Here is a 45,896-nt window from a genome sequence, read left to right on the forward strand (position 1 = left end):
GTGACGACGAGGTAAGCCCGTCATACCTGCTTTACATGCCTCTAAGTGAACAATGTAAATCAGGGCGATGTAAGAGATCAGAGCGGGCAGTAGTGCTGCTTTGATTACTTCTACGTAAGAGATGCCCACGTACTCAACCATCAAGAATGCTGCTGCACCCATGATTGGTGGTGTTAATTGACCATTGGTTGAAGCTGCGACTTCTACTGCACCCGCTTTTGTTCCCGGGAAACCAACACGCTTCATTAGCGGGATAGTAAAGGTACCTGTGGTTACTACGTTAGCAATCGAAGAACCTGATACCAGACCAGATAACCCCGATGCTACAACGGCTGCTTTCGCTGGGCCGCCTTTCATGTGGCCAAGTAGTGAGAATGCTACCTTGATAAAGTAAGCACCCGCGCCAGCACGCTCTAGCATTGCACCAAACAGTACAAACAAGAATACGAATGACGTTGATACGCCAAGAGCAACACCGAACACACCTTCTGTTGTTAACCACAGATGCGACATTGCCTTGTTCAGGCTTGCACCTTTATGGGCGATAACGTCTGGCATGTGAGGGCCGCCAAAGGTGTAAAGTAGGAAGACTGCTGCCACAACCATAAGAGGTGGACCTAAAGCGCGTCGTGTTGCTTCAAGCAGTAGAACCATACCGAATACCGCAGCAACAATATCAAACGTTGTTGGAGCGCCTGAGCGTTCAGCGAGTTGAGTATAGAAAATATAGATATAAGAAGCTGAAAAGCTACCTACAAGCGCCAATATCCAGTCGACGGCGGGGATGCGATCCCTAGGCGAATTCTTCATGGCTGGATAAGCGGTAAAGGCTAGGAAAATAGCAAACGTAAGGTGAATTGCTCGAGCTTCAGTGTCGTTTAAAATTGCGAAGTTAAAAATGAATGGCAGCGGAGATGCATACCAAAGTTGGAACAGTGACCAACATAGAGGCACAAACCATAAAATACGGCCTTGGATACCACGAGGGCTACGCGCACCAGTATCTGATTGTGCCACCATTTCTTGCACATCTGGAGACGGTGATGTTGTCTGCGTCATGTACTTTATCCTTATTATTGATGGTCTGCCTTTTGTTACGAACAACTAAACGTGATTTCTTTCCTATCTAGTGTAGTGAATGGATAGAGAAATGCGCTCTTTGTTCGTCTTTGTCTTAGGCTTGATACGAAGGTAAGTCCTCCAAATTGGAGAAACTTAAAGGGTTGTTCTTTTCACTTAAATTATTTTTATAAAACGTGAAAAGCCAATAAGGAGGACTAGCCTCCTTATTGGTTTAGTAGGCTTAAAGTAGAGTTACTTTAGAAGACCTACTTCTTTGTAGTATTTTGCGGCACCTGGGTGAAGAGGGATAGAGATACCCGCTTTAACCATGTCTTCTTTTTTCAGGTTAGCAAATGCTGGGTGCAGACGTTTGAATGTTGCGAAGTTTTCAAATACTGCTTTAGCAACGTTGTATGCTACTTCATCTGAAACGTCTGAAGTTGTTACCATAGTTGCAGCAACACCAAAGCTATTTACGTCAGCATCTGTACCGCGGTACATACCAGCAGGTACTGTGCTGTATGCGTAGTATGGGTTTTCAGCTACGATCTTGTCGATCTGTGGACCTGTTGCAGAAACCAGTTTTGCATCACAAGACGTTGTCGCTTCTTTAATTGATCCGTTCGGGTGACCAACCATGTAGATGAATGCATCAATCTTGTTATCACAAAGTGCTTGTGAACGCTCAGAACCTTTCAGTTCAGAAGCAAGCTTGAAGCTATCGTTAGTCCAGCCCATAGAGTCCATTACAACACCCATCGTTGCACGGTCGCCAGAACCCGGGTTACCAATGTTGACACGCTTACCAGCTAGGTCTGAAACATTGTTAATACCTGCATCGGTGCGAGCGATGATGTTGAACGGTTCTGTATGTAGAGAGAACATAGCACGAAGTTTCTTGTATTCGCCTTGGTCTTTGAACTTACTTGTACCGTTGTAGCCGTGGTATTGCCAGTCCGATTGAACAACACCGAAATCTAGTTCACCAGCACGGATGGTATTAACGTTGTAGATTGAACCGCCAGTAGACTCGACAGAACAACGAATGTTGTGGTCTTTACGGCCTTTGTTCACTAGCTTACAAATTGCACCACCAGTCGGGTAATAAACACCCGTTACTGAACCAGTACCAATTGTGATGAACTCTTGAGCGTTAACTGCGCCAGCGCCCATTACAGCAGCTGCAATAGCCCCAACTTTAATCAGTTTGGTAAATGCCATGAATTTCCCTTCCTTTATTCATTATTAACCCTGAAACAAGTGTAGTCGTTTCTGGAGTTTCCTATTTGGAAACGGCACCTTTTTCAATCCATGTGATGAAAAAGTGGCTGAATAATATCAAAAATTGGCAGAAAATTACTCAAATGTTAAAAGATATAGCGAAAAAATCTAACAAATGACGGTTGGATCTCGTGTTTGATTTGCTATTGAGTTTTTTAAAATCAATGAGTTAGTGATTTTTGGGAGAGGCGGGATAGATATCTTAGGATGTGATTTGGATCACGAACTAAATAGGTGTTTGTGATCCAATAGTAATGGCTGATAGTTATGAAACTGTGAGCAATTATCCTGCGTATTCAAACAGTTCGCATACAGAATCGAACAGTTGCTTAGTGGTAACTGATAAGGTTGGAGTAATGAAGATAGTATCATCTCCAGCAACTACCCCCAGTATGCCTTCTGACTTACCTAATGAATCTAATAAGCGAGCAATAAGCTGCGCGGCACCAGGGCCAGTGTGTATCACAACCAATGCATTGTTGTGATCAATATCTAACACTAACTCTCTTAAAGAGCTCGAAACCGTCGGAACACCAAGTTCAGCAGGAAGACAATAAACCATCTCCATTTTTGCATTGCGTGTTCGCACGGCGCCAAACTTAGTTAACATACGCGAAACTTTAGATTGGTTGATACTTTCAAAGCCTTCATGCTTCAGGGCATCGACAATCTCGCCTTGCGAACCAAAACGTTCTTCTTTTAGTAGTGATTTAAAAGCTCGAACTAAGTTGTCTTGTTTTTCTGTATTGCGCATATGTCATTCTTATTCATTAACAAAGATGTTTGCATATTCTCGCATACATATTCAGTTCTCGCCAAAATATCACGGTAATTTGTTAGTCATATCACTGTAAAAATTTAATAGGATAATGTGTTATTTAAGACGAGTTGTTTTGTCATTTCAAATGATTATCGCCATAATGCGAACTTGCTGTGTAGCACGGTTTTATTGACTTGCGCGAAGTCGCAAAGCTAGCGTTAATTGATTGTAATCACTTTGTGATTAATATAGTTTTTTAACTTAAATTTAGCTCAAGAATTACCCTACAAAGAATCTATAAGAGAAAGCTCTCAAGGAGAATAACAATGAAAGTAGCTGTTATTGGTGCCGCTGGTGGCATCGGTCAAGCCCTAGCCCTACTACTAAAGAACCGCCTGCCTGCTGGTTCAGATCTTGCACTTTACGACATCGCTCCGGTAACCCCGGGGGTTGCTGCCGATCTTAGCCATATCCCAACGCCTGTTTCGATCAAAGGTTACGCGGGTGAAGATCCAACTCCAGCACTTGAAGGTGCGGATGTTGTGCTTATTTCTGCGGGTGTTGCTCGTAAACCTGGTATGGATCGTGCGGATCTTTTCAATGTGAACGCTGGCATTGTTAAGTCTCTAGCTGAAAAAATTGCCGTTACTTGTCCTACTGCTTGTGTTGGTATCATTACTAACCCAGTAAATACAACAGTGCCAATCGCTGCTGAAGTACTTAAGAAAGCGGGCGTTTACGACAAGCGTCGTTTATTCGGTATTACTACTCTTGATGTCATTCGTTCTGAAACGTTCGTTGCTGAGCTGAAAGATAAAGATCCAGGCGACATTCGTGTTCCTGTTATCGGTGGTCACTCAGGTGTAACGATCCTTCCTCTGCTTTCTCAAGTTGAAGGTGTTGAGTTTACTGACGAAGAAATCGCAGCGCTAACAACTCGCATCCAAAACGCGGGTACTGAAGTAGTAGAAGCTAAAGCGGGTGGCGGTAGTGCGACCCTATCTATGGGTCAAGCGGCTTGTCGCTTCGGTCTTGCTCTAGTGAAAGCACTTCAAGGCGAAGAGAACGTGATTGAGTGTGCCTACGTTGAAGGTGAAGGCGAGCACGCACCATTCTTCGCACAACCAGTTAAACTTGGCAAAGAAGGCGCTGAAGCGATTCTTAGCTACGGTGAACTGAGCGACTTCGAACGCAATGCACTAGACAGCATGCTAGAAACGCTAAATGGCGATATTGAGATTGGTGTTGAATTCGCTAAATAAGCGATAGATAACTGAACTCTGCTAAAACGACAGTTAACGAAAGCCGATCATTGCGATCGGCTTTTTTGATCCTTGTATTCAATCCACTCGTAATCTTTTTCTAACCACGAAGAATTAGGGTATTGAACGATGACTAGAGTACAAAAAGGGATGAATGTTAACTATCTAGGTCGCTTGGGCAAGATATTGGTTATCGATGAGCAAGAGCAGTTCGCGTTGTTTGAGTCTTATAATAGTCATAAGCAATATGCAGTTCCGTTGGTAGAACTTGAAGAGATCGAAGCGCAACTACCTCTATCGTTAGAATCGAGTCGTTATTGAGACCCAGAGTATTATCTAGCAGGATCAAAAAAAGAGCCAACAGGCTCTTTTTTATTATATAGCTGTCTATTTACTACTTAGCTTCTATTTACTTGCTACGTTTTACTGCAAGGTGAGCTAGCGTAGTTAAAGCCTGCTTGTATTCTGACTCAGGAAGAATAGAAAGCTCAGCAATAGCTTTATCAGCTTCTTCATAGGCTTTATTGGTCGTGTACTCTAACGAGCCGGTCTCTTTCATGACAGACATGATGTCGTCGAGACGTTCCATACCATTGGCTTTTTCAATCGCTTCACGAATCATGCTTGCTTGGTCTGGCGAGCCATTATGCATAGCGTAAAGTAATGGTAACGTCGGTTTGCCTTCTGCTAAGTCATCACCAACATTTTTACCCATCTCTTTACCATCAGCGGTGTAGTCCATCACATCATCAATAAGCTGGAATGCTGTTCCTAGGTACTTACCGTAGTTTTGCATCGCAGTTTCGATCTCAGGTGAAGACTCTGTAAGAATTGCGCCGATTTGGGTTGCGGCTTCAAACAAACGAGCGGTCTTTGAATAGATCACCTGCATGTAGCTTTCTTCTGTGGTGTCTGGGTTGTTACAGTTCATCAATTGTTGAACTTCACCCTCGGCAATCACATTTACTGATTCGCTCATTAGCTCAAGGATCCTTAAAGATCCAAGCGTCGTCATCATCTGGAATGAGCGGGTGTAAATAAAATCACCAACCAAAACGCTAGCTGCATTACCAAAAGCAGCATTGGCTGTCGCTTTGCCGCGTCTCATGTCCGACTCATCGACGACATCATCATGGAGAAGGGTCGCTGTGTGAATAAACTCGATAAAAGCGGCTGAGGTGATGTGAGCTTCACCTTGGTAACCAAGTGCACGAGCTGATAAAAGAGCAAGCAAAGGGCGTAGGCGTTTGCCACCACCGCTAACGATATAAAAACCAAGCTGGTTGATTAAACTTACGTCAGAATTAAGTTGGGCTTGAATTGTTTCATTCACTTTTGCCATATCATTGGCAGTAAGCGTTTGGATAGCTTTAAAATCCATTGTTCATCCGGCTGAAGTTAGACCCTGTAAGGCTTATACGTTGTATTTAATTGTTGAATAATACACTAAAAAACGTTGATTAATACATCACTTAAAGGCATCATTGCCGCACTTTTCTTTGGCGAACATGTTTTCGCCAATATTTTAAAAATATGGCTTGTCATAGCGGCATGATTCCCGTAGAATCTGCGCCCTATTGATTAGTTTAGCGCACACCCGAGTTGTAGAATTAACAACCATAGGCTGTGCGGAAAAAGCGGAGTAAAATATGTACGCTGTTTTCCAATCTGGTGGCAAACAACACCGAGTAAGCGAAGGTCAAACACTTCGTTTAGAGAAATTAGACGTTGAAACTGGTGCAACTGTAGAATTTGATAAAGTTCTTCTTGTTGCTAACGGCGAAGAAATCGCTGTTGGTGCACCTCTTGTTGAAGGTGGCAAGGTTACTGCAGAAGTAGTACAACACGGTCGTGGCGATAAAGTAAAAATCGTTAAGTTCCGTCGTCGTAAGCACTCGCGTAAGCAAGCTGGTCACCGTCAGTGGTTCACAGAAGTGAAAATCACTGGCATTAACGCTTAAGTATTAGGAGAGTTTAACAATGGCACATAAAAAAGCTGGCGGTTCTACTAATAACGGCCGCGATTCAGAAAGCAAACGTCTTGGTGTTAAGCGTTTTGGTGGTGAATCTGTTCTTGCAGGTAACATCATCGTTCGTCAACGTGGTACTAAGTTCCACGCTGGCACAAACGTTGGCATCGGTAAAGACCATACTCTTTTCGCTCTTACTGAAGGTAAAGTGAAATTTGCAGTAAAAGGTCCTAAAAACCGTAAGTTTGTAAGCATCGAAGCTGAGTAATTTAATCTTTTATTAGATTATTTATACTAGCTTTCAAGCTGAATTCAAAAGCCCTGCCGATTCGGCAGGGTTTTTTATTTATAGCGAGAATAAAAAAGTAGACGCTCTGGCTTTAGTTTGAGAAGCAATTTGGTGTTTGATAAGCAGTTTAGTTTTGAGAAGCCGTTTGTTTTTTAAGAAACAGAAAGCAAAGAACCTCTCCTTATTTGTTCCTTGGTTGCAGATCGATCTAGATCTTAGGTGATCGATCTAAACACGGATCTGCTAGAATTTATATCACTCCTTGATGAGTGGTAACGCAACGTAAGTGCGGAGTTAAAAAATGAAATTCGTTGATGAAGCATCAGTAAAAATAGAAGCCGGTGATGGCGGTAATGGTACAGTAAGCTTTTGGCGCGAAAAATTCGTCGCTAAAGGTGGTCCTGACGGCGGTGATGGCGGTGATGGCGGTGATGTTTACATCCAAGCGGATGAGAACTTAAACACACTGATCGATTACCGTTTCCAACGTTTTTACAATGCAGAGCGTGGCGAAAATGGCCGCGGTGGTAACTGTACGGGTAAACGTGGTAAAGATATGACCATGAAAGTACCTGTAGGTACTCGTGCTGTTGATATCCACACTAATGAAATCGTTGCTGAAGTTGCTGAACATGGCAAAAAAGTAATGGTTGGTAAAGGTGGTTGGCACGGTCTTGGTAACACGCGTTTTAAGTCGTCGGTTAACCGTGCTCCTCGTCAAAAGACAATGGGTACTAAAGGTGAAGTTCGCGAACTGCGTTTAGAGCTTCTTCTATTAGCGGATGTTGGTATGCTTGGCTTGCCAAACGCTGGTAAATCTACGTTTATTCGCTCAGTATCTGCTGCGAAACCAAAAGTGGCTGATTACCCGTTTACGACGCTAATCCCTAGCTTAGGTGTGGTAAGTGTTGTTCCTGAGAAGAGCTTCGTTGTTGCCGATATCCCTGGCTTGATCGAAGGCGCAGCTGATGGCGCTGGTCTTGGTATTCGTTTCTTGAAGCACCTTGAGCGTTGTCGCGTTCTTCTGCATATGATCGATATTTTGCCGATCGATGGTTCTGATCCTATTCAGAATGCACTGACGATCATCGATGAGCTTGAGCAATACAGTGAGAAAGTTGCACAGAAACCTCGTTGGTTAGTGTTCAATAAAGTTGACCTAATGCCTGAAGAAGAAGCTGACGAAAAGATTCAAGAAATCGTCGAAGCTTTGGGTTGGGAAGGCGAGTACTTCAAGATCTCTGCTGTAAACAAGATCGGTACCAAAGATCTTTGCTTTAAACTGGGTGAGTTCATGGAGAACCTACCTCGTGAAGTTGAAGCAATTGAAGAAGAAGAAAAAGTTAACTTTATGTGGGATGACTACCATAAAGATGCGATGGCCGGTAAGAATGTCGTTACTGAAGATGACGACGACTGGGATGATTGGGATGACGAAGAAGATGACGGTCATGTTATCTATGTTCGTGATTAATAATCCTCGTAGTTTCTTATAAGCACTTTGGTCGCTTTTTCTAAGATACGCTGATAGTTTTATTAAACCGCAATGAAAATTGCGGTTTTTTTGTATCTAAATCATGACGTCTTGCTGTTTTTTATGCAAAATTTATCTTTAGATAATTAACGCCTATGGGAAGGAAATCATGGCATCAAAACAAAGAGCGATCTCAAGGTTAGTCGCTCAATCAGGACAAATGTTATTAGCTCATGGCGCCGAGAGCACATTGGTCGGTGACATAATGCGCCGTATCGGTATTGCTTGTGGGGTGAATGAGGTTGAAGTTGCACTGTCAGCCAATGCATTGGTTGTGACAACAGTAATGGATGATCATTGCATAACGACGACTCGAAGTTGCGCTGATCGTGGCATTAATATGCAGGTGATAACCGAGATTCAACGTGTGTGTATCATGATGGAGAAAGGGATTCTTGATTATGATTTAGCTTATAAGAAGATCCAAGGGATCAGTCCCGAACGCTACAACCGTTGGTTAGTTGTCGTAATGATAGGGCTATCGTGTGCTTCTTTTAGCCGTCTTGCTGGCGGAGATTGGCATGTCTTTATGATGACGTTTATAGCTTCGGCTTGCGGTATGATCGTGAGACAAGAGATTGGTCATCGCCATTTCAATCCGTTATTAAATTTCGCTATTACCGCTTTTGTCACCACCACCATTTCAGCTCAGGCAGTGCTCTACAATATTGGTGGTCAACCCACTATCGTGATGGCTTCGTCAGTATTGATGCTAGTGCCCGGTTTTCCTTTGATTAACTCCGTAGCAGATATGCTTAAAGGCCACATTAATATGGGTCTCGCACGCTTCACCATGGCTAGTTTATTAACGTTGGCTACAAGCTTAGGTATTGTCGCAGCGATGAGCCTATCTGACGTATGGGGCTGGGTGAACTAATGACTATTTTTGAACTTTTTGTTGGGTTACTCAACGACATGTTTTTTGCTGCGATTCCTGCGGTTGGTTTTGCATTGGTGTTTAACGTCCCGCAACGAGCGTTGATCTATTGTGCTCTCGGAGGATCCATTGGCCACGGTAGCCGTTACTTAATGATGCATTTCGGCATTCCCATTGAATGGGCGACGTTCTTTGCTGCTACATTGGTCGGCATGATAGGGGTGCATTGGTCGCATAAATTGTTAGCACACCCGAAAGTATTTACGGTTGCAGCCTTGATTCCGATGGTCCCTGGCGTGTTTGCCTTTAAGGCGATGATTGCCATGGTTGAGATTAACCGAGCAGGATACAACCCAGAACTATTGGCATTGTTGATGGAGAACTTTTTGAAATCGATGTTCATTATCGCAGGGCTTGCGGTTGGCTTAGCAGTGCCTGGGCTGTTATTCTACCGTCGTAGACCTATCGTCTAGCTTCAACTTCATTTTCAAGTAAGGACAGGACTTTCGATTTATGATCATCAGCATGATAGCGGCAATGGCGAACAACCGTGTAATTGGTAAAGACAATCAGATGCCTTGGCATTTACCTGCAGATTTCGCATGGTTTAAACGTTCAACTATGGGTAAACCTGTCGTGATGGGACGTAAGACTTACGATTCAATTGGACGTCCTTTACCGGGGAGGCTGAACGTTGTAATCAGCCGCGACGAGAGTTTAGAAATCGGAGGCGTCACGACGGTAACTTCGATTGAAAAAGCACTAGAGCTGGTTAGTGATGTTGATGAAGTGATGATCATCGGTGGCGGTTCAATCTATGAAAGCTGCTTACCAAAAGCGAACAAGTTATACCTGACTTATATCGATTTTGATGTGGATGGTGATACTCAATTCCCAGACTGGGGAGAAGGTTGGAAGCAGAGCTTTAATGATACTTATCAGGCGGATGAGAAAAACAAGCACAATATGGAGTTTGTGGTTCTCGAGCGTTAACGGTGGTTATTAAGCGTTAGGCTCTGAAAATGCTTGCGTTACTGTGCCCAGCTAGCGCAAGCTTCTCGTATCTCGTATCTCGTATCTCGTATCTCGTATCTCGTATCTCGTATCTCGTGTTTCTATAGCGCTTTTTGAGTGAAAAACTGTTTGTCTTCCCAGCGAAGTATCGTCAAGTCTCCCCCCCACACACACCCAGTATCAAGTCCAATTACATCTTTTCCGTTATAGCCTTCAAGCGCAGCCCAGTGTCCAAAAACAACGGTTTTATCGAGCTTTATGCGTTGCGGAAGGTCAAACCATGGCACTAGTGGTTCATCGGTAATTTCATTCGGTGGTAGCTTACATGCCATGTCGAGTCGGCCATCTTCAAAACAGAAGCGCATTCTTGTCAGGCTATTGATCGCATAGCGATAACGTTCGATGTCTTGCAACTCGTTGTTCCAGAGATCTGGCGTGTTGCTGTACATGTTCTCAATAAGCCACTGCCAACGGTCCGATTTCAGTAATGACGTTATCTCTCGATTCTCTGTACGTGCTTGTTCTAAGTCCCATTGAGGTGAGATGCCCGCATGTGTCATGACAAACTCAGGGTGTTCTTGCATCAAGGGTTGTTGTCTTAACCATTCCAGCAATTGGTCACGGTCTTCAGCATCAAGAATTGGTTGAGTCTTGTCTTTTGGTTTGGCTGAAAAGAGGCCTAAGGATACAGCAAGTAGATGTAAATCATGGTTACCCAATACCACCTTCGCTGAACTGCCAAGGTTACGAACAAAACGTAACGTCTCTAAGGATTTAGGGCCACGAGCAACTAAGTCTCCGGCGACCCATAAAGTATCTTGTTGTTTATCAAAGTTGATGGTTTCAAGCAGTAACTGAAGCTCGTCGAAGCATCCTTGAATGTCTCCGACAATATAATTCGACACAGTATTTTCCTGTAAGTGGTAGAGATGCGTACTAGTTAAGGATATTGGGGATAGCCAGTCTAAATGGGTCGACTTCTGTTATGAAATCAATGCCTTTATGATCGGTCATCACATAGTGACCTTGCATAACACCCACAGGGGTTTCGATGACCGTACCGCTGGTATATGTGTATTCGTCATTGGCTTCAATTACAGGCTGCTGTCCAACCACGCCATCACCTTCTATGGTGAGTTGTTTACCGTTAGAGTCGGTAATCAACCAGCGGCGAGACATAAGTTGTACCGTTGTTTTACTTAGATTTTTGATGGTAATGATGTAAGCGAAAACGTAGCGACTCTTAGATGGCTCTGATTGTTCTTCAATATATTTAGAATGAACTTGGCATTTGATACAAGGCGTAGATATATCCATATTCGCACCTTTTGTTGTTGGTATGCTTTAAGTATTACATAAAAAATAGGCTCCTCACCGAAGTGTAGGAGCCTTTTTCGATTATTTATCAGCGTTGTGACTGTCGTGCAACCAGTTCGCCATATCGACAAACTGTTCGAGCGTCAGGTTCTCAGGGCGCATGCCAGGGTTTACACCTAGCTCTTCAAGCACTTCCTTGTCGATTAGGCTCTTGTAGCAGTTACGTACTGTTTTACGACGCTGGTTAAAGCCTTCGCGACATACGCGATCTAACCACTTAAGATCTTTTGCCGGGTAAGGCAGTACTTCATAAGGCTGAAGGCGAACGACTGCAGAGTCTACTTTCGGTGGTGGAACAAATGCTGTTGGTGGCACTTCTAAAACAGGAGTGACTTTACAGTAATATTGAGCCATAACCGTTAGACGACCGTAAGCTTTAGTACCAGGACCCGCTGCTAATCGGTTAACGACTTCTTTTTGAAGCATAAAGTGCATGTCTTGCACGTCTTTATGGAACTCAAAAAGGTGGAACATCAATGGTGTAGAGATGTTGTATGGCAAGTTACCGAAGATACGCAGCTTGTTGTTTGGCTTAACAAGTTGTTCGAAATCGAACTTCATTGCATCGCCCTCATAGATCGTTAACTTTTCAGAAAGATCAGGGTGATTACGCAGACGTTCAGCAAGATCTCTATCCAGTTCAATTACTGTGAACTTGTCGACAAGCTTGCCAACAGGCTCAGTAATCGCACCAAGACCAGGGCCGATTTCTACTAAGTTCTGGCCTGGTAGTGGGTTAATACTCGATACGATTCCATCAATAATATATGGATCGTTAAGGAAGTTTTGACCAAAACGTTTACGCGCTTTGTGCCCTAAGTGGACATCATTTCTCATTGCTTTTTCTCTACTAATTCAATGGCGTGCGTGAGCGCTGTTCTAAAGCTCCCTGTATCGGCTTGGCCTTTCCCTGCCAAGTCTAAGGCGGTACCGTGATCGACTGATGTGCGAATAAACGGTAAGCCAAGCGTGATGTTCACTGAGCGACCAAACCCTTTGTATTTCAATACTGGGAGTACTTGGTCGTGATACATACCTAAAACAGCATCTGCATCTTGCAAATATTTTTCATTAAAGATGGTGTCTGCTGGCAATGGGCCAACTAAATTAATACCATCTTTCTGGCGAATTTTTTCTAGCGTAGGGGTGATAGTTTCTATCTCTTCACGACCCAAACAACCATCTTCACCAGCATGTGGATTCAAACCACACACGTAGATAGTTGGTTTCTCAATAGCAAATTTTTCAACCAAGTCTTTATGCAGAATAGTAATGATTTGCTCTAATCTGTCTTCGGTCACTGCTTGAGATACATAAGCTAGCGGGATGTGCGTTGTTACTAGAGCAACACGCAGCCCTTCTGTTGCCAACATCATCACCACGAGCGGTGTGTTGGACTTCTCTGCAAAAAACTCGGTATGGCCGCTAAAAGCAACGCCAGCTCGGTTAATTACACCCTTATGAACAGGGCCGGTGACAATAGCATCAAATTCATCATTCATACAGCCAATTGCTGCGGTTTCTAGTGTATTTAATACGTAGTGGCCGTTCGCTTCATTAAGTTGACCCGCAACGGCAACTTCAGAGAGTGGAACATGTTTCACAACCAATGTTCCAGAGCGTTGAGGTTGCTTGGGCGCGGTTGAGTCGTAGTCCAACAGCTCAACCTCAATCCCTAACATTTCAGCTCGCTCTGCTAGTAGGGTTTTGTCCGCACAAACGACGAGCTGATGTGGCCAGCTTTCTTGAGATAGCGCTAGAGTTAAATCTGGCCCAATTCCCGCGGGTTCACCTGCCGTAATGACAAGGCGTTTAGTTGTCATCTTGGTCATCCTCAACCACTTCAACAAAGGCGCTAGCTCTTATTTCTTGCAGCCAAGCACCGACTTCTTCGTTGAACTTACGGTTAAATAGAATTTGATAAGCTTTGTTTTTCAATGCTGAATCGGTACGGTCTACTTCGCGACGGTCTAGTACTTCAACAATGTGCCAACCGTGAACGGTTTTGAATGGCGCACTGATCTTACCTTCAGGTAGCGTTTCTACTTGGTGTTTGAACTCAGGAACGTATAAATCTGGAGTTTGGTAGCCTAACTCACCATCTTGTACTGCTGAACCTGGATCTTGGCTGTATTGCTGTGCAAGATCACCAAAGCTCGCTTCACCTGCGTTTACACGACGCGTGATTTCTTCAAGCTGCTCTTTCGCACCGTCATCACTCAAGATAACCGTTGGCTTAATCAAAATATGACGTGCATTAACTTCGGTAACTGCAACGGTTTCCAAACCTTTTACGTCTTCAATTTTTAGAATATGAAAGCCAACACCACTTCGGAAAGGGCCGATGATGCTGCCTTTGTTCTGCATTTTTATTTGATCTGCAAAAATCGTAGGCATCTCTTCTTTACGCATCCAACCCCAATCACCACCTTGTAGTGCTTTAGGGCCTTTAGAGTAAGTATAAGCCATGGTGCTGAAGTCTTTGCCGTTGTTTAGCTCTTCCACTAAATCTGTCGCTTGTGCTTCTAATTCTTCTTTGGTTTGGTCATCATTGAATCGAAGTTGGATGTGGCCAATTTTGTATTGAACCGTCGCATTGGTTTCTTGCGCTAAGATGTCCGCTAGGTTGTCGACTTCTGCAGGAAGGATATTAATACGACGGCGAACCAAGGCATTACGAGCTTCACTTGCAGCAATCTCTTTTCTCACTTGCTCACGAAATGCGTTGTAGCTAAGGCCTTCTTCCGCAACCGATGCGGTAAGTTGTTGTACTGTTTGGTTGTTATCTTTGGCAATGCCTTCAATCGCTTGATCCAGTCGAGCATCATCAATTCGAACCCCAATACGTTCCGCTTCTTGGGTCTGAATTGTATCGATGATCAGTTTTTCTAGAACTTGCTCATTCAATACATCTTGTGATGGTAATGTTTGTCCGCTTTTCTTCGCGTTTGCGCGCAGTGTTTTCATTGAAGTATCAATGTCACTTTGTAAGATCACGCCCTCGTTGACGATTACTTTTACGCTATCGAGTTCAACTGGTGCGGCATAGCTTGTTGATAAAGTACAAGCCGCTGCGATAGCTATTAATGTGCGTTTCCACAATGTCATGTGTAATCCTTTATATTTACCGATGTGTTATCAATAAAGAAAATTAGTTGTTTAAGAAGAATGGGCGACCATAGCTGAGTGCGTTACTTGAGCTTGTTTCACTTACTTCGCTTGAGTTTGAGCCTATGTTGGTACCAAAGCCAACAATACCGAAGTTAAAGCCAAAGTTTTTCTCGTATACTGGTGTCGCATTCGATGTGTTGATGTAATCACCTTCCCATCTACGCAATTGGTTACTATAGGTGAAGCCGATATACCAACAATCGGACTTGTAATTGAGTTTAGCTAACCACTCAAGGTTCTCTTCGGTTGTTAAATCATAGAAGTACTGAGCGCTGGCACTCCACTTACGTGAAATCTGGTAGGCTCCGAGTAATCCTGCTTGAGATATACCATCTTTAGTAATCGATCCAACATTAAAATCAACAGTGTCTTCGATATACTCTTTGGTTACGTAGCGGTAGTTGGTTTGGATATAACCACCAGAAAAACGGTACTCAATGGTGCTGTTGGCTAGTTGCATTGCTGTGGTATCGATGTCGTACTGAACCCCACCATGATAAAACAGGTAGTCGTCGTAATTAAAGTCGACTTCTACAGCCCAAGATGAGTAATTCGAGTTCTTATCTTTAGTATCAAGTGTTAGATGTTGTTTCGTATCTTTGTCGATATAAAAGATCTGTCCAAACGACACATTGAGTCGCTCTTTATACTCATCATCAAAGAAACGAGATGATGCACCGTAGCTTACTTGGTTAGCTGCAGCGATACGGTCTACACCACTGTATTTACGGCTTCTAAACAGGCCATAATAATCAGTCTGCAGAAGTGTCGTATCGTAAAGACCAATGTTGTTTTGATCTTCTTTTGGTACATACAGGTATTGAACTTGGGGTTCTAGAGTTTGAGTGTAGTTACCAATAACCTTGGTATCTCTTTCTAAAACGATACCAGCATGACTCCTAAATTCTGGGACAACTCGACTTACTGACTTTTCTAAATCTTTATATTTGTCACTTGTGGTATCAACACCATCAAGATCTTGTTGGTAGTAAGTACCAAGAAGTCGGGCTTCTGTGGTCCAAGTACCCCAAGTGTTGCCTACTGGAATTGTAATTCCCGGCTCAACGTGAATACGAGTTGCCGATGGTTTCCCTTTTGCATCTGTATCAAACAGAGACACATGGCTGACCAAGTCGAAATCTAAATACTCCATTACCTCCGGGGCATAATAGTTATATTCCAGCTGTGGGAGCAGGCGGTATGGAAGGTTGTTTGTCGTATTTGTGAGGACCTGAAAATCTCGCACAAGTACAGACGCATCCCAATTTTGAGAACGGTATGTAGCCTGCCCTTCTTGAAGAAGCTGGCCATCTTCACGGTTACCAATGCCGCTTCCGTTGACATCTGTGAAGTACTCGATATCGCCAACTTTTGAGTAATCAATTTCAAACAACCAAGATTCTTGGAATATTCCTGAGTGATTAAGTTGAGCCCCCCAACGTTTGCCTTTCTCTGGGTATTTTTTGTCATCAGGCAAGTATTCAGACTTAATCATCCCGGAACCAAAATCGCTTAAATATCTAAATTCACTGTTAAGCTGAGTACCACGCTCTTTCATGTGCTTAAAAGTGGTTTTGAGGTCATACTCTGGTGCCAAATTCCAATAAACAGGGATCTCAAATTCAAAACCATCACTTGAGCCATATGATACCGTTGGATATAAGAAGCCTGTTTTACGCGTATCACCAATCGGAACGGTTAAGTACGGCAGATAAAAAACAGGGACGCTCTGAATTTCAAACCTTGGGTTGTAGAACGTAGCCTCTTCTTCATTTTGGTCGACATCGATACTTGACGCTCTTAGTCGCCATGCATTGTCGCCGATAGGGCAAGAGGTGATTGAGCCATCTTCAATCTCATAAACCGCTTTTCCGGTTTTTGCGATGTAAACCGCATCTCCTCGCCCTTGCTCACAGAGGAACTCATAATCGGTATTTTCGAGCGTCATTTCATCGGTGGTCAGATTGTTAGTGGCTCTGTCTGCCACTGACTTTATTTGACCATCGCTAAAGTTTACGTTGCCTTCAGCTACAACGATATTTTCTTGTTGGTGAAGCGTTACATTGTCGGCAAGGATGGTTTTGTTTCCTTGGGTAACTCTTACATCACCTGAGTAGATTGCCTTGTCACCATTGATAGCCTCTAAGCGATCGGACTCAACATGAGCGGGAAGTTGTGTCTCGTTTTCTGCAGCGGGCTCGATCAAGCATTGATCTATAGAGGGCATTTCCTGCACACTACTATCTGTGATTGTTTCAGCTTGAGTTGTCGATACGTATAATGCCGTACTTATAGACGCGGCTAACAAGGTGCGGGAAAAAGATTGCATGAAGTTGAACTATCCTGTGTCACTAGATGAAGGGTTGATCTAGTATCAATCCAATTAATAAAGCATTTTCCTTATGATAAAGGAAATATTAGCATTCAGCATCATCAGACAGCATTACTCAGACAAAATTCATAGATAGAGAACACATAATGCAAATATTTGGCAAAATTTTGGGCGCTTTTTTTGGTTTTTTATTTGGGGGGCCGCTCGGTTTAGTTTTTGGCCTATTTTTAGGGCACCAGTTCGATAAAGCTCGCCGATTGAACCAATCGGGCTTCAATAGCTCTGGTTTTGGCCGAGGTCCAAGCCAAGCTGAAAGACAAAACGAGTTTTTCAAATCTGCTTTTGCGGTTATGGGACACGTTGCTAAAGCTAAGGGGCAGGTTACACCAGAAGAGATTCAGCTCGCTTCTACAATGATGGAGCGTATGAACCTGCATGGCGAACAACGTAAAGCGGCTCAAGATGCTTTCCGTGGCGGCAAGGAGAGTGACTTCCCGTTAAGCGATGTGCTTGAGCGTGTGAAGATCTCATCGGGTGGCCGTTTTGATCTCCTGCAGTTTTTTTTAGAGCTACAAGTATCTGCTGCATTTGCTGATGGAAGTTTGCACCCTAGTGAACGTCAGGTTTTGCATAAGATAGCGCAAGGCCTTGGCTTTTCAGCAGAGCAACTAGAGCGTCGTTTGCAGATGCAAGAAGCTGCATTCCGTTTTCAACAGCAGGGTGGAAGCTTTGGTGGCCATCAAGGGCATGGGCAATCATCGGGTTGGCAACAGGCTTCGCAACAAAACCAACTGGCCGATGCGTTTAAAGTTCTCGGTGTGAGTGAAAGTGCCGACGGTAAAGAGGTGAAGAAAGCTTACCGCAAGCTGATGAATGAGCATCACCCAGATAAACTGATGGCGAAGGGTTTGCCACCAGAAATGATGAATGTCGCGAAAGAAAAATCGCAAGAAATTCAGAATGCTTATGATCTGATAAAGAAAGTAAAAGGTTTTAAGTAATCGAACATAGACCGAGTCATACTATTAAATGATTCGGTTTTTTATTAAAGGGAATTATATGACGGTAACGTATCAGGATGTTCTAGAGTTTTGGTTCGATGAATTGACGCCAAAAGACTGGTTTACTGGCGGCGAAGAAATTGATGCTTTAATAGAATCTCGTTTTGCTGAACTGCACAAAGCAGTTATCCAAGGTGAGCTATTTGAATGGCGACAAAACGCACAAGGGCGCTTGGCAGAGATTATCGTGCTTGATCAGTTTTCTAGAAATATTGGCAGAAACAGTCCGACAGCTTTTTCGGCTGACCCAATGGCGTTGGCTCTAGCCCAAGAGGCGGTAGCGGGTGGTTTTGATCACAAGCTTAACGAGCAACAAAAAAGCTTCCTGTATATGCCTTATATGCACAGTGAGTCTTTGCTGATGCACGAACAGGCTGTGATGCTTTTTTCCCAGACAGGCTTAGAGAATAACTTGGATTTTGAGTTTAAGCATAAGGTCATTATTGAGCGTTTTAGTCGCTACCCTCACCGTAATGAGGTGTTAGGTAGAGCTTCGACTCCTGAAGAGGCTGAGTTCTTGCAGCAACCGGGTTCAAGCTTTTAATTGTAGAAATACGGTTCAATAGATAAAAAAGAGGCAAGTGGTTAATAAAAACCTCTAGCCTCTTTTTGTTTAGCTTCATTCATGAGCTTTAATGTTAAAACTAGTTCGCTTGGTTAAGTGACCAATTATAGTCATAGCTGATTTTGTGAGTATTCGTGATAGGTTGAGTTCGATATTGGTCTAAGTGCTGAATGAGCTGTTTCTCTGTACCAAAATCCACAGCAAACCATTCGTAAATCGATGATAGTTGGAGCTTATTACCTTTAACCCACACACCTTTGTCACTATTAACAAACTCAGAGGCTGCTTGTTCTAGTAGAGTCTCGGTGTTGTCAGTCGTAAATGCTTGAAGTTGTAAGTTAGGGCAACCCAAACTCGCACAATTCACCGCATAATGAGTGCGCGGATCTTGCCAAATCGGTCTTAAAATTCGATGTTCAATGTCATTGAGTGTCAGTGACTTCCCGTTAACGACGACGACATCATCTCCCCATGGCCCAAAACTAAATAGTCCGCCAAGTTTAGTGATGGATTTGATCGGGTAGGCATCAAGAATCAAATCGACAGTCACGGCGTTATATAGATTAACCCAATAGGCATACTGTTCCGCTTTTGGATAGTAGAGTGGGTCAATCTGTTCAAGTCGGCTTATGTACTGCTTCAGTTTGGTTTTGTCTGAAGAACTCACCGTTTGATATCTAACTAAGGTGTGCTGACCTTGTTTTACTAAATAGTTATCGAGGAATTGTTGCCAATCTTGATGAGATACCTGTTCTAGATTGGTTTCGTTGCTTTGATTCCAGTATGGCCAAAGATCGGATTTAGGCGCAGACCAAGCTAAGGTTGAGAAAAGTAGGCTGACAATAAAAAGTAGTTGTTTCATGGCATTCTCCTGATGACTGACTACTAAGACCTTAAGGCTTACCATTTTCTTTCATTGCTCTTCATTTAAATAAACATATGAAGTTAAGTTAAAAGCTTAGCCAAATAAAAAAGGTTGGCACTTGGCCAACCTTTGGATTTATTCAGAAACGTCTCATTATTTCAGGAAGCTAGGAATCTTAGCTTCAAACTCTGAAATCTTATCGGCGTGTTGAAGAGTTAGGCCGATGTTATCTAGGCCATTCAGCAAACAGTGACGACGGAACTCATCAATCTCAAACGAGTATTCTTTTCCATTCGCACTGACTTTCATTGCTTCTAAATCAACGTCGATCTCAGCGCCTTCGTTTGCCTCAACGAACTGGAATAGTTCATCGACTTCCTGTTCTGTCAGACGAACTGGCACCATCTGGTTGTTGATCGAGTTACCGTAGAAAATATCGGCAAAGCTTGGCGCGATCATCACTTGAATACCGTAATCGGCAAGCGCCCACGGTGCATGTTCACGAGATGAACCGCAACCAAAGTTTTCACGAGCCAGTAGAATTGAAGCGCCTTTATAGCGGGGTGCGTTCATTACAAACTCAGGGTTTGGCTGTTGGCCTGCATCATCAAGGAAGCGCCAGTCGTGGAACAAGTGCTTACCAAAACCGATACGGTTCACTTTCTGTAGAAACTGCTTTGGAATGATCGCATCAGTATCGATGTTGGCCGTATCTAGAGGAACGACTAATCCGGTGTGTTGTTGAAAACCTGACATGTTAAATCCTCTAATTAAAGTTCACGAATATCGACAAAGTGACCAGCGATTGCTGCTGCGGCTGCCATTGCTGGGCTAACTAGGTGCGTACGACCATCACGGCCTTGGCGACCTTCAAAGTTACGGTTTGATGTAGAAGCACAGCGCTCTTGTGGACCTAAACGGTCGTTGTTCATTGCAAGACACATAGAGCAACCCGGTAGGCGCCATTCAAAGCCTGCTTCGATAAAGATCTTATCTAGGCCTTCAGCTTCAGCTTGTGCTTTTACTTGCTCAGAACCCGGAACGATTAATGCTTGAACATGTTTCGCTACTTGGCGGCCTTTCGCTACTGCTGCAGCTGCACGCATGTCTTCTATACGCGAGTTAGTACAAGAACCTACGAAGACTTTATCGACGTTGTAATCCGATAGAGATTTACCCGCTTCAAGGCCCATGTACGCCAGAGCCTTTTCTGCTGAAGTTTTTTCAACAGGATCTGCAAAGCTTTCTGGTGCAGGGATTGGTGTGTCTACCGAAATAACCTGACCTGGGTTAGTGCCCCAAGTAACTTGCGGTTTGATGTCTGCTGCTTCTAGTGTAACAACCGCATCGAATTCTGCATCAGCATCGGTTTTCAATGTGTCCCAGTATTCGATTGCCGCTTCTAAGTCTTGGCCTTGTGGAGAGAACTTACGACCTTTGATGTATTCGTATGTCGTTGCATCAGGGGCAATTAGACCCGCTTTCGCACCTAGCTCGATTGCCATGTTACATACTGTCATACGACCTTCCATCGTAAGGTCGGTAATTGCCTCACCACAGAATTCAACCACGTACCCAGTACCGCCAGCAGCCGTTGTTTTACCGATGATTGCTAGCACGATGTCTTTTGCTGTGATGCCCGGAGCAACCTTGCCTTTTACTTCGATCTTCATGGTTTTTGCGCGAGCTTGTTTTAGCGTTTGAGTGGCTAGAACGTGCTCAACTTCTGAAGTACCGATACCGAATGCTAGTGAACCAAATGCACCGTGTGTAGCCGTGTGCGAGTCACCACATACGATGGTCATACCCGGTAGCGTAATACCTAGCTCAGGACCCATTACGTGCACAATACCTTGGTATTTGTGGTTTAGATCGTAAAGCGTGACACCAAACTCTTCACAGTTCTTCGATAGCGTTTCCATTTGGATACGAGCCATCTCACCAGAAGCGTTGATGTCTTTAGTTTGCGTCGATACGTTGTGATCCATGGTCGCAAAAGTTTTGCCTACTTGGCGAACTTTACGGCCTTTTTCACGCAGACCGTCAAAGGCTTGTGGCGACGTTACTTCGTGGACTAAGTGGCGATCGATATAAAGAATTGGCGTTTCGCCCTTCGCTGCAACCGCAACGTGAGCGTCATAAACTTTTTCGTATAAGGTTTTTGCTTGCTGGTTTGTCGACATAGCTTTTCTTCCTTGGGAGCATCAGTCCCAGTGTTTGTTTCTAGCCAAGTCATACTGTCTAAGCTGACTTGGCTTGATATTATTCTTATGTACTTGCTTTTAATCTAAGCATCTAGCTTATGAAGCTAAGATGTACTCAGCGATCTTGTCACCCATTTCTGAGGTAGTCAGCGCTTGGTTCTTGCCTGCAAGGTCTGCAGTTAGCTCGCCTGCAGAAAGTGCTTTAGAGACCGCTGTTTCGATGTCTTGCGCTGCCGCTTCTTCGCCTAGGCTGTAACGAAGCATTAGCGCTGCCGAAAGAATTTGCGCGACTGGGTTCGCAATGTTCTTACCTGCGATATCTGGAGCGCTGCCACCTGCAGGTTCGTATAGGCCGAAGTTACTTTCGTTCAAGCTTGCAGAAGGAAGCATACCCATAGAACCCGTGATCATTGCGCACTCATCAGAGATGATGTCACCGAAGATGTTTGAACATAGCATTACGTCAAACTGAGATGGGTCTTTGATTAGCTGCATGGTCGCGTTGTCGATGTACATGTGGTTTAGCGTGACATCTGGGTAATCTTTTGCGATTTCTTCAACCACTTCACGCCATAAGATAGAGCTCTGCAGAACGTTTGCTTTGTCGATTGAGTAAACGTTTTTGTTACGTAGACGTGCAGATTCAAACGCAATCTTTGCAATACGTTCGATCTCGTAACGGTGATAAACCTCTGTATCAAAAGCTTTCTCAGTTGCGCCTTCGCCTTCACGACCTTTAGGTTGGCCGAAGTAGATGCCGCCTGTTAGTTCACGAACTACAACGATATCGAAGCCGTTACCTGAGATGTCAGCACGCAAAGGAGAGAAAGACTCTAGACCTTTGTGGATTTGTGCAGGACGTAGGTTACAGAACAGTTGGAAGTGTTTACGTAGAGGAAGTAGGGCACCACGCTCTGGTTGATCGTTTGGTGGGAGATGTTCCCACTTAGGTCCGCCAACCGAGCCAAATAGTACTGCGTCAGATTCTTCACAGCCCGTTACTGTCGCTTCTGGAAGTGGACAGCCGTGATTATCAATTGCGATACCACCAACATCATACTCTTCGCGAGAAAAGCTAATCGCGTGCTTCTTTTCAATCGCGTCTAGCACTTTATGTGCTTGCTGCATTACTTCTGGGCCAATGCCATCACCAGGTAGTACGGCAATCTTGTATGATTTATCTGTCATGTTAATCCTTTAATTCTTGTTACTGAGCTTTTTGGCTCGTTTTAAATTTTGTCCCTAAAGCCAACAACATCGACTCTAGGGCTCTGTTATTGGGGTATTAAACTGTCGCGAATTTTTGCTGCTTCATTTCAGCAATGGTGTCTGCGCGTTGAATGCTATTGATAACGTGTAGTAACGCTTGACCAGAAGCTTCAACGATATCGGTTGAAACGCCCGTACCGTGGTACTTACGGCCTTTATAGTTAGCAATGATGTCAGCTTGACCTAAGCCATCTTCGCCTTCACCTTTTGCGGTTAGGTCGAACTTATCCAACGCGATTTCGTAGCCTGTTAAGCGGTAGATACATTGGTATAAAGCATCAACCGGGCCATTGCCGACAGCCGCTTCGCATTTCTCTTCATCACCACATTGCAGTTTGATGCTGGTGGTAGACATAACACTACCAGATTGTACGCTTAGGTAGTTAAGTTTATAGAAGTCATCTTCATCACGTAGATTCGCGAAGTGCATTAATGCTTCTAGGTCGTAATCGAACACTTGTCCTTTACGGTCTGCAAGCTTCAAGAAGTCTTCATACAATGAATCTAGGTTGTACTCATTGTCTTTATAACCCATAGCGTCCATATGGCTCTTAACAGCCGCTCGACCACTACGGCTTGTTAGGTTTAAGGCTTTGTTTTTCAAACCAATAGACTCAGGTGTCATGATCTCGTAAGTGTTCTTGTTCTTAAGCATGCCATCTTGGTGAATACCTGAAGAGTGGCTGAATGCGTTAGCACCGACGATTGCTTTGTTGTCTTGAATTGGCATGTGGCAAAGCTGGCTTACCAACTTACTGGTACGGTGAATCTCTTTGTGATCCAAGCCGGTATGAACACCCAAAAGCTCTTGACGAGTTTTGATGATCATTGCGATTTCTTCTAGAGAACAGTTACCTGCACGTTCGCCAATACCATTGATTGTGCCTTCAATTTGGCGAGCGCCCGCTTGCACAGCAGCAATTGAGTTTGCAACCGACATACCTAAGTCATCGTGACAGTGAACAGAGATGATCGCTTGGTCGATGTTGGGTACGCGATCGAATAGCGTTTTAATAATGCCACCAAACTCATTCGGTACTGTATAGCCTACCGTGTCTGGAATGTTGATGGTCTTAGCGCCTGCGTTAATCGCGGCTTCAACCATACGACATAGGTTGTCAATAGGGGTACGACCGGCATCTTCACAAGAGAATTCAACATCATCGGTATAGTTACGCGCATGTTTGACAGCTTTTACTGCCATCTCCACTACGTCATCGTAGCTACGGCGTAATTTGTCTTGTACGTGAACCGTTGATGTTGAGATGAAGGTATGAATACGGAACTGGTCAGCCACTTTAAGCGCTTCTGCAGCGGCATCGATATCTTTCGCTACGGCACGAGAAAGTGCACAAATACGGCTGTCTTTGATGTGCTTAGCGATGGTTTGTACTGACTCAAAATCACCTGGAGAAGAGATAGGGAAGCCAGCTTCGATAACATCTACACCCAGTCTCTCAAGAGCATAAGCGATCTGTAACTTCTCTTTTACCGTAAGGCTTGCAGCCAATGCTTGCTCGCCGTCACGTAAGGTAGTATCAAAAATTATTACTTGATCGTTCATGGGTGCTTCCTTATATCGATAATGAATCGATTGCTATCCAAATTATTATTAAGAATGATGTTCTTTTAAAAGTGCCAGTTACAAAAAAACCCGCTCAGTGCGGGTTTTAATATTTGTGTAGTTCTTGACCCACAACTTACCCGCGCGATTGGTTCACGATAAGGAGAAGTTTCAGCAGTAGAGAAGAAGAAAAAATCATTACACAAATATCCGTAAATAAACTGTTAACACCATATTTACCGTAATTTATTCTGAGCGTCAAACAAGAAAATCCAATATCAGCGTGCATTGGCAGTGTTTTGGTTTTGTTTGTGCTGTTTTTTGTTTAAGTGTTAGCGATATCAACTAAATGGTGGTTTTGTATTGGCGGGTTAGTTTATCGTTTGGCTGATGTGTAGGTTAAAACTTTGTAGTAAATATTTTTAATGGAACGATTCACCAAAAAAATCACAAGCGTGACTAAAGTAATTAATCAATTGATTAAATAGTGAGTAATTAATCTTCTACTGTTATGCCTGTTTATCTCTATAATTAATCGAATGATTAATTATAGAGATAGGTTGATGCCATGACAGCACGAAAAGCGGGGCGACCTCAACAGAACTTAGATGTTCGACAACTATTGATTGAGCATGCTCGTGATCTGTTTGTCGTTCAGTCATACGACAAGGTCTCGACACGCCTGATTGCTGATCGTGCGGGTGTGAACATTGCGATGATCCGTTATTACTTTGGCAGTAAGGCTGGATTATTTGAGGCGATGCTGCGTGAAACGCTACGACCGATGCAATTGCAAATGCAGAGATTGGTTGAAGAAAGCAGCCATGAGAACTTTCTTGATTTAATGCGGACTTACTATAAAGAGATGGTCAAGGTGCCCAAGTTTCCTCGCTTGATTGCTCAAGTGATGAATATGCCTCCCTCTGAAGTGCAAAGAGAGTTGCTCGAAAAGGTTTTTCTCGATGTCGCCAAGCCAGCCCAAGATGTCATTTTTGAAAAGCTGGTTGAACAAGGCATCTTAAAACAGAACATGGATCCAAAATTGTGTCGAGTTTCGTATATAAGCTTGATGGTGTTCCCCTTCATTGCTCCGCCCCCTCTATTAGCAATCCATGGTATTGAGATTAATGAAGAATTTCTTAACCGTTTAATCGAACACAACATTCAATTGATGACCGAAGGCTTTATCAACGCACCGAGCCCTTCTGCAGTGCAGGACAAAAGATAATGAAAATAAATAAAAAACTACTCTTCTTCCCAGCACTTGCGGTTGGTGTCATCGGCCTTGTGACTGCGATTAGCTTAAAGCCGGATCTGCCGACTAAGCCCGCGGGAGATAGGGCTCGTCTAGTCGAAACAGTTAGTTTAGAACAACAAATGATCGCGCCGTTGGCGGTGGGCTTTGGCAAAGTAGTCCCTAAAGTTGAATGGAAAGCCATCGCCGAGGTGACAGGGCAGATTGTTTATCGACATCCAGACCTAGAAAAAGGGCAGATCATTCCAGCGGGAACTGAGGTACTTAAGATCGATCCTTTGGATTATGAGTTGAAGTTGGTACAAGCTGAAGCGGATCTTAAATCAAGCCAGACTTCATTAGCGAAATTGAATCAAGAAGAAGACAACCTGAATCAGACTCTTAAGATCGAAAAGAATCGCTTAGTGATCAGCAATAAAGAGCTGCAACGTAAACAAGATCTGCGCAAGAAAGGGCTAACTTCTCAATCCGATGTTGATCTCCAGCAGCAAAGTGCGTTGTCTCAACAGAAGCTTGTATTGGATATTGATAACCAAATTGCATTGATGCCAGATGAAAAACGTGTTGCGGAAGCGGTGATAAAGGTCAATGTATCTAAAGTGAAAGAGGCGCAGCGCTCTCTCGATAAGACCACCATCATTTTGCCAAGAGCGATGAGAATTGCTCAGGTTGATATCGAACAAAGCCAAGTGGTTAACCTTCAGCAAGAGATGTTTGTTGCTCACGGAATTAATGTCATGGAAGTGGAGGCGCAACTTTCTATTCACGATATGCAAACTTTAGCCTCGAGCTTTAATCAATTCCCTCGCGATGCAGCAGGGATCCCTAATCCTTATGAAGTGCCAATCAAAGCGACGATTCAACTTAACAGCGGCAACCTGAAACTGAGTTGGCCTGCGAAGGTGGCAAGAATCAGTGAGACGGTTGATGAAAACCAAGCGACAGCCGGAATTATTCTTGAGATCGCTCAAGACTATTCAGCTCTGCAGCCAAGCAGTGCAACGCCTTTGGTCAATGGCATGTTCGTCAAAGCAGAGATTGAAGGCTTGGCCAACCTTAGTTGGGTTGTCCCAGAGCGCGCTTTGCACGGTGATAAGGTTTATCTGATGGATGACAGTCAGCGCTTACAAGTGGTGAATGTTGAAGTGCTTTATCGCAGAGACAATCAAGTGGTTGTGAGTGGTGAGCTACAAACGGGAGATAAACTAGTTCTCAATGATGTCCTGCCAGCAATCGAAGGCATGTTACTGAAAGAGTCGAACTCTGAAGAGGCTGAGCTTGAATCAGATACTCAGGAGAGTGCGTCATGATCAAGTTTTTCTCTCGGCACCCAACAGCAGCAAACTTGTTGATGCTTGGGTTGTTGATTTTGGGTATAAGCTCACTATCAACCATCAAACGTGAAACCTTTCCTGCCTATGATCCACCTTACATTATGGCGGCGATCGTTTATCCCGGCGCATCACCACAAGAAGTGGAAGAGAGCTTATGTGTGCGAATGGAAGATGCAGTAGACGGCTTAGCCAACATTGAAGAGACTCAGTGTGAAGCCATCGAAGGCAGCGCTCGTTTAATTCTCAAGTTAAATGAGAAAGCGGACATTGGCCGAATGCTGGTGGACGTTCAAACTCAGATCAACTCGATCAATGATTTCCCTAGTGAGATTGAATCTCCGGTTGTTCAAGAGTTGGATTGGAATGAACCGGTAGTTGATATCGCGATTACAGCCGAAACCTCATGGCCTGAACTCAAAGCTTACGCCGAAGATCTCAAACGAACCATGAAGCTCGATTACGACGTTTCTTTAGTCGAAGTTAGTGGTTTTTCCGATCACCAATATCGTGTCGAACTGGATACCCAAGCCATTCGCCAGTTGGGTTTGAGTGTCGGTGATATCGCCGACCAAATTGGTCGTCAGAATGTAAAGCTGCCGAGTGGTAACGTTGAAACACCAGACAAGAATTTTTTGATTCGTTTTGATGAAAGACGAATTACACCGGTTGAGCTGGAAAGCATCGTGGTTGGCTCTGCGCCTAATGGATCAGTGATTCGTTTGAGAGACATAGCCAAAATAACCGACCGCTTTGAGCTTGATGAACAGAAGGTGTTGTTTGATGGCAAGCCATCGGCTCTGTTGAAAATCAGTAAAAACAAAGAAGATGATGCGCTGCGAATCAAAGAGAACGTAACACGATTCGTTGAAGATCAAAGCGCGATTGCGCCCGATGGTGTGACACTGCAAATGACCAATGATCTCTCGTCTGTACTTTGGGATCGCCTAACCATGATGGTGCGCAATGGCTGGCAAGGTATTGTTCTGGTATTTGCCACCATGTGGTTGTTCTTCAGTTTGCGTTATTCATTCTGGGTAGCTGCTGGTCTGCCGGTAGCCTTCCTTGGTGGCTTGTTCTTAATGGCTAACTTGGGCTTGTCGATTAACATCATGTCATTGGTCGGTTTATTAATGGCGATTGGTATCATGATGGACGACGCCATCGTGATAGCCGAATCGATAGCCTCCCATTTAGATAGGGGACAAAGCGTTGATGATGCGGTGTACAACGGCGTAAAGAAAGTGCTTCCCGGAGTACTGTCTTCTTTCCTAACCACGGTGTGTATTTTCGGTAGCTTACTGTTCCTTGATGGGGAAATGGGCGCGGTGCTTAAAGCGGTGCCTCAGGTGCTTATCTTGGTGTTGTCGCTGAGCTTAATCGAGGCGTTTCTTATTCTACCAAATCACTTATCTCATTCATTACACAAAGAAAAAAATGATAAGCCAGCGCTGCGCTTTAAAGTTGTGTTGTTAGAGAAGTTCGAGAACTTTCGTAATACCATCTTGATGAACATGGTTGAGAAGGTCGTGACGTTCCGCTACGCCTTTATGGGTGGAGTGATAACCTTATTACTTCTATCTATCTCCTTGATTGCTGGTGGTGTTGTCAAATTCCAACCATTTCCTGAGTTGGATGGTGATATTGCCGAGGCTCGCATCATTCTTCCACCGGGCGCATCACTGTCTCAAACCGAGAAAGTGGTCCATAAAATAGTCGCATCTGCTGAACGTTTGAATGAGCAGTGGAGTGAAGACGTCGAGGACGGTAATAGATTGGTTGAGCATATCACCAGCCAATTCAATGCAAACGCGGATGCCAATGAATCAGGCCCACATTTAGCCACTGTGCGCTTAGACTTGCGTGGTGCAGAAAGTCGCAACACGGTGATCGATGATTTCATTGATGCATGGCGGGAAGACATCGGCGATTTGGCGGACCCTATCTCGCTGGTTTTCAAACAACCGACGATGGGGCCGGGTGGTCGTGCTATCGAAATCCGCGCCAAACATGATGATCTTGCTGCATTGAAATCGGCTTCTTTGGATATTCAGGAGTACCTTAATCAGTTTGATGGTGTGCATGGTGTTCTTGATGACATGCGCATGGGTAAGGAAGAGATCTTAGTTAAACTTCGCCCAGGTGCGGAAACCTACAATGTGAATGGGCAGATGATTGCTTCCCAATTGCGTGCGGCCTTCTTTGGTCAGACTGCGGATGAAATCCAAATTGGGGTTGAGAACATTTCGATTGAGGTACGCCTTGATAAAGAACAGGCAGGTGATTTACAGCAGCTGGCTAATTTCCCAATCATTACTGCAGATGGTAGCCAGATTCCGCTAGCGACATTGGCAACGCTAGATTTCCAACGTAACTATGTACGAATCCAACGTATCGATGGGCTGAGAACCATCAGTATCTTTGGTGATATTGATAACAAGAAAGCGAGCTCATCAGCGATTTTGGCTCAGTTCCAAAAAGATGAAGCAGCCAAGCTTATTCAGAAATACCCGGGCTTACGCTTTGATTTCGAAGGGGAAGCCAAAGATGCGGCTAAGACCGGAGCTTCGATGGGTAAAGGTTTCTTGTTAGGCTTATTCGGTGTGTTTGCGATTTTGAGTTATCAGTTCCGAAGCTACTTGGAACCGGTCGTCGTAATGTTAGCGATTCCACTGGCCTTCATTGGTGTAGTTGTTGGTCACTGGCTGTTAGGGCACGCGTTAAGTATGCCAAGCATGATGGGCTTTGTGTCGCTTGCCGGTATTGTAGTTAATGATTCCATCTTGTTGGTGCAGTACATTCGTCACCATGTCGATGAAGGAGATAGCGTGCATGACTCGGTGGTGAAGGCCAGTCGCGAGCGTTTCCGGGCGGTATTTTTGACATCAATGACGACCGCAGCTGGTTTGCTACCGCTGTTGACGGAAACCAGCTTACAGGCACAGGTTATTCAACCGCTGGTTATCTCGATCGTATTTGGTATTTTTGCCTCGACCTTATTGGTGCTGTTCATGATCCCTGCCGCTTACGCGATATTGGCTGACTTCGGGTTGGTGAAGAAGCATGAGCCATTAGCGCTATAATCTTTAGCGCTATTATCATTAGTGAGCACTATTATCATTAGCGAACGCTATAACCATTAGCACGATAGAAGTAGCGTTTGTTTGCTTATATAAAGAAGCAAAAACATAGAAGAATAAAGCGGCCTTGGGTCGCTTTATTTTTATCGGCAGCTTCTTGGCTCCCATCATCTTACTTAGTGAAAGCGGTTAATTCGCTTCAAAATTCATTTTAGTTCATTCAAAACGTCACTTAACTGTCATTTCAGGGGCATACCTTGAGCCTTAACTGAATAAGGATTGTTAAGGAGATCGTATGCGTACTATCGAACCTGTTGTCCGCTGGGATGTGGCATTTTCTGTTTTCTGTTTGAAGAACCGTTATAGCGGGCAACATGCAACATTGAGTAAAGCGGTGTCTCATACCGGGGATGGTCATCTATATGTGTTGATCGCTCTGATTGCGCTGTTAGCTGATGGCTACACAGGTCGTGAATTTTTAATGGTTGGTCTAGCCGCTTTTGCGATAGAGCTACCGATTTATTGGTTAGCCAAAAACACCCTAAAGCGCCGCAGACCCGCTGAATTCTCTTCATTGCTTCACTCTCACATTGTGCCATCAGATAAATACAGCCTGCCTTCTGGGCATTCCGCTGCTGCATTTGTTATGGCGACTCTAATCGGACATTTTTATCCAAGTCTCTATCTCTTTAGCTTGATTTGGGCGACAGCGATTGCAGGCTCTCGAATCCTACTCGGTGTGCACTTTTTAACGGACGTACTGATTGGCGCAGCGCTAGGTATAGCGTGCACAAGCCTAGCCATTTACTTCATTTTATAGCGCTTAGTCGTATGGCTGTTTGTTCTGTTGTTCATATTAAAAAGACACAGGCAAAGACAGCAGAGCTCGAATTATTAATCTTCAAGGAACCTGAATGAAAATTTTATATGGCGTACAGGGCACTGGAAATGGGCACATCGCTAGAGCGAGAGCAATGGCCGTCGCTTTTCGTCAGCAAAATATTGATGTCGACTTTCTGTTCTCTGGGCGAGACGAGAGTAAATTCTTTTCGATGGAAGCGTTTGGCAACTATCAGACCCGCAGCGGTTTAACTTTTTACAGCGAGCAAGGGAAGGTTAAATACGGCAAGACATTCATCAAGAACAACATCTGGCGATTTCTCCGCGAGGTTAACCAGATCGATCTTGCGCCTTATGACTTAGTGCTTAATGATTTTGAACCTGTGACGGCATGGGCGGCTAAGAGACAAGGTGTGCCGTGTATTGGAATAAGCCACCAAAATGCGTTCCGTTACGATGTGCCTAAGGAAGGGGGCAACTGGATTGAACATTCCGTGATTCAACATTTCGCCCCAACTGAGCACTCTATTGGTTTGCACTGGTATCACTTTGAACAGCCAATATTGCCACCTATCGTTCACACGCCTGCGTGTGATGAGCGAGCTAAAGCAACACAAGACTTCACCTTGGTTTATTTACCATTTGAGGATCTTGATGCGATCTCTGAGTTGTTGATGAAGTTTGTTTCTCATCACTTTGTCTGCTATCACCCGAATGTTATTGAGTATAACCGAGTCGAAAATATTGAGTTCAAACCACTCAGTCATGCCGGCTTCCAATTCGATCTCAATCAGTGCTCTGGTGTGGTGGCCAATGGCGGTTTTGAATTGCCATCAGAAGCCTTAACTTTAGGTAAGAAGTTGCTTCTCAAGCCTCTTGAGGGACAGTTCGAACAACAAAGTAATGTGGCGACGCTTGAAGCGCTCGGGTTGGCTCAAACCATGAGTTTTTTAGACGCGGCTATCTTGCGTAGTTGGCTCGGTGAAAAGCAGGCAGAAAGGGTCACTTACCCTGACGTGGCAAGTGCACTTGTTGAGTGGGTTTTGGCGGGCAAATGGTCCAACCAAGATGACTTGAGAAAGCAACTTTGGGATAAGGTGGATTTTCCTAGTTATGCATCACTCACGTAACCTATAAGTGTTATTTCTGAATTGCCTAGCTGAACGATTCACGAGTTCAATAATTTGTAACAAATGTAACCAAAACGATAGAACAGCTAAATAAGTCGAAATGAAACTCATAAGTGACGCATTTTATGTTTTTTTATAACTCCATAAGCAACTGATTTTTAGGTGTTGTTTAATCATTAAGGTAAAATTAAATTATTCTTTATCAATCTTGTTGGTAGCTCGAGATTTATTGGTTAATAGTAATGGCAATCCGAAAAACATCGGTCTGATAAATATAAGAATTAGTGGTTATCTATTCCCACACCATTACCAATTTAACCCTGTCGAACCGACAAGAGGCAACTTGAATGTTAGAGAAAAAAGACGCAATGAGTGCAATTGCAAGCTACAGAATGGAAAGCACACTTCGTGGAGTCGACTTAAATCTTTTGACTGTATTTGATGCAGTTATGCAAGAGCAAAATATTACACGTGCAGCTCATAATCTGGGCATGTCTCAGCCAGCGGTAAGTAATGCTGTTGCTCGTCTAAAAGTAATGTTCAACGACGAGCTATTCATGCGTCAAGGTCGTGGTATTCAACCGACTCAACGTGCTCGTCAGTTGTTTGGCCCAATCCGCCAAGCGCTGCAGTTAGTACGCAACGAATTACCAAGTTCTGTATTCTCTCCAGAGTCGTCTTCTCGTCTGTTCAAACTTGCAATTTGTAGCCCTTGCGACATGCGTTTTGCACCTAAGATTATGTCGACAATCAACGACCAAGCACCTAGCGTTAATCTGCACATGGATGCGGAATTTGACCGTCAACTTTCTGAGCGCATGCGTTACCAAGAAATTGACTTCGTTATTGATTACTCGCGTTTTGATGAGCAAGGTTTCTCAAGCACTGAAATCTTCCAAGATGAATTGGTTGTGGTCGCTTCTGCTTCTCACCCACGCATCAACGGTGAAGTTTCTGCGGCAGAGTTGCTTAACGAAAAGCACGCTAAACTGTCTCGCATCCATGGTCAACGTAGCTTCTCTGAGCAAGCTTACCGTGACCTCGATTGCACGCCTTTCTACGAAGGTACGAGCTTGAGCAACGTTCTTTACGTTGTTGGTCAATCTGAATTAGTAACAATCGCTCCTCGTTGGATGGTAGAACATGCAGCAAACAAAGAGCAGCTTCAGATTTTAGATTTCCCATTCGATAATGCGGCGATTTCTGGCTTCCTTAGCTGGCACGAATCAAGTGAAAAGGACAAAGGACACATCTGGTTACGAGATCAGTTAATGATGATCTGTGGCGAAGTAGTGGCGCTTAACTAGACACTAATTTCTATGATTTATAAGCCCTAAGCTAGGAGTCTAGCTTAGGGTTTTTTTGTACCTGCTATTTTTGTTGATAGAAAACTTAGCGTGAGACGTACTATTACTTATAACTTTGAGCTTCATCAGTTGCCTTTTCCATGATCAGAGGTACACTTGTGCGCTCAAAAAAGCTTACAGGTGTAAGCCAAAGGTAAAGAGATGGCCAATTTAGATTTTCATATCGTAAAAAGACTTCGTGACCAAATTGCCCAAGGTGGCAACCGTACAGCTTTGAAGCACAAAGTAGGCAATGTATGGCAAGGTATTAGCTGGGAACAATTTGGACAACAAATCGATACGCTTTCATTAGCGCTATTGGCTCAAGGATTGAGAGTTCAGGATAAGATCGGTATCTTCTCGAACAATATGCCTCAGTGGACTGTGGCTGACTTCGCATCCTTACAAGCGCGTCTTGTAACGGTACCAATCTACCCAACCAACACAGCGGCACAGTCTTCTTACATTATCCAAAATGCGGATGTGAAGATCTTATTCGTTGGTGAGCAAGCTCAATTTGATGCGGCGGTTAGCCTTTTTGAAGAGTGTGAACAGCTAGAAGTTGTTGTGGCGATGTCTGATGATATCGATCTGCAAGGACATCGCTTTGCCGTCTCTTGGAAAGAGTTCATGGCTCGTGGTGTTGAAGAGCAGCGAGCTGAGCTTGATGTTCGTCTTGCGGATGCCAGCATGGATGACTTACTGACGCTTATCTATACCTCTGGTACAACGGGCCAGCCTAAAGGTGTAATGCTTGATTACACTAATGTTGGCTATCAACTAAAAGGCCATGATGAGCGTCTCAGCTTAAGCAAAGACGACGTCTCATTGTGTTTCTTACCTCTATCACATGTATTTGAGCGCGCTTGGACTTTCTATGTCCTTTATAAAGGCGCAACCAACTGCTATTTGCAAGACACCATGCAAGTTCGTGATGCATTGAGTGGTGTTAAACCAACGGTTATGTCTGCTGTTCCTCGCTTCTACGAGAAGATTTTCTCAGCGATTCACGAGAAAGTATCTAAAGCACCGTTTATTCGTAAAGTACTCTTTACTTGGGCGGTGAACATGGGCGCGAAGCTTTCTGTTTGTCATCAAGAAGGTCGTACACCATCATTCATGCTGAAGAAGAGCCATGCGCTTGCTGACAAGCTTGTGTTATCTAAACTGCGAGCTCTGTTAGGTGGTAACATCAACTTCATGCCATGTGGTGGCGCGAAGCTTGATGAAACCATTGGTCGCTTCTTCCACGCGATTGGTATCAATGTAAAACTTGGCTACGGCATGACAGAAACCACGGCAACAGTATCGTGCTGGGATGACCGTTGTTTTAACCCTGATTCGATCGGTATGTCGATGCCGGGCGCTGAAGTGAAAATTGGCGCTAAGGATGAGATCCTTGTTCGTGGCCCAATGGTGATGCGTGGCTACTACAAGATGCCAGAAGAGACAGCTAAGACATTTGACGAGCATGGTTTCCTGAAAACGGGTGATGCGGGTCATTTTGATGAAAATGGTAATCTATTCATTACTGATCGCATCAAAGAATTAATGAAGACTTCTGGCGGTAAGTACATTGCACCGCAAGTGGTTGAAGGCGCAATTGGTAAAGATCACTTTATCGAGCAGATTGCTGTTATCGCTGATACGCGCAAATTCGTTTCTGCACTGATTGTTCCTTGTTATGATTCGCTAGAAGAGTATGCCAAAGAGCTTAATATCAAATATCATGACCGTGTGGAACTTGTTAAAAATCACCAAATAGTAGAGATGCTAGAGAAGCGTGTGAATGACTTACAACAAGAGCTAGCGAAGTTTGAGCAAGTGAAGAAGTTTAAGTTGCTGCCAAAAGCATTTTCTATGGATGATGGTGAGCTAACACCGACCCAGAAACTGCGTCGTAAGGTTATTAACGATAAGTATCAAGACGAAATCGAAGAAATGTACAACGAAAAGCCTAAAGATAAGTAGTTTTCTGTTTAGATAAATTTTCAGTTGTTTAAAAATCCCCCTACGAATGTGATTGCATTTTTAGGGGGATTTTTTGTATCTAATGACACAGCACAATGTGCGAAAGCGCACACCAACAAGCTCGTTGTTTATCGATAAATAGCGAGCTGTTGAAATATTAAGTGCTTTTTTTTATCAAGTAGGCAGTGTTTAAGCCTAGTATAAAAGCCTGTATTGGGTTTTATTTGATGCTTTGAGCTAATAGTTGGTTTTTTGGCACAGTTGCCGAATAACAGGCGTTAGACCAGATGATAATAAAGCGTTAAAGTTGTTTCGTATTACTGTTTGTTGTTATCACTACAGACAGCCATAGCCGAAAAAGTGGAAGTATTTCGAATTAGGCTACGAATAAGCCCTAGACTATGAAAAACCAGCCCAACATGTTCACCAAATGTGATTGGAAACTGGTGAGGAGAGCAATATGACAACAAAACCTGAAACAGCCATGTCATCCGGCGCTGAAATGTTATCCGGCGCTGAGATGGTGGTGCAGTCTCTAATTGAAGAGGGTGTAGAACAAATCTTTGGTTATCCAGGTGGTTCTGTACTTGATATCTACGATGCACTGCATGCTAAAACTGCTGAAATTAAACACGTATTAGTACGACACGAACAAGCCGCTACCCACATGGCAGATGGCTATACTCGTTCTACCGGTAAGCCGGGTGTAGTACTTGTGTGTTCTGGTCCAGGTGCGACCAATACCGTTACTGGTATTGCAACGGCCTACATGGACTCAATCCCAATGATTGTTATTTCTGGTAACGTACCAAATAACCTTATTGGTAACGACGCTTTCCAAGAGTGTGACATCGTTGGTGTATCACGCCCGATCGTTAAACACAGCTTCCTCGTTAAGAAAGCGGAAGATATCCCTGAAGTCGTTAAAAAAGCATTCTATATTTCAACGACAGGACGTCCAGGTCCTGTGGTTATTGATCTGCCAAAAGACATTTTAAACCCACAAATTAAGCTTCCTTATGAATACCCAGAAACGATCAAAATGCGTTCATATAACCCAACGGTTACGGGTCATAAAGGTCAGATCAAAAAGGCGCTAAAAGCCCTTCTTGAAGCGAAGAAACCGGTACTTTATGTCGGTGGTGGTGCGGTTATTTCTGAGGCAGATAAGCCGCTGTTAAAATTAGCAGAGGCACTGAATTTACCCGTGGTAAGTACCCTAATGGGGCTTGGCGCTTTCCCTGGTACTCATAAGAACTCTTTGGGTATGTTGGGCATGCATGGTTTGTATGAAGCCAATATGGCGATGCACAATGCGGACTTGATCTTTGGTATTGGCGTACGTTTCGATGATCGAACAACCAATAACCTAGATAAATACTGTCCTGATGCGAAGATCATGCACATTGATATCGATCCATCTTCTATCTCTAAGAACGTTAAAGTGGATCTACCGATTGTAGGTTCAGCGGAAAAAGTACTAGAAAGCATGGTTAACCTGCTTATTGAGCAAGGTGGAACTAACGATGCAGAAGCGATGGAAAGCTGGTGGAGTGAAATTAAACAGTGGCAAGAACGTGACTGCTTAGCGTATGACAAAACGTCGGGTCGAATTAAGCCACAACAAGTTATTGAAACGCTGCATAAAGTAACCAATGGCGATGCCTATGTTGCTTCTGATGTAGGTCAACACCAAATGTTTGCTGCTTTGTATTACCCGTTTGACAAGCCGCGCCGTTGGGTTAACTCTGGTGGTCTAGGCACGATGGGCTTTGGCTTACCTGCTGGTATGGGCGTTAAGTTTGCGAAACCTGATGAAGAAGTTGTGATTGTTACTGGTGACGGCAGTATTCAAATGAATATCCAAGAGCTGTCGACTGCGCTGCAATACAATATTCCCGTTAAGATTATTAATCTTAACAACCGTTTCTTAGGCATGGTAAAACAGTGGCAAGACATTGTTTATCAAGGTCGTTACTCTAATTCATATATGGACTCTGTTCCTGATTTTGCTGCTATCGCTGAGGCTTATGGCCACGTTGGCATGCGTATTTCATCTCCGGATGAACTGGAATCAGGTTTGGAAAAAGCACTAGCGATGAAAGACCGTTTGGTATTTGTCGATATTAGTGTGGATGACACCGAGCACGTATACCCAATGCAGATCAAAGGCGAGGGTATGGATAACATGTGGCTAAGCAAAACGGAGAGAACATAATATGAGACACATCCTTTCACTATTAATGGAAAACCAACCAGGTGCACTATCTCGTGTGGTTGGCTTGTTTTCTCAGCGTGGCTACAACATCGAGTCTTTGAATGTATCCCCTACGGATGATCCAACGCTTTCTCGTCTGAATGTCACCACTAACTCGAGCGAAATGCAGCTTGAGCAGATCCAAAAACAGCTACACAAGTTAATCGACGTACTTAAGGTACAAGAAGTGTCTGAGCTTGAGCATATCGAGCGTGAACTTCTGATGGTAAAAGTACGCGCTAGCGGCTTTGCTCGCGCTGAAGTGAAACGCACAGCGGATATATTCCGTGGTCAAATCGTTGATGTGACGGCTTCGCAATATACGGTTCAAATGGCCGGCACTAGCGAGAAGCTGGATGCTTTCATTCAGGCATTGTCTGAAGTAACGGAAGTACTTGAAGTGGCTCGAAGTGGGGTTGTTGGCATCGCACGTGGTGAACGAGCGTTGAAAGCCTAACGAAGAAAGATTTAAAGCTACTTTTAAGCTAAAACTGAGCATTTAATCGTTTGAAAAAAATAGCGATTTTACTGATACGAACGGCCCTTAATTTGGGCCGTTTTGCTTTCTGGAAGTAAGCATCGTTTGTCCATACTTTCTTATTGCCATTCATTTCTTTGTAGCTCTCCATTAGGGCGCTATTGCGCTTTTTATAGAGTGCCCTGTTATTTACTGTGCTTGATCCCCTTCAGTACCATGCATCCATATTTATTGGGAATCTCATTTTTGAGAGACTTAAATCACAAAGTTTATATGATTAGACTAAAGTCTAATACTCGCGGTGATTTGAGCTAAACTGAACAATAATCAAACAGTCTTGCTTCATGTCATCTCATGATAAAAGATGCAATTAATAGAGTGTTTGCTAGATGTAAAAGGATGGCACCGTTAACTTAATTCAACTGGTTAGCTAACCCTATCAAAGTCTTGAAGGGCATTAGTTGAATTAGGTTCGCTGAAGCAAGGGTTTAGGGATCATACAGTCTGATTGAAAGAGGCGTGGTATGTTTGTCGATTTTTTAGTGAGGTTAACCATAGGTATATTAGCCGTTCTTGGCTTTCAACTGAGTGCATTGTATTTTTTACCTATGGTTGTGCTACTCAATACTCATCACAAAGAGTTTTTTGGGTGGTAGTTCAGTCGTAATACTGGAAATAAAAAACGGAGCTATTAGGCTCCGTTTTTATGTGGTTAGAATCTATCTTGACATTATGCGGCTTCGATAACTTCTTCAATTCGCTTCATTGAACTTAACAGGTGTTGATCCAATAGTTCTGTCGCTTGATCGACATTTTTAGCAAGTACCAGCTTCATGATCATTTCATGCTCATCAATATTGAACAGATCATCAGATGCGCTTTTCGCTGACATCGCTAGGAAGCGGTAGCGTTTTACTTGATTGATAAGATCATCAAAGAACTTAAACATGTTCTCTGAGTCTGCGCCTTCAAGTAACGCTGCATGAAACTGCTGGTGACGTTCTTCCCACTCAACACAATCAAACTCTTTTGAGACATATTGTATGCGTGATAGCTTGTGGTAGGAGGTTAATACTTCCAGTTCCCAGCTTTCATCGCCTGCTGAAATTGCCTTTTTAAGCAGAACAGAAGAGACAACACGAAGGCTTTCATATAGGTCATTGAGTTCTTTCTTTGATACCGGTGATACCCAGCAGCCTTTTTGTGGCTCTAGCTTTACGTATTTACTCCAAGATAGTTGCACTAAGGCTTCGCGAATTGGAGATGCGCCGACGTTGTATCGTGCTTTGAGATCAGCTACAACGAGTTTTTTACCTGGGGTTAATTCACCATTGAGAATATCTTGGCGAATCATCTTTGATACTTTGTCAGTAAGCGTAGGACTAGACATTACAAACCTCATGTATATTTGATTTCTAGTCTGCTAATCCGTTTCTTAGGAAGAGTTTATTGGAGTTTAACAGTACGTAGTTCTAATGTGATTGATAATACAGCGTACTGAAAAGTTAGGCAAGATTTTGTTTCATAAAAAAAGAGGGCCGAAGCCCTCTTTTATATTTTATGCGAATCGGTTCATTCTTATAGAACGTGAACAGATGCTGTGTTTGTAGTACCAGAAGCGACTAGAGCACCAGAAACCATAACTACGATGTCGCCTTTGTTACCTAGGCCAGATTGTAGAGCGATTTCTTTACCGTTGATGTAGAACGCGTCTGTGTTCTCGATAGAGTCAACAAGAACTGGCTTAACACCTTTAGTAAGAACTAGCTGTGCAGCTGTCTTTTCGTTAGTTGTTAAAGCAAGGATGTTTGCAGTTGGGAAGTACTTACGTACTGAACGTGCAGACTTACCGCCTTCAGTTGCAACAACGATTAGAGGAGCAGCTAGCTTCTCTGCTGTGTCTACAGCGCCTTTACATACTGCTTCAGTGATGCGTAGACGTGGGCTGTCTAGACGAGAACCTAGCTCAGCTTTAAGAGCTGAATCAGTACGGTTCGCGATTTGAGCCATGATAGTAACAGCTTCAACTGGGTACTTACCTTTAGCAGTTTCACCAGAAAGCATTACTGCATCAGTACCATCCATGATTGCGTTCGCAACGTCACCCGCTTCTGCACGAGTTGGACGTGGGTTGCTGATCATAGAGTCAAGCATTTGAGTTGCAGTGATAACCATCTTACGTGCGCGGTTACACTTCTCGATCATCATCTTCTGAGCGAAGATTACTTCTTCAGCTGGGATTTCAACACCTAGGTCACCACGAGCAACCATGATGCCGTCAGAAGCTTCAAGGATTGAATCGAAGTTATCTACACCTTCTTGGTTTTCAATCTTAGAAATGATGTGGATGTTCTCGCCGCCATTAGCGTTTAGAAGCTCACGGATTTCTTTAACATCTTCTTCTTTACGAATGAAAGAAGCAGCTACGAAATCAACGCCTTGCTCACAACCAAACTTAAGGTCAGCTTTGTCTTTCTCAGAAAGAGCTGGAAGTTGAACAGAAACGCCAGGAAGGTTAACACCTTTGTTTTCGCCTAGAGCACCGTTGTTAAGAACTTTACACTTAACTTCAGTTTCTGTTGTTGCGATAACTTCCATTTCGATTAGGCCATCATCAACAAGGATAGTGTTACCTGCTGTTAAGTCCTTAGCGAAACCTAGGTAAGTTACTGCTACTACGTCTTTGTTACCAACAACTGTTGCGTCAGTTGTGAAAGTGAACTCTTGACCAGCTACTAGATCTACGTCGTTACCATCTTCAAGTTTGATAGTACGGATTTCTGGACCTTTAGTATCTAGAAGGATCGCAAGTTGCTCACCATTGTTTTCCATTACTTTACGGAAGTTCGCGATACGAGTGCCGTGCTCTGCGAAATCACCGTGAGAGAAGTTAAGACGCATAACGTTCATGCCAGCATCTACTAGTTCAGTTAGCTTCTCTACAGATTCAGTTTTAGGGCCAATCGTACATACGATTTTGGTCTTTTTCATGGAAGGTACTCTCCGGTAAGTATTGTTACAATTTGGAATTTATTTAAGTTCTGAAGATTGGTCCGCTACATCAACATTTTGTGCCTGTTGTGTAAAAGCGCGGGACTTCCAATATGTCCTTCAGAGTTGTAAGTCTTTCATCAATTTTAGTCATTTTATGACCAAAAGATTTTGATTCAATATCGGTTTTCTGTGACTTACCCCACTATATAAGCGGTAAGTTGCAAAAAAATAACAGTCAGTTTTGTAATTTTTTTTCTTTTCGGGTGCGGATTCTACCACCTAATGAGTTCAATATCACTGCTTAACAATTGTCTTAGGACAAGGTTTTATCGCTATTTATTAATTTTTTGGATCAAAATAAATGGACTAAATAGTTTCGTTGTAACTATAATATGTTTCACATCGAAACCTAATGGCCTTTTTTAAATGTCGAAACGAAATACCCAGCTCAGAAGACATGCAATTTCTAACCTAGTGAATGAAAAAGGGGAGGTTAGTGTTGATGAATTATCCGCTAAGTTCGAAACCTCAGAGGTCACGATTAGAAAGGACTTGGCGTCTTTAGAGAAAAACGGTCAGCTTTTACGCCGTTATGGTGGTGCGATTTCGTTACCTAAAGAGGTTGTCAACGAAGAGCTGTGTCCACAAGTTTCGACTCGAAAGATTTCATTAGCGAAAGCCGCTGCAGATTTAATTCGCGACCATAATCGCATTGTGATCGATAGCGGTAGCACGACAGGAGCGCTAATTCAGCAGCTCAATAGCAAGCGTGGTTTAGTTGTGATGACCAACTCGTTGCACGTTGCTAATGCACTTAATGAGTTGGAAAGTGAACCAACACTGCTAATGACCGGCGGCACTTGGGATACCCATTCGGATTCTTTTCAAGGCAAAGTCGCAGAGTCAGTACTTCGTGCTTACGATTTTGATCAACTATTTATCGGGGCTGATGGTATCGACCTTGATAGAGGCACAACCACGTTCAATGAATTGGTTGGTCTAAGTAAAGTAATGGCTGAAGTGTCACGAGAAGTGATCGTGATGGTTGAGTCTGAAAAAGTGGGACGAAAGATCCCCAATTTAGAGTTGGCTTGGAACCACATCGACATTTTGATTACCGATACAGATTTGAGCAAAGAATCTCAAGCAAGTATCGAATCACATGATGTTCGTGTGATCTTGACTGATCCAGCGTAAAAACAAATTTAAATATTATGCATTTACCTTCCTATAATTAATCTTAATAAAGATCTGGCCTTTGCTTGCTGCCAATAGGAATAAAACGAAATTGATGGAGTGAAACTATGTGTGGAATTGTTGGTGCAGTAGCACAGCGTGATGTAGCCGAAATTTTAGTAGAAGGCCTTCGCCGCCTAGAATACCGAGGCTACGATTCAGCGGGTGTCGCTGTAGTTGATAGCGAATCTAACCTAACTCGTGTACGCCGCCTTGGTAAAGTACAAGAGCTAGCAGACGCAGTCGATCAACAACATGTTATTGGCGGTACTGGTATAGCTCATACACGTTGGGCGACACACGGTGAGCCTTCTGAAGCAAACGCACACCCACACATGTCTGGTGATATTGCTGTTGTACACAATGGTATTATCGAAAACCACGAAGCACTGCGTGCTCTTCTTCAAGAGCGTGGTTATGTGTTTACTTCACAAACGGATACTGAAGTTATCGCTCATCTTGTTGAGTGGGAACTTCGCACGTCAGCTTCTTTGGTTGAAGCTCTGCAAAAAACAGCAAAACAATTAGACGGTGCATACGGCACAGTGGCGGTTGATCGTAAAGATCCTAGCCGTATCGTTGTTGCTCGTTCTGGTAGCCCAATCGTTATCGGTTTTGGTGTGGGCGAGAACTTCCTTGCTTCTGACCAACTAGCGCTATTAAGCGTAACTCGTCGCTTCATGTACTTAGAAGAGGGTGATGTTGCTGAGGTGACTCGTCGTGATGTAACAGTATTTGATGTAGCGGGCGAGCGTGTAGAGCGTGAAATCGTTGAATCAAACGCAGAACACGATGCAGGTGATAAAGGTCAATACCGTCACTTCATGCAGAAAGAGATCTTTGAGCAGCCAACAGCGCTGATCAACACAATGGAAGGTCGTATCTCTGACACTTCTGTAATCACTAATGCAATCGGTGTTAAAGCGGAAGAGATCCTAAGCAAGGTAGAACACGTGCAGATCATCGCATGTGGTACGTCTTACAACTCAGGCATGGCAGCTCGTTACTGGTTTGAGTCTCTAGCAGGCGTAAGCTGTGACGTAGAGATTGCCTCTGAATTCCGTTACCGTGATTTCGTTGTTCGCCCGAACAGCCTATTGGTGACTCTGTCTCAGTCTGGTGAAACGGCGGATACGCTTGCTGCACTTCGTCTTGCAAAAGAAAAAGGTTACATGTCGGCAATGACTATCTGTAACGTTGCGGGTTCTTCGCTAGTTCGTGAATCTGATTTTGCCTTCATGACTCGCGCAGGAACTGAGATCGGCGTTGCTTCAACTAAAGCCTTCACGACACAGCTAGCGGCTATGCTGATGATGGTAACGTCAATTGGTCGTCTACAAGGTCGCATCAATGAAGAGAAAGAAGCTGAGATCGTTCAAGCACTGCATCAACTGCCTGCTGATATCGAGAAAGCATTGGCGTTTGATAAAGAGATCGAAGCGCTAGCACCTGATTTTGCTGATAAGCATCACACACTGTTCTTGGGGCGTGGTGAGTTCTACCCAATCGCGATGGAAGCGTCTCTTAAACTGAAAGAGATCTCTTACATCCACGCAGAAGCATACGCGGCTGGCGAGCTTAAGCACGGTCCTTTGGCTCTTATCGATGCAGATATGCCAGTCGTCGTTATTGCACCAAGCAACGACTTGCTAGAGAAACTGAAATCAAACGTTGAAGAAGTACGTGCTCGTGGCGGTCTACTTTACGTATTCGCAGATGAAGATGCAGGCTTTGAAAGCGATGAGAACATGAAGATCATCAAGATGCCTCACGTAAGTGAAGTAACAGCACCTATCTACTACACAGTACCGATGCAGTTGTTGTCTTACCACGTAGCGCTAATCAAAGGTACTGACGTTGACCAACCTCGTAACCTTGCGAAAGCGGTTACGGTTGAGTAACCATAGCATTAGATATTAAGAAGCCCATCCAGTGATGGGCTTCTTTGTGTCTGTTAGTTAACGATCAGTGTTGGATCTAGCTTTAACGGCGTTCAGCGTTAAGCATTAAGTGCTTGCTCTAGGTCAGCCAAGATATCGTCAATGTGCTCGATACCTACTGAGAGACGAATCATCTCTGGTGACACACCTGCTTGCTTTTGTTCCGCTTCGCTTAATTGACGGTGTGTTGTAGAAGCAGGGTGACAAGCGAGAGATTTTGCATCACCAATGTTCACCAAGCGCTTGAAGATTTGCAGCGCATCATAGAAACGAACACCGGCTTCATAACCATCTTTCAAGCCAAAAGATAAAATGGCAGACGGCTTACCTTGCATGTATTTCTCAGCCAGCGGATAGAACTCAGACGTTGGTAAACCAGCGTAGCTCACCCAACTCACTTTCTCATTTTGCTGAAGGTACTCTGCTACTTTTAGTGCGTTCTCTGTGTGTCGCTCCATGCGTAACGACAACGTTTCTAGACCTTGCATTAGCATGAAGGCATTTATGGGTGACAATGCTGCACCTGTATTACGTAGTGGAACCGTTCGAGCGCGGCCAATAAACGCGGCTTCGCCAAAGGCTTCGGTATACACCACACCGTGGTAAGAAGGTTCTGGTTGATTAAATACTGGGAAGCGATCTTTGTGCTCTGCCCATGGGAATTTGCCTGAGTCGACAATCACGCCACCCAATGTTGTTCCGTGACCACCAACGTATTTGGTGAGTGAGTGCACCACAATATCAGCACCAAAATCGATAGGTTTACACAACACAGGTGTCGCCACCGTGTTATCGACAATCACAGGTACACCTTGTGCGTGAGCAAGCTCAGCCACACGTTCTAAGTCGATGATATTACCAGCTGGGTTACCGATACTTTCGCAGTAAACCGCTTTGGTTTTGTCATCGATCAGTGCCGCTAGGCTTTCTGGTTTGTCGTCTTTGGCAAAGCGAACTTCTATCCCTTGGTTTGGCAGCATGTGAGCAAATAGAGTGTAAGTACCGCCGTAAAGCTGAGGCGTTGAAACGATGTTATCACCGATTTGTGCCAACGTTTGAATGGCGTAGTTGATCGCCGCGCTGCCCGCACTCACCACTAAGCCTGCAATACCACCTTCTAAGGCCGCCATGCGTTTTTCCAACACATCGTTGGTTGGGTTCATTATGCGAGTGTAGATATTACCGGGTACCGCAAGATTAAACAGGTCTGCACCGTGTTGTGCGTCATCGAATTCGTAAGCAACGGTTTGGTAAATAGGGGTCGCAACTGATTTGGTTGTTGGATCAGTTTCGTAGCCGAAGTGAATCGAGAGCGTTTCGTCTTTCATGTTTCTTCCCTGAACGATTGAATTATCTATGTACTCTCATATTGCCGATTTTTTTATAAAAGAAAAGTATATTTAGTCACAGAGAGGGAATTGGAATTGCGTGTGGGACAATTCGTTATTTGTAGGAAATACAGCGGTGAGTTGTACAGCTTCAGAAAAGCAAAAAGCCAGAGCAGTGTGAACTGTTCTGGCTTTTCTAATTTGGTGGCCCCTCCCAGATTTGAACTGGGGACCGAACGATTATGAGCCAAGC

Annotated in this window: 39 protein-coding genes (1 of these 39 only partly in view); 21 read left to right on the plus strand and 18 right to left on the minus strand. The window is 43.9% G+C overall.

The window, feature by feature from the left end:
• From ACED59_RS14065 to argR, 3 genes are all read right to left on the minus strand, one after another.
• Positions 1–1,059 carry the start of a TRAP transporter permease gene (locus ACED59_RS14065; protein WP_009847836.1) on the minus strand. 1,521 nt of this gene lie to the left of the window's left edge, so 1,059 of the gene's 2,580 nt are visible here — the first part of the coding sequence; the start codon lies at positions 1,057–1,059; the stop codon falls past the left edge of the window.
• Between the two features lie 255 nt (positions 1,060–1,314).
• Positions 1,315–2,283 carry a TAXI family TRAP transporter solute-binding subunit gene (locus ACED59_RS14070; protein WP_009847835.1) on the minus strand — a complete coding sequence of 323 codons (969 nt, stop codon included), beginning with the start codon at positions 2,281–2,283 and terminating at the stop codon, positions 1,315–1,317.
• 343 nt (positions 2,284–2,626) lie between these two features.
• Complete coding sequence (argR, locus tag ACED59_RS14075; RefSeq protein ID WP_004735909.1) at positions 2,627–3,097, minus strand: transcriptional regulator ArgR; 471 nt, start codon at positions 3,095–3,097, stop codon at positions 2,627–2,629.
• Between the two features lie 332 nt (positions 3,098–3,429).
• Between argR and mdh the strand changes: the two genes are divergently transcribed.
• Positions 3,430–4,365: a malate dehydrogenase gene (gene mdh, locus ACED59_RS14080; protein ID WP_009847834.1), complete on the plus strand. Its 936-nt coding sequence runs from the start codon at positions 3,430–3,432 to the stop codon at positions 4,363–4,365.
• Between the two features lie 129 nt (positions 4,366–4,494).
• Entirely contained in the window at positions 4,495–4,686 is a 192-nt protein-coding gene (locus tag ACED59_RS14085; protein ID WP_017098904.1) for a hypothetical protein, read from the plus strand.
• An 88-nt stretch (positions 4,687–4,774) separates the two neighbouring features.
• Here the strand turns inward: ACED59_RS14085 and ispB are convergent, their stop codons facing one another.
• On the minus strand, positions 4,775–5,746 hold the full coding sequence (gene ispB, locus ACED59_RS14090) for an octaprenyl diphosphate synthase (protein WP_012603158.1): 972 nt from the start codon (positions 5,744–5,746) through the stop codon (positions 4,775–4,777).
• A gap of 268 nt (positions 5,747–6,014) precedes the next feature.
• On the opposite strand from ispB, the gene rplU reads away from it, so the two are divergent.
• The 6 genes from rplU to folA all read left to right on the plus strand — a co-directional run bounded on the left by rplU (position 6,015) and on the right by folA (position 10,028).
• Entirely contained in the window at positions 6,015–6,326 is a 312-nt protein-coding gene (rplU, locus tag ACED59_RS14095; RefSeq protein WP_004740823.1) for a 50S ribosomal protein L21, read from the plus strand.
• Between the two features lie 19 nt (positions 6,327–6,345).
• A complete protein-coding gene (gene rpmA / locus ACED59_RS14100) occupies positions 6,346–6,603 on the plus strand; it encodes a 50S ribosomal protein L27 (RefSeq protein ID WP_004735905.1) in 258 nt (85 codons plus the stop codon).
• A gap of 322 nt (positions 6,604–6,925) precedes the next feature.
• Complete coding sequence (gene cgtA, locus ACED59_RS14105) at positions 6,926–8,098, plus strand: Obg family GTPase CgtA (RefSeq protein ID WP_009847831.1); 1,173 nt, start codon at positions 6,926–6,928, stop codon at positions 8,096–8,098.
• A gap of 169 nt (positions 8,099–8,267) precedes the next feature.
• Positions 8,268–9,035 carry a threonine/serine exporter ThrE family protein gene (locus ACED59_RS14110; protein ID WP_004735903.1) on the plus strand — a complete coding sequence of 256 codons (768 nt, stop codon included), beginning with the start codon at positions 8,268–8,270 and terminating at the stop codon, positions 9,033–9,035.
• Positions 9,035–9,508 carry a threonine/serine exporter family protein gene (locus ACED59_RS14115; protein ID WP_009847830.1) on the plus strand — a complete coding sequence of 158 codons (474 nt, stop codon included), beginning with the start codon at positions 9,035–9,037 and terminating at the stop codon, positions 9,506–9,508. Before ACED59_RS14110 ends, ACED59_RS14115 begins: the two co-directional genes overlap by 1 nt.
• A gap of 40 nt (positions 9,509–9,548) precedes the next feature.
• Positions 9,549–10,028, plus strand: coding sequence for a type 3 dihydrofolate reductase (folA, locus tag ACED59_RS14120; protein WP_009847829.1), 480 nt, complete (start codon positions 9,549–9,551; stop codon positions 10,026–10,028).
• Positions 10,029–10,150: 122 nt separating this feature from the next.
• Here the strand turns inward: folA and ACED59_RS14125 are convergent, their stop codons facing one another.
• The 6 genes from ACED59_RS14125 to lptD form a co-directional block, all read right to left on the minus strand.
• Positions 10,151–10,954 (minus strand): symmetrical bis(5'-nucleosyl)-tetraphosphatase, encoded by an 804-nt coding sequence (locus tag ACED59_RS14125; protein WP_017098906.1) that lies wholly within the window; start codon positions 10,952–10,954, stop codon positions 10,151–10,153.
• Positions 10,955–10,985: 31 nt separating this feature from the next.
• Complete coding sequence (gene apaG / locus ACED59_RS14130; RefSeq protein WP_017098907.1) at positions 10,986–11,366, minus strand: Co2+/Mg2+ efflux protein ApaG; 381 nt, start codon at positions 11,364–11,366, stop codon at positions 10,986–10,988.
• A gap of 81 nt (positions 11,367–11,447) precedes the next feature.
• Positions 11,448–12,263 carry a 16S rRNA (adenine(1518)-N(6)/adenine(1519)-N(6))-dimethyltransferase RsmA gene (gene rsmA / locus ACED59_RS14135; RefSeq protein WP_017098908.1) on the minus strand — a complete coding sequence of 272 codons (816 nt, stop codon included), beginning with the start codon at positions 12,261–12,263 and terminating at the stop codon, positions 11,448–11,450.
• On the minus strand, positions 12,260–13,249 hold the full coding sequence (pdxA, locus tag ACED59_RS14140; RefSeq protein ID WP_032499971.1) for a 4-hydroxythreonine-4-phosphate dehydrogenase PdxA: 990 nt from the start codon (positions 13,247–13,249) through the stop codon (positions 12,260–12,262). Before pdxA ends, rsmA begins: the two co-directional genes overlap by 4 nt.
• On the minus strand, positions 13,239–14,534 hold the full coding sequence (surA, locus tag ACED59_RS14145) for a peptidylprolyl isomerase SurA (protein ID WP_017098910.1): 1,296 nt from the start codon (positions 14,532–14,534) through the stop codon (positions 13,239–13,241). The genes pdxA and surA overlap by 11 nt, the downstream gene beginning before the upstream one ends.
• A gap of 43 nt (positions 14,535–14,577) precedes the next feature.
• The gene (gene lptD / locus ACED59_RS14150) at positions 14,578–16,926 is read right to left on the minus strand and encodes an LPS assembly protein LptD (RefSeq protein WP_017098911.1); all 2,349 of its coding nucleotides are present in this window, start codon (positions 16,924–16,926) and stop codon (positions 14,578–14,580) included.
• Between the two features lie 149 nt (positions 16,927–17,075).
• On the opposite strand from lptD, the gene djlA reads away from it, so the two are divergent.
• A complete protein-coding gene (gene djlA / locus ACED59_RS14155; protein WP_017098912.1) occupies positions 17,076–17,930 on the plus strand; it encodes a co-chaperone DjlA in 855 nt (284 codons plus the stop codon).
• A 58-nt stretch (positions 17,931–17,988) separates the two neighbouring features.
• Positions 17,989–18,534, plus strand: coding sequence for a DUF924 family protein (locus tag ACED59_RS14160; protein WP_371705010.1), 546 nt, complete (start codon positions 17,989–17,991; stop codon positions 18,532–18,534).
• 100 nt (positions 18,535–18,634) lie between these two features.
• Here ACED59_RS14160 and ACED59_RS14165 read toward each other — a convergent pair whose 3' ends face one another.
• The 5 genes from ACED59_RS14165 to leuA all read right to left on the minus strand — a co-directional run bounded on the left by ACED59_RS14165 (position 18,635) and on the right by leuA (position 24,457).
• The gene (locus tag ACED59_RS14165) at positions 18,635–19,417 is read right to left on the minus strand and encodes a DUF547 domain-containing protein (protein ID WP_029224049.1); all 783 of its coding nucleotides are present in this window, start codon (positions 19,415–19,417) and stop codon (positions 18,635–18,637) included.
• A 156-nt stretch (positions 19,418–19,573) separates the two neighbouring features.
• Positions 19,574–20,176: a 3-isopropylmalate dehydratase small subunit gene (leuD, locus tag ACED59_RS14170; protein ID WP_017098915.1), complete on the minus strand. Its 603-nt coding sequence runs from the start codon at positions 20,174–20,176 to the stop codon at positions 19,574–19,576.
• 14 nt (positions 20,177–20,190) lie between these two features.
• Positions 20,191–21,603 carry a 3-isopropylmalate dehydratase large subunit gene (gene leuC, locus ACED59_RS14175; RefSeq protein WP_017098916.1) on the minus strand — a complete coding sequence of 471 codons (1,413 nt, stop codon included), beginning with the start codon at positions 21,601–21,603 and terminating at the stop codon, positions 20,191–20,193.
• Positions 21,604–21,720: 117 nt separating this feature from the next.
• Positions 21,721–22,812: a 3-isopropylmalate dehydrogenase gene (gene leuB / locus ACED59_RS14180; RefSeq protein WP_017098917.1), complete on the minus strand. Its 1,092-nt coding sequence runs from the start codon at positions 22,810–22,812 to the stop codon at positions 21,721–21,723.
• 97 nt (positions 22,813–22,909) lie between these two features.
• Positions 22,910–24,457, minus strand: coding sequence for a 2-isopropylmalate synthase (leuA, locus tag ACED59_RS14185; protein ID WP_009847816.1), 1,548 nt, complete (start codon positions 24,455–24,457; stop codon positions 22,910–22,912).
• A gap of 568 nt (positions 24,458–25,025) precedes the next feature.
• Here leuA and ACED59_RS14190 point away from each other — a divergent pair.
• The 9 genes from ACED59_RS14190 to ilvN all read left to right on the plus strand — a co-directional run bounded on the left by ACED59_RS14190 (position 25,026) and on the right by ilvN (position 38,124).
• On the plus strand, positions 25,026–25,685 hold the full coding sequence (locus ACED59_RS14190; RefSeq protein WP_009847815.1) for a TetR/AcrR family transcriptional regulator: 660 nt from the start codon (positions 25,026–25,028) through the stop codon (positions 25,683–25,685).
• Positions 25,685–27,022: an efflux RND transporter periplasmic adaptor subunit gene (locus ACED59_RS14195; RefSeq protein ID WP_017098918.1), complete on the plus strand. Its 1,338-nt coding sequence runs from the start codon at positions 25,685–25,687 to the stop codon at positions 27,020–27,022. Before ACED59_RS14190 ends, ACED59_RS14195 begins: the two co-directional genes overlap by 1 nt.
• Positions 27,019–30,126, plus strand: coding sequence for an efflux RND transporter permease subunit (locus ACED59_RS14200; protein WP_371705011.1), 3,108 nt, complete (start codon positions 27,019–27,021; stop codon positions 30,124–30,126). Before ACED59_RS14195 ends, ACED59_RS14200 begins: the two co-directional genes overlap by 4 nt.
• 292 nt (positions 30,127–30,418) lie before the next feature.
• Entirely contained in the window at positions 30,419–30,943 is a 525-nt protein-coding gene (locus tag ACED59_RS14205; protein ID WP_017098921.1) for a phosphatase PAP2 family protein, read from the plus strand.
• A gap of 94 nt (positions 30,944–31,037) precedes the next feature.
• On the plus strand, positions 31,038–32,093 hold the full coding sequence (locus ACED59_RS14210; RefSeq protein ID WP_017098922.1) for an MJ1255/VC2487 family glycosyltransferase: 1,056 nt from the start codon (positions 31,038–31,040) through the stop codon (positions 32,091–32,093).
• Positions 32,094–32,440: 347 nt separating this feature from the next.
• Positions 32,441–33,400, plus strand: a complete 960-nt coding sequence (gene leuO / locus ACED59_RS14215; protein ID WP_009847810.1) for a transcriptional regulator LeuO — start codon at positions 32,441–32,443, stop codon at positions 33,398–33,400.
• A 201-nt stretch (positions 33,401–33,601) separates the two neighbouring features.
• Positions 33,602–35,410 carry a long-chain fatty acid--CoA ligase gene (locus ACED59_RS14220; protein WP_017098923.1) on the plus strand — a complete coding sequence of 603 codons (1,809 nt, stop codon included), beginning with the start codon at positions 33,602–33,604 and terminating at the stop codon, positions 35,408–35,410.
• Positions 35,411–35,870: 460 nt separating this feature from the next.
• Positions 35,871–37,628: an acetolactate synthase 3 large subunit gene (locus tag ACED59_RS14225; protein ID WP_017098924.1), complete on the plus strand. Its 1,758-nt coding sequence runs from the start codon at positions 35,871–35,873 to the stop codon at positions 37,626–37,628.
• 1 nt (position 37,629) lies between these two features.
• Entirely contained in the window at positions 37,630–38,124 is a 495-nt protein-coding gene (gene ilvN, locus ACED59_RS14230; protein WP_004735875.1) for an acetolactate synthase small subunit, read from the plus strand.
• Positions 38,125–38,875: 751 nt separating this feature from the next.
• Here the strand turns inward: ilvN and ACED59_RS14235 are convergent.
• Positions 38,876–39,547 carry a GntR family transcriptional regulator gene (locus tag ACED59_RS14235; RefSeq protein WP_017098927.1) on the minus strand — a complete coding sequence of 224 codons (672 nt, stop codon included), beginning with the start codon at positions 39,545–39,547 and terminating at the stop codon, positions 38,876–38,878.
• Positions 39,548–39,723: 176 nt separating this feature from the next.
• The gene (gene pykF / locus ACED59_RS14240) at positions 39,724–41,136 is read right to left on the minus strand and encodes a pyruvate kinase PykF (protein WP_012603178.1); all 1,413 of its coding nucleotides are present in this window, start codon (positions 41,134–41,136) and stop codon (positions 39,724–39,726) included.
• A gap of 429 nt (positions 41,137–41,565) precedes the next feature.
• On the opposite strand from pykF, the gene ACED59_RS14245 reads away from it, so the two are divergent.
• A complete protein-coding gene (locus tag ACED59_RS14245) occupies positions 41,566–42,336 on the plus strand; it encodes a DeoR/GlpR family DNA-binding transcription regulator (protein WP_017098928.1) in 771 nt (256 codons plus the stop codon).
• Between the two features lie 107 nt (positions 42,337–42,443).
• Positions 42,444–44,276 carry a glutamine--fructose-6-phosphate transaminase (isomerizing) gene (gene glmS, locus ACED59_RS14250; RefSeq protein ID WP_017098929.1) on the plus strand — a complete coding sequence of 611 codons (1,833 nt, stop codon included), beginning with the start codon at positions 42,444–42,446 and terminating at the stop codon, positions 44,274–44,276.
• Between the two features lie 98 nt (positions 44,277–44,374).
• On the opposite strand, the gene ACED59_RS14255 is transcribed toward glmS, so the two are convergent.
• The gene (locus ACED59_RS14255) at positions 44,375–45,643 is read right to left on the minus strand and encodes an O-acetylhomoserine aminocarboxypropyltransferase/cysteine synthase family protein (protein ID WP_017098930.1); all 1,269 of its coding nucleotides are present in this window, start codon (positions 45,641–45,643) and stop codon (positions 44,375–44,377) included.
• Between the last annotated feature and the right edge of the window lie 253 nt (positions 45,644–45,896).

Source organism: Vibrio sp. FF266 (assembly GCF_041439695.1).
Lineage (GTDB): Bacteria > Pseudomonadota > Gammaproteobacteria > Enterobacterales > Vibrionaceae > Vibrio > Vibrio tasmaniensis_A.

What these genes read in the sequence shown, in the direction of transcription:
- ACED59_RS14070 (WP_009847835.1), bottom strand. Translation starts at nt 2,283, where the DNA reads ATGGCATTTACCAAACTGATTAAAGTTGGGGCTATTGCAGCTGCTGTA.
- argR (WP_004735909.1), bottom strand. Translation starts at nt 3,097, where the DNA reads ATGCGCAATACAGAAAAACAAGACAACTTAGTTCGAGCTTTTAAATCA.
- mdh (WP_009847834.1), top strand. Translation starts at nt 3,430, where the DNA reads ATGAAAGTAGCTGTTATTGGTGCCGCTGGTGGCATCGGTCAAGCCCTA.
- ACED59_RS14085 (WP_017098904.1), top strand. Translation starts at nt 4,495, where the DNA reads ATGACTAGAGTACAAAAAGGGATGAATGTTAACTATCTAGGTCGCTTG.
- ispB (WP_012603158.1), bottom strand. Translation starts at nt 5,746, where the DNA reads ATGGATTTTAAAGCTATCCAAACGCTTACTGCCAATGATATGGCAAAA.
- rplU (WP_004740823.1), top strand. Translation starts at nt 6,015, where the DNA reads ATGTACGCTGTTTTCCAATCTGGTGGCAAACAACACCGAGTAAGCGAA.
- rpmA (WP_004735905.1), top strand. Translation starts at nt 6,346, where the DNA reads ATGGCACATAAAAAAGCTGGCGGTTCTACTAATAACGGCCGCGATTCA.
- cgtA (WP_009847831.1), top strand. Translation starts at nt 6,926, where the DNA reads ATGAAATTCGTTGATGAAGCATCAGTAAAAATAGAAGCCGGTGATGGC.
- ACED59_RS14110 (WP_004735903.1), top strand. Translation starts at nt 8,268, where the DNA reads ATGGCATCAAAACAAAGAGCGATCTCAAGGTTAGTCGCTCAATCAGGA.
- ACED59_RS14115 (WP_009847830.1), top strand. Translation starts at nt 9,035, where the DNA reads ATGACTATTTTTGAACTTTTTGTTGGGTTACTCAACGACATGTTTTTT.
- folA (WP_009847829.1), top strand. Translation starts at nt 9,549, where the DNA reads ATGATCATCAGCATGATAGCGGCAATGGCGAACAACCGTGTAATTGGT.
- apaG (WP_017098907.1), bottom strand. Translation starts at nt 11,366, where the DNA reads ATGGATATATCTACGCCTTGTATCAAATGCCAAGTTCATTCTAAATAT.
- rsmA (WP_017098908.1), bottom strand. Translation starts at nt 12,263, where the DNA reads ATGAGAAATGATGTCCACTTAGGGCACAAAGCGCGTAAACGTTTTGGT.
- pdxA (WP_032499971.1), bottom strand. Translation starts at nt 13,249, where the DNA reads ATGACAACTAAACGCCTTGTCATTACGGCAGGTGAACCCGCGGGAATT.
- surA (WP_017098910.1), bottom strand. Translation starts at nt 14,534, where the DNA reads ATGACATTGTGGAAACGCACATTAATAGCTATCGCAGCGGCTTGTACT.
- lptD (WP_017098911.1), bottom strand. Translation starts at nt 16,926, where the DNA reads ATGCAATCTTTTTCCCGCACCTTGTTAGCCGCGTCTATAAGTACGGCA.
- djlA (WP_017098912.1), top strand. Translation starts at nt 17,076, where the DNA reads ATGCAAATATTTGGCAAAATTTTGGGCGCTTTTTTTGGTTTTTTATTT.
- ACED59_RS14160 (WP_371705010.1), top strand. Translation starts at nt 17,989, where the DNA reads ATGACGGTAACGTATCAGGATGTTCTAGAGTTTTGGTTCGATGAATTG.
- ACED59_RS14165 (WP_029224049.1), bottom strand. Translation starts at nt 19,417, where the DNA reads ATGAAACAACTACTTTTTATTGTCAGCCTACTTTTCTCAACCTTAGCT.
- leuD (WP_017098915.1), bottom strand. Translation starts at nt 20,176, where the DNA reads ATGTCAGGTTTTCAACAACACACCGGATTAGTCGTTCCTCTAGATACG.
- leuC (WP_017098916.1), bottom strand. Translation starts at nt 21,603, where the DNA reads ATGTCGACAAACCAGCAAGCAAAAACCTTATACGAAAAAGTTTATGAC.
- leuB (WP_017098917.1), bottom strand. Translation starts at nt 22,812, where the DNA reads ATGACAGATAAATCATACAAGATTGCCGTACTACCTGGTGATGGCATT.
- leuA (WP_009847816.1), bottom strand. Translation starts at nt 24,457, where the DNA reads ATGAACGATCAAGTAATAATTTTTGATACTACCTTACGTGACGGCGAG.
- ACED59_RS14190 (WP_009847815.1), top strand. Translation starts at nt 25,026, where the DNA reads ATGACAGCACGAAAAGCGGGGCGACCTCAACAGAACTTAGATGTTCGA.
- ACED59_RS14195 (WP_017098918.1), top strand. Translation starts at nt 25,685, where the DNA reads ATGAAAATAAATAAAAAACTACTCTTCTTCCCAGCACTTGCGGTTGGT.
- ACED59_RS14200 (WP_371705011.1), top strand. Translation starts at nt 27,019, where the DNA reads ATGATCAAGTTTTTCTCTCGGCACCCAACAGCAGCAAACTTGTTGATG.
- ACED59_RS14205 (WP_017098921.1), top strand. Translation starts at nt 30,419, where the DNA reads ATGCGTACTATCGAACCTGTTGTCCGCTGGGATGTGGCATTTTCTGTT.
- ACED59_RS14210 (WP_017098922.1), top strand. Translation starts at nt 31,038, where the DNA reads ATGAAAATTTTATATGGCGTACAGGGCACTGGAAATGGGCACATCGCT.
- leuO (WP_009847810.1), top strand. Translation starts at nt 32,441, where the DNA reads ATGTTAGAGAAAAAAGACGCAATGAGTGCAATTGCAAGCTACAGAATG.
- ACED59_RS14220 (WP_017098923.1), top strand. Translation starts at nt 33,602, where the DNA reads ATGGCCAATTTAGATTTTCATATCGTAAAAAGACTTCGTGACCAAATT.
- ACED59_RS14225 (WP_017098924.1), top strand. Translation starts at nt 35,871, where the DNA reads ATGACAACAAAACCTGAAACAGCCATGTCATCCGGCGCTGAAATGTTA.
- ilvN (WP_004735875.1), top strand. Translation starts at nt 37,630, where the DNA reads ATGAGACACATCCTTTCACTATTAATGGAAAACCAACCAGGTGCACTA.
- ACED59_RS14235 (WP_017098927.1), bottom strand. Translation starts at nt 39,547, where the DNA reads ATGAGGTTTGTAATGTCTAGTCCTACGCTTACTGACAAAGTATCAAAG.
- pykF (WP_012603178.1), bottom strand. Translation starts at nt 41,136, where the DNA reads ATGAAAAAGACCAAAATCGTATGTACGATTGGCCCTAAAACTGAATCT.
- ACED59_RS14245 (WP_017098928.1), top strand. Translation starts at nt 41,566, where the DNA reads ATGTCGAAACGAAATACCCAGCTCAGAAGACATGCAATTTCTAACCTA.
- glmS (WP_017098929.1), top strand. Translation starts at nt 42,444, where the DNA reads ATGTGTGGAATTGTTGGTGCAGTAGCACAGCGTGATGTAGCCGAAATT.
- ACED59_RS14255 (WP_017098930.1), bottom strand. Translation starts at nt 45,643, where the DNA reads ATGAAAGACGAAACGCTCTCGATTCACTTCGGCTACGAAACTGATCCA.